Origin of the sequence: Pelotomaculum propionicicum (assembly GCF_004369225.1) — a bacterium.
Lineage (GTDB): Bacteria > Bacillota > Desulfotomaculia > Desulfotomaculales > Pelotomaculaceae > Pelotomaculum_B > Pelotomaculum_B propionicicum.
In genome coordinates, this window is record NZ_QFFZ01000007.1 from 57,672 (window position 1) to 114,622 (window position 56,951).

The window sequence follows — 56,951 nt, forward strand, 5'->3', positions numbered from 1 at the left end:
TTTGAAAGATAACCCGCACGGCAACGATGACCAGCAGACACCGATAGTTGTGCTGGTTTCAGCCGCGAACATGCGCGAGTATATGCCGGAAGACAGGCAATGTTAGGAGATTGATATGACTTTAGACCAAAACAAAACACCACTTTACGATGCTGTAAAGTACCATGTAAAAAGGAACGCGGTGCCCCTGCAGATACCCGGTCACAAGCACGGCCACGGGCTGGAGGAGTACAGGGAATTTGTGGGCGAAAACGTCCTGCGCATGGACTTGAACGAAACCAGGGGTATTGATATGATCTGGGACCCGGTGACGGTGATCGCCGAGGCCGAGAGACTGCTCGCGGATTCGCTGGGAGCAAAGTTCGCCTATTTTTTAATCAACGGCACAACGTCAGGTGTGCAGGCGATGATTATGAGCACCTGCAAGCCGGGTGACCAGATTATCCTGCCCAGGAATGCGCATAAGTCGATTTTCAACGGCCTCATTCTGAGCGGCGCCAATCCGGTTTATGTGCAGCCGGAAGTTGATGATTACCTTTCCATTGTAACCAGTATTAGGGTTGAAAGCCTGCGCCAGGCTATTGATAAGAACCCCGCCGCAAAAGCGGTTATGGCTATTAACCCTTCTTATTACGGTGTGGCGCCGGACCTGAGAATTATTGTCAGCACCGCGCATGAACGCTGCATACCTGTTTTAGTGGATGAAGCGCACGGCACCCACATGGGTTTCCATGCTCATTTCCCGGTCTCAGCTATGGCGGCGGGGGCTGATATGAGCGCCGCCAGCCTTCATAAAACAGGCGGCTCTATGACCCAAAGCTCCGCCCTGCTGATCGGCAATGGAAAGATTAATCCAAACTATATTAAACAGGTGCTTAACCTTACCTATACTTCCAGCCCGTCCTACATTTTGCTTTGTTCCCTGGATGTCGCCAGAAAGCAGCTGGCAACCAGGGGCACGGCCATGCTGGAGCGGGTTTTGGAACTGGCCGGTTGGGCCAGAAAAGAAATCAACCAGATAGAAGGGCTGTTTGCGCCGGATAAGAAATACTTTGAACAGTCAGGGCATTTCAGCTTTGACGACACCAAGCTGTTGGTAAACGTGCGGAAGTTGGGCCTGACCGGGTATGAAGTGGAAGAAATACTGGCCAAAGACTACAATATACTGATTGAACTTGCCGACATGTATAATATCCTGGCTATAATCAGCCTGGGTGAACAGAAAGAGTACCTGGAGGCTTTCGTAAAAGCTCTCCAAAACATAGCCGCTCACGCCGGCGGCAAGGAAATCAAGCAGATTGAAACAGTCCAGTTTTATCCGGAAGTAGTGCTGCCGCCCAGGCAGGCCTTCTTCAGTTCAAAAAAATCAGTGCCGCTGGAAGAGTGCGCCGGTGAAATTGCCGGTGAGATGGTTATGGTTTACCCGCCGGGCATACCACTGGTGAGCATGGGCGAGATCATTACCGCGGACATTATCGAGTACGTGAAGATGCTCAAGGCAGAGAAATGCACCCTGCAGGGCACTACCGATCCCATTGTCGACAATATCATGGTTCTGGATATATAGGTTTTTGTTGCGATCCCAACAATAGGATAAATATTCTAAAAGGTTTTCAGAATTAATCTGAAAGCCTTTAATTTTCCCAGGGAAAAGGAATTCATTGCTATTCATGGAAGTATTAAGCGAAATTTGGGCTGGCGGATCGACCACATCTGGGCTACTGAACCTTTCGCCGCCAGGTCGCGACGGGCCTGGATTGACACTAAACCAAGGGGGAGGTCAAACCCTCAGACCATACTTTTATCGCATCTGAGTTTGCATGGTGATTTGATTATTAGGAACTTCTTTCTTAGCTTTAAACCTGACGTAAAAGGTGGTCCCCTCCGTACCTGTTTCCAAATCTATTGTAGCGTTATGTCTGGCGGCAATACTGTAGCATACCGCCAGCCCCAGGCCGGTGCCGTTTTCTTTAGTAGTATGAAACGGCGTCCCTATCTTCTCCAGAATTTCCGGGTCTATACCATTGCCGTGATCCCTTACTGCCAAAACTACATCTTCATCATCAGCGTAAGTTTTGATTATTACAGATCCGCCTGGGGACATCGCTTCAAGCCCGTTGCGGACCAGGTTGAGGATCAGCTGGCGGATTTCCTTTTCGTCCAGCAGCAGCTTTGGTATGTTAGCCAATTCAACTTCAATACGTTTGTCTGTGACCAGGGCGTCCGCCGTGATTAAAGGCAAAATAACAGAAATAATTCTGTTTAAACTGTGTTTCTTCAGTTCAACAGGCTTGTTTTTAGCAAGAGACAGGTACTCGGAGATTATTGTATTAGCCCGGTCCAGTTCCTCAATCATAAGGTTAAAGTAATCTTTATACTTGGCGCAGTCATCTTTCTCCCCGAGCATCTGCAGCAAGCCCCGCACAGTAGTCATCGGGTTCCTGATTTCGTGGCCGATACCGGCGGCCATTTCCCCCACCAGATTTAACCTTTCCAGGCGAGCTATCTCTTTTCCCAACCGCTTTTGTTCGGTTATATCAATTCCCAAGATCAACATCAGCAATGTGCCGTCAATATCATGGAAAGGGTAAATAGTTCTAACTTTTAATATATAATCATTTATTTTATATTTGAGCAGAAATATTATTGTTAATAATACTTTAACCTTTTGGTAATAGTTTCGTAATTATCTGATTATACAATCAGGTTGAGACAATAATAACAAACCCCCTTACCCTGTCTCACTAGCCCCGCCGCATTCCGGCGGGATCTTTTTTTTATATCGTATTTACCCTTATAACCCCATTATCCCGTTGGTATAAGCGCCGGTCTCCGGAATTCCGTCAGGCCCGGTTTTTTCAAAATCAATTTCACCAGGAGTCTTTTCCAGGTGTGCAGGATTATGTGCTCTCTCGCTGCTCAGGCCGGAGATTACTGCATCCTGCGCTTCATACGGAAATATAGAATTTGACACAATTATCACCTCAACCCTATAGTCTGTACAGCTGTGTCATTTGTTATAACCGGTACGGGAATTAGGATTAGCAGACAAATGAAAAAGGCTGCCGTGGCAGCCTCAAAATATGATGGTATTATTTTTTTTATTTATCAGTAATTTTTCTGAGTTCATTCTTTAAAATTTTCCCTGTGGAGTTTTTCGGCAAAGCATCCAGCTCAACAATCTCCCTGGGCAGCTTGAACTGGGCAAGATCTTTTTTTAGGAAGGCCATAAGATCTTTTTTATTCAGCTTCATTTCTTCTTTTAGCACCACATAAGCCCGGACAACCTCTCCGCGGCTTTTATCAGGCACCCCGATTACCGCGGCTTCTTTCACCGCCGGGTAGCGGTATAACACTTCCTCGACTTCCCTGGGGTAAACATTGAGGCCGCTTACAATCACCATATCCTTTTTGCGGTCCACAATAAAATAATAGCCTTCCTCATCCTTATAGGCAAGATCCCCGGTATGAAGCCAGCCGTCTTTAAGTGCGGCAGCACTTTCTTCAGGCAGGCCATAATACCCGATCATTACATTTGGTCCGCGGGTAATTAGCTCGCCTATTTCGCCTGTTGCCTTTTCGTCGCCGTTATCATCAACTATTTTTACCTCGGAGTCCGGTATGGGAACGCCAATGGAACCCGGCTTGGTAGCACTTAAAGGATTGAAGCAAACAGCGGGTGAGGCTTCAGAAAGGCCATACCCTTCCACCACATGTTTTTTAGTCTTAGCGTGAAACTTTTTTATAATCTCCATGGGCAGAGATGCGCCGCCGCAGGTAAAGAGCCGGACTCCGGCCAGATCCTCCGGGCTCGCCAGATTGGCATAGAAATTGTACATGGCAGGGACACCGGAAACCACTGTAACATTTTGTGCCTTTATGTTGGCTATAGTATCTTTAGGTTGAAATGATTCAACTACAGTAATCGATGCTCCATGATAAAGCGCTGTAGTAACATTGCAGGTCCAGGCATAGCTGTGAAACATAGGCAATACAACCTGAAAATTGTCGTCCGGCCGGGCCTCTACCGCCGCCGAGAATGACCTGGCGTTGCTTACCAGATTGCGGTGAGAAAGTAAGGCGCCTTTAGGGCGTCCCGTTGTTCCAGATGTGTACAGGATTACACAGGGATCGGACTCTTCAATAGAAATAGCCGGAGGGCCGGGAAAAGATGTGCGGTCAATATCTTCGTTTATTTTTGGTATGAGAACCTGAACAGGTAATGGTGAACCTTCGTCATACTGACCGGCCAACTGTAGGTCCTTGTCTGAAACTACCAGTTTGACACGCGCGTCTTTCAGGATAAAGGCAATTTCCCTGGGGGTAAACATTGTGTTGAGAGGTACGACCACACCGCCCAGACTGGCGATTGCCATGTAGCTGAAAACAAACTCAGAGGAATTCTTGGCGAATAGAGCCACGTTGTCATGCTGCCTTACCCCTTGAGCGTACAGATAGCTGCGGTATTGGGCCACTTTTTGCTGCATTTCGGCGTAACTGTGCCGGGAATTTTTCTCGTACAGGGCTATTTTGTCACCTGCACCCTGGAAAATAAGTTGATGTACTAGCAAATGTCTTCCCCCTATGTGTCTCAGAAAATTCAGTTTTATTTATATTAGACATTATACCAAAAAGATCCTTTATTTATATTGGGCTATACGCAAAATAATGCCGATATTCAAAGTTTTGTGAATTTTCATTTGCCAGTTACTTAAAATAATCAAATTGATGTGTTATTATAACTACAATTGTTCAGTAATATTTGGAGAAAGCTATGAGACCAGAGGAAGAAATCCTGGGTATATTAAAGGAGTCCCTCCAGAAAAAAAATGGATCCTCACTTGTTTTATCTATCCGCAAAAAATTATTGTCTTTTGACCCGCTAATCGGGGAACATTCAATAAATGTAGCGGCATATGCGGAGCAAATTGGCTCACAGTTGGGTTTTTCAAGTGATGATCATGATCGTTTAGTCCTGGCTGCCTTATTGCACGATATAGGAAAGGTCTTTATCCCGCCTGAAATCCTGTACAAGACCTCGGTTCTCAATAATGAGGAATGGGAGGTTGTTCAACAACACCCCTATCAAGGAAGCAACCTGTTAAAACCGTTCAACAGGCTCAAAGATATAATTTTAACAATCCTGCATCACCACGAGTTTTACAATGGGAGGGGGTATCCCGGCAAAATTGCCCGTGAAGACATCCCCATTTTCTCCAGGATCATTTCCGTATCCGACGCTTATGAGGCCATGACTTCCGGCCGGCCTTTCAGGAGAGGTTTTTCGCACCGAGAAGCCGTAAACCGTCTTAAGGAAGGCAGGGGGACTCAGTTTGACCCGCGTATAGTGGCTCAATTTATTAAGAGGTTTTAGGGGTTTAGGCTCTTGCTAATAAATTAGTACTTTAGTCCTATATAAATAGGGATGTTTATCTTATATGCAAAAAGTACAAACAGGTTAAAATTTTATTATAATACTTAATTATTTTTTTTGTGGGAGGTATGGAGATGCTGCCATTCCAGATAGAGCGCCTGCAGACTAAACTGGTGCAAATGGGTTTATCACCCAGGTTGGTTGAGTCCATGCCGCCCTGGAGTCTTTTAAGAAACTACCATGATCAGTTATTGAAGAGAGAAAAATTAAAACTGCTTGAAGCTGGGAACGAATGGGAAACCTCCAATACATACAGCGGAGCAAAAGCGCCCTACCGTTTTCCTGGAAAATGGTAAAAATCGGGGACATACCTCTCCACAGAGATAGGCTCAAAGTAGAGGTGTGTCCCCTTTCCTCTGTCCTGCCCCTTTTATTTTTGCAACCTCATCTTCAAGGGGATACTTATGTTCCCGGAGTGATAACCTGGGGATTTCTACTTTTGTTGACCAGTTCGCTAAAGCAGATCCGAAGGTAAAAAGTGACATGGTTGGTCTTATGATTTAAGGGAATTATATTTTGAAATAATAACTTGACACAGGGAGGCTTTAAGATGGAACACTTAACGAACATTTCGGATGCTCTCTCCGCATTTCACTCTGATCTAAACAGGATCCAGACCGTGGCCGGCACGCTGGCCCAGGTGGAACGGCAGCATTACGATGATTTGACCAAGTACGATGATGAAAGGTTGACCAGGATTGCTGTCGCCGAGCAGAGCAGTTCGAGGCAGTTGGGGGAAATAAAGCAGCTATGCATAGCAATGGCACAAAAGATTGAAGAAATACAGCAATCAACAGCCAGAAAATAGGGGGGGCGGCAAATTGGGTTTACTGGCAAAGCTTTTGAGAGGAGTCGTTAATGAAGTCGCCGACGATACTGTCCGGACGATCTTGAGGGACCAGTACATAGAGAACCTTTTTGAACTGGTTCCTGTGATGAAAAAGGTCAACCCTATTAACCTGGCGGAAATTGGCATGAGGGCGGCTAAAGGTATACCGGTATCCCGGCCCCTGGGCAGTCATATTCACTTTTCCCCCTGGGAACAACTATTATTTAACCCTGTCCACCTTTTCCGTTTCCCTACCCCGGAGAACGTAAGTATTAATACTTCGGTGAAAATTGGCCCGCGGGCTAAAAAACCTCTGAACATATCAATCCCCGTTATGATCGCCGCCATGTCATTTGGCGGAGCTTTAAGCAAGCACGCGAAAATAGCGCTGGCCAGAGCCGCCTCTATGGCGGGAACTGCCACCAATACCGGTGAGGCCGGGCTGCTGGAAGAGGAGCGCAAGGAAGCCCAGCTTTTAGTCGGTCAGTACAACAGGGGCGGGTGGCTAAACAGCAAGGATAAATACAGCAGGCTGGACGCGATAGAGATACAACTTGGCCAGGGAGCACAGGGTTCGGCTCCACAGAGAACGACGGCAAAAAACATAGGCGAGGAGTACCGCGAAGTGTTCGGTCTGGGCAAGGGAGAGGACGCTGTAATCCACTCGCGGCTCAATGGGGTAAACACTAAGCAGGACTTTATAGAGCGTGTCAGAGAGTTAAAAGAAGAGACCGGAGTCCCTGTCGGGCTGAAAATCGGAGCCACACATCACCTGGAGAAGGAACTGCAAGTTGCCCTGGACGCTGGCTGCGATTTTGTAACTGTCGACGGGGCCGAGGGCGGTACCCACGGAGGGGCGCCTATTCTGGAGGATGATGTGGGCCTGCCGACGATCTACGCGGTCAGCCGCGCGGCCCAATTTTTAACCGGCAAGGGCGTCAAAGGAGACGTCAGCTTATTAGCCGCAGGGGGATTGGTGACGCCCGGCCAAATGCTTAAAGCTCTGGCTCTGGGTGCGGATGCGGTTTATATCGGTACGGCGGCGGTCCTGGCCATGGTAGGTGACCAGATCGGCAGGGCATTGCCTTTTGAGCCTCCTACCGACCTGGTAGTTTACACCGGAAAAATGACAGACCACCTTGACCTGCATAAGTCCGCACAAAACCTGTTCTACTTCTTAAATGCCTGTATCAGGGAAATGGAACTTGTGGCGGCCTCGCTGGGCAAGGTGTCTTTGGCGGACATCAACAAAGAGGACCTGGTCGCCCTGGACCCCTTCCTGGCCAAGGCCTTAAAAATCGATCTCGGCTTCGTGCCGCCTGAGAGCCAGGATGTTTTTTACGGTGATTTAGCAAGACTGAACCTGCCGGGGACCCAAATGCGGGAAGCTACTCATTAGGTTATAAGCGGGTTTCAACACCATGGACGACTTGGTCAACAAACTGGCGCGGATATATAATCCCGCGCTTTTTTAATTGTCGTTGTAGGCCTGCAGGATAAACGAAATCACGGTAGAATAGTTGCTTAAGGCTGGAAAAGGAAAGGAGTTTTAATATGGATTGCCATAAAGAAGCAAACAAAAAGAAATGTACCTGTACTTATGAACCATGTTCCAGAAAGGGTCTCTGCTGCGAATGTATCAGCTACCACCGGCAAAACGGCGAGGCGCCCGGCTGTTTGTTCCCGCCCGCTGTCGAAAAAACCTATGACCGCTCACTGCGGAGGCTGGCGCGCTGCTACTGATTTCACTGCTTGTTGGCTTTTTTGTTAAATTGCAACAAATATATTTTAAACGTTGTTGCAAACAGAGAGGGAAAAATAATTTGCCGTTGAATATTAAAATGCTTGAATATTCAAAGAAAGGAGGCTTGTATTATTCTACGTAGAATAATCCGGGAGGGATTTTCATGTATATGGACATTCCTATAGAAAAGATATTTACTCCGGATAACGTCAGGTTGACTTACAACCAGGGCGCCATTAGGGGGTTGGCGAATTCCATAAGCCAGGTGGGGCTGCTGCAGCCTGTTATAGTAAAGGATAACGGTGACGATACATTTACCCTCCTGGTTGGCCACAGGCGCTTTTTAGCCGCCAAACTAGCCGAAGTAAAATCAATCCGCGCTATTATTTTTGACGATCAGGAGTCAAAAATAATGCTGCAGCTTATAGAGAATATTCAGAGGGAGAATCTGAATCCTATCGAGGAGGCACTGGCCTACAAAAAAGTGCTGGAAGAGGAGGTTATTACCCTGGAAGAACTGGCTGCCAAACTGGGCAAACCACAGTCCAGTATTGCCAATGCAATCAGGCTTCTGAAGCTGCCTTACGGCATTCAAAAGATGCTGATCAGCGGGGATCTGAAGCAGGGTCACGGAAAAGTACTGCTTCAGTTGAAAGATCCTGAGCTGCAGGCGGAACTGGCCTCTAAGGCTGTTACGGAAAAGATGTCAGTAAACGCGCTCAGGGAAGCAGTTTTACTGGCGAACAAAACAGGCGCCGCGCTTGATGGGAATCAACTGGATGACCTGCTGGAAGAAATCAGGGAACTGCGCAGGTCTGCCGAAAGCAAATATCTGTCAGGCAACGAACAGATGCCGCAGGAAGTTAAATCAAAAATCAGGCATGAAATTGAAGGATTTATGAAATTATTGGAATAGCTTTAGCAAATAGCTGAGCAAGGAAATGAAACCCTGCTCATTTTTTATTGTGTCTTTTGAATTCTTGTTTTTGCGCTTTGAGGGATGCGTTTTGCCTGGAGTATACTACTTAAGGCAAAGCCGCATCCCGTTTTTCAAAGCCCTGCCAACAATAATTTCCAGGGTTGGTTTCAGTGAAACTGGCAATTCTATTTTCAAACCGATGAATTCATAATTAGAAAACAGGAAGTGATGACTGTGACAGGCAGAAAAGAATACAGTGATGAATGTGCCGGTAACAGGCATTACACTCGTTTTAACACCCTGGATGGTTTGAGAGTTTACCTGGAAAACCCGGTCAGGCCGGAGTTTGCTTTCTGTGTTTACCCGGTTTCCGGCAAACCTGAAACTTTTAATTATAATAGCCTGGGCCAAGTTGTTACCAGACTGGCAGACGGGTCATCTTTTGACAGTCTGGAGGATTTTTTATGTTACGTTTTTCAATGTGACAGGGAAGGTTATCCAAATACAGAATACGTTGATGTTGTAGTTGAATAGATTTAAAGTATGTTCAAAAAACTGTTTTGGGCCAGGTCCATGATCTTGGCCTCTTTATATCTGGAACCATCCTTATTGTACAGGACTTTGACTATTGGACGAGCCTTGTCGGATCTGTTCTGTTCTTTTACTATGCCTGTTTCACCGTTGTTCAGCTTGATTAAAGTGCCGTTGGGATAATAGGAAATATGGCTGGTAAAGGATTTGACAATGTTTTTGTCCAGTGATTTATTGACCTCTATTTCAAGACATTTAACAGCGTCACGGACTGTTAGTTTGTAAAAGGTCAAAGCAGTTGGCAACCGCGGCGATCAAGGCAAAATTGTGGATTTTGTAACCATTTGTACCATTGGGGTAGCCCTTTCCATCGACCCTTTCATGATGAGCGTAAACAACATATTTAGACAGGGGGCTGATTTCGTCCAGTTCTTTAACTGTGTTATAACCTAACATGGGGTGAGAGCAAAACTCTTTGTCTCTCTCTGTGAGAGGGTTTTTTTTCTGCAGATCTTCAGATATAAAATATTTACCTATATCATGCAGGATCGCTCCCATACCCAGCTTGTGTAATTCTAAATCATTAAAGCCCCTGACTTTTCCTATAAACATTGAAATTAGAGCAACATTTAAGGAGTGGGCAAATATCTGGTCATAGTTCATGGTCAAACTGGCAGGGTTTAAAAAGTCATCCTGATAAGCGAGTACTGCTTCGATCATGTCATCTACAGCGGAGGAAACAGGGTCCAAAGAAATTTTTTTCCCGGGTTTAGGTTTTTTAATATCGTCAAAAAACTTTTTTAAAGTACTTTTTCCCTGCGCCTTTGTTTTTTCATTAAGGATAGTCTTGATTTCGATATCCTCTGAAAACTCGTCGTGCACATAGATATCAATTATGCCGTTTTTGTAGAGGCTGTTTTTATAGGTATTTGTAAGTGCAACCCCGCTGTTCAGAAGAATTCTGCCGTCAAAGTTATATACCGGGTTGGCCAGCGTCATTTCAGAATTTATCTCTGACAGTCTTACAATCCTCAACTAAAAAACCCCTTCGTTATTTTTTACTCATAATTGAAAATCAAAAACTACTCCTGCCGTGAAGAGTAGCTGAAATTTAAAACATTTCACGGCAACCCGGCTGTCATGGCATTAGCTTTAGACCCGTGGCTTTGCGTCCCCATCTTTCGTATGGGTTTGCCTTTTCTTTTATATTATTTTACTAATAACAACTGCAAAATCAAATAGTACTATAGGCCTATTTTTAATTAGTTTGTTCTAATGCTCCTCAACCCATGAGGTAGGTATGCTTATCTGCAGTTCAAGGCAAACAAATAGTTCCATTTAGAGGCGTGCTTTAACTCATCGGTGTAAATCTCGGTGATCATATTGCGGTAGGGCAGGAATGAAAAGCCGAATAAAATCTTGCGGTACCTTTCCACAGCACTCAATTCTCCGAACAGAGCCCTTGATATGCCCTCGCAATAATTCCTCGGCTGTTCAAAAAGCGCTTCTTGTGTGGTTGGGATCTCCTGGCCTCTTATCTCCCAGTATATTTCCCGCAGCATCTTGTTGTGTTTTATCTCATCGTCCCGTATGGCTGCGATAATTTGTTTTTGATCAGGCGGGGCGATAGTCAGCATAAAGTTGTAAAAAAGCTCGTCTTCTCTTTCACCTCTTACCGACTGAACGATCAGGCTCAGCGCCTCAGGGAAAGCGTATTCGGGGACAAACATATATGTCGGGTAATACTTGTAATTAACGCTCGGATAACCAGGGTAAGGTACGCGCAGGGGATTGGTAGCCATTTTATTTAGCTCCTTTCATTATTACTTTCATAATATGGGAAAAGCTTAAAAAACTGCCACATGTCATCCTTCCTGGATGATGTGTTCAGCTATGCGTTCGGCCAAGAGGAAGTACTGGTATAACCCCTTGCTTATTCCAGTCCAGAGCCAGGCTCCGGAGTCGTTGTTGTGCAGCGGATAATCACCCGGCTGCCACCAACGCCCCCGCTCAAGTATACATACCCGCATGCCATGCTGGGCCAGCCGGCAGGCTGTTGTAGCGCCTCCGAACCCGGAACCCACCACAACCACATCATAATGAGCAGACATTGCACTACTCCCAAACAAAGTTTTTTCTAAGTACAATATATGGGTAAACCGTAGTCAAATGTGCGGATGCCTCATATTTACTGTGAGAAAGTCAGATTAATCGCAGGTCTATTAATAGGCAGGGCTTATTAATACAATCACAAATAATTATTTCACTTAGTACATTTATGGATGGTAAGATAAAAAAGAAAAAATATGGTGTGGATAAAAAAAGATTTTAAAATAATCGGTTGCTGACACTTGCTTGGCAGCCTAAGCGGGTTTGCGCGTGTTTTCTATGAGTCAGGTTGAAGAGGGAGTTTGATAATGATTTGTGAAATAATTCCTAATGTCAGGGAGGTTGATTAATTGAAAAAAATTTTAGGGATAGTAGCCTCACCAAGAAAACTGGGGAACTGTGAAATATTAACCAAGGTGATCATGGAGGCGTCTGGTCCAAACAACCAGTTGGAGATGATCAGGCTAACAGATTTAGATATTAAAGGGTGCAGGGCCTGCTATTCCTGTTTGCCCAAGGAAGCTCCCTGCGTTATTGAGGATGATCTTGATTTCCTGCTGGCCAGGATCAGGGACGCTGATGCGGTGGTAATTGCCGCCCCGTGCTATATTTTAGGGCCAAACAGCAGTATCAAAAAGCTCCAGGACAGATTTGTCTCTATCGGCAATAAATACGAACAGTTCGCCGGCAAACCCTGCGTTACAGCAACCACTTACGGCGCGCCTGATTGGGAAGGCTATACCGAACCCGCCTTAAACCTTACGGCCAGGTTTTTAAACCTGAATCTGGTTGACAGCTCGGTATTTTTCGGAGCACACCCCGCCGAAGTTATAGAAAACCCCGCTGACCTGGCAAGAGCCCAACAGCTGGGCCGGGCCCTTTTTGATCCCGGTTATAAGCGGGCGGCCAAAGCAAATGAGTGCCCGGTCTGTTGGAGCGATATCCTGAGGTATGACGGCGCAAATGTGATCTGCCCATTCTGCGGCACCAGGGGCGTGATTAAAGCTGAAGGAGAAAAAGTAAGTTTGGTTTTTTATCCCAAAAGCAACCACCGTTTTAGTGACGAGGGCAGGCGGCACCATTTTGAAGCTTACCTGAACAGCAAAAAGCAGGAGTTTCTTAACAAAAGGCAGCATTTCAAGGAACTGCAGAACCCGTACCGCAACACCGGTTATTGGGTTACCCCGGACCCAAAATAATTTTGTCAGGGTGATTTAAATGGAAAGCATTCATGTTGAAACCGCAAAAGAAACAAATATTGATGCAAAGCCGGTTTATGTTTATGATGAAAAACTTGGTTGGGTTGACGTGACATTGTTTTTGGAAAACCTTAAAAAGACAATGAACCTGTACAAAAGAACCATGAGAACAGACTTTAATTTAATACGCCTTTATTATTCCTCTTGCTGAAGACTTGAATTGAGAGGCCAATTTGAGGGGGCTGTTATTTGAAAACGACTGAAGGACTGGAAGAAAACTGCGCTCTGCCTGCTTATACGGAAGAGGTTTCAGTTAGCCCTTTTGCCAGCCTGGTAGGTATTAAAATCGACAGGTTGGCTAAAAACTACTGCCGGTTAAGCCTGCTTTTGGATGAAAAATGCTCCAATTACTATGGCGGCGTACATGGGGGAGTCCTGGCCACCCTGGCTGACAATTGCATGGGTATAGCTTTGCGCGGCGCGGGCCTTCAGCCAATAACCGTGGAACTAACAGTCAATTACCTCAGCCAGCCCAACATTGATGATGTACTGATTGCTGAAGGCTTGATCGTCCACCAGGGTAATTCCATAGTTCTGGCCGAGTGTGCTATTAAGACCCTGGATCTTAAAATTGTAGCCAGGGGCAAGGGTGTTTTCTTAAACCGTAAAATTGAAGTGAACAGCTAAGAAAAAAGCAAATAATAGTTTATTAATCAAAACTTATAAATCGCAAAATTATTAGAATATTTTTAAATTTATAGAAAAATGGTGGAATACTTGAGATTCAGCCATTTTTTTTCGCGTATGTGGGTTTAACTCAGTTATTTTGATCTTATGCTATTTTGGTTGTCTGATTGTACCAAAAAGAACTATAATTCGCTAATTTGATTGAGTGCATGAGAAGTAATAAATTGTTAAACTATCTACCAGAAAAATTCTATCGTTTCTAGCAGATTTATAGGCAAAGCCTATTAATCCAATCGCAAACACATATTTCACTTTATTGATTTACCGATGGTAAGATAAAACAAGGATTGGTCGGACTGATATCTTCTACCTCACGTAGATAAATTATGGTGGTGGTAGGTTAAGACAACAAATTTCAATTTAAAATAATGCGGCATTTCGGCGGAACACTCTATGCGACTAACTAAGCCATGAATGAATTTGTTGGCTTTTGTGAAATTCCTGGCAGGAATAGTCTAGTAAGAGAAAGTGAGATGTTGAAAACATGCTAATGACAGGGGTAAGCCAGACAACCGGCGTGGATTACAAGTACTGGTCTCCGGCAGAAGTAATGCCGCGCAGTGAGCTTAAGAAACTGCAATTAGCCAGATTGACCGAACAGGTCAATTACCTTTGGGAAAAAAGTCCTTTTTACCGTGAAAAATGGGGGCAAAATGGTTTTAATCCTGGCAAGTTAAAGACTTTGGATGATATAAGGTGTTTGCCTTTCTTGAAAAAGGAAGAGATCAGAATTAGCCAGGAAATTGACCCTCCCTACGGAATGATGCGTATGCCCGGCCGCGGGCCGTTCATCCGTATAGGCATGACTTCAGGCACTACCGGCGAACCTGTGCTTATTCCATTCACTGAAGAAGACTACTTCGGAGTTTTTTGCGAAGGCGCTGTGCGCAGTGTCTGGGCGGCCGGCATAAGAAATCATGATATTGTTCACGTTGCCTTTGGCTTTACACCCTTTATGGGGCTCGCAGCTTCTTATGACTCATGTGAGCATTTAGTGGGATCCCTGGTGATACCCGGCGGCACCTGGAGCAGTATGATGCGCCTCAGGATGATTAAAAAACTGGGTGTAACAGTTTTAATGGGGACGCCGACCTATATCCTGCATTTGGCCAAAGTCGCGCAGGATAACGGTATTGACCCAAGCACACTCGGAGTAAAAATTATCTGTACCGGCGGTGAACCTGGCGGGATGTCCATCCCTAATACCGGAATGCGCCTGGAACAGGCATGGGGTGCTAAAGCATTTGATTTTTGCGGTACCCAGGAGACAAACTATATTGCCTGGATGTGTGAGGAGGGAACAGGTCATCTAAATGAGGACCTGGTTTACTGTGAAGTGCTGGACCCCGAGACCGACGAACCGGTCAAGCCGGGTGAATCCGGAAAATTGGTGGTTACTGATTTAGTTGGGAAAACGCACCCCTGCATCAGGTTTGAAACAGGTGATATCGTAGGTGGCATAGACGAAGGTTTTTCCTGCGGGTGCGGCAGGACGCTCAGTAAATTTAAAGGATTTAAGGGGCGGGTAGGAGATATCATCAAAATCAGGGGAGTATGCGTATCCGTAGCGGGAATTGAAAATGTGCTGCGGGGAATTAAAGAGTGTTCTGATAATTACGAGTACATGGCTTTAAACAATGGAACCGGGATGGATAAGATCAAAGTGCGGATAGAGCCGCAGCAAAATGTTGACGCCGCCTTGTGGGATAATGTCCGCAAGAAGGTGGCAGAGGAACTGCAGTTGTCTTTTATGGTTAACATGGATGTGGAAGTGGTGCCTCCGGGGACACTGCCTGTGTATGAATTAAAAGCAAAACGTTTCCATGACCTCAGGTAAATTTATTATTAATTAGATAGTGAAGGTGTTCACATGGCCTGGAAGATAAGCTTGAATGAGGCGCGCTGTACAGGGTGCCGGATTTGTGAGATGATTTGTTCCTGGTCTGATGAGGGAGGGTTTGATCCATCCCGTTCTCTTATTACTGTTGAAAGCATCGATGAAAAAGATGCCCATTTTAGCATCAGATTTGACCCCGGCTGTAAGAACTGCGGCCTGTGCGCCACTTACTGCGCCAGCAAAGCATTAGTTAAAGAAAAGGAGCAGCGAGATGGCTAAATTGGTAAAAATTGATTTAACAAATAAAAAAGTGGACATAGAGGACGTGTCACACCTCCAAAGGGATTATTTGGGCGGGCTGGGTGTAAACACAAAGCTTTTGGTTGATCTTACAAGGCCGGGGGCAGACCCGCTCGGCCCCGAAAATATTCTGACTTTTGGCGCCGGCACTTTTGTCGGAACCTTGCTTCCTACCGCCGCGCGCACTGAACTTACCGGCAAGTCTCCTCTCAGCAACCGGTTTGGCACCAGTAACAGCGGGGGGCACTGGGGGGCGGCCTTGAAATTTGCCGGTTACAGCTATGTTATGTTGACTGGAAAAAGCTCCGCGCCGGTTTATATTACCATAGATAATGAACAAATAAAAATAGAAGACGCGGCGCACCTTTGGGGTATGTCCACAACTGATACTGTCGACCGGATCAGGCGGGAAAAAGGAAGAGACTTCCAAGTAGCCAGCATTGGCCCGGCTGGTGAAAAGCTTGTCCGTTTTGCCTCAGTGCAGAATAATTACCACGGGAGCTGGGGCAGGACCGGTATGGGCGCGGTAATGGGCAGTAAAAACCTGAAAGCCGTCGCGGTGCGCGGCACTGGCCAGGTCCGGGTGGCTGACCGCCGCGGCTTTGCCGGGATCATGAGGGAGGCCTTTAAAAAGGTTGTCAACCATGAGTCCTACGGGTACACTAACCGCTTTGGCAGTATGGTTGTAGCTGACCCTTACAATAAGATAGGGGCGCTGCCCGGGCACAATTTTACGCGCGGTTACTTTGACGATTGGGTGGAAACCCGCGGCAGGGGGATTTTCGAAAGTGACTATAAAGAAAAGGATCTGGCCTGCTTTTCCTGCCCCATTGCCTGTACCCACTGGACCAATGTAAAAGGCGGGAAATATAAAGGATATGAAAATAAAGGCCTGGAGGTTAGCTTTACTTTAGAATTCGGCGCCAAACTGGGCATTAAAGAGATTGCCGAAATTTTAAAATGCTCGGAAGTGTGCAATCTGTATGGTATGGATGTTATTTCCGCCTCCGGTGTAATCGCCTTCGCCATTGAAGCTAACCAGAACGGCCTGCTTGGCAAAGCGGCCCCGGAGGTACCCCTCGCATGGGGCGATTTTCCGGGTATAATCAGACTTTTGGAGAGTATCGGGCAAAGAAAAGGCATTGGAGATTTGTTGGCTGAAGGTATCAAAATAGCTTCTGCAAATATTCCCGGCAGCGCAAAATATGCAATGCACATTAAAGGGGTCGAAATTCCGGTGCGGGACCCCAGGGGGAAATGGGATGTGTGGACGCTGGGCTACCTCACCAACACAAGGTGCGGCGATCACCTGCGCACCAGGTCGCCGGCCGACAACCTGTTGGGTAAGGTGCGCAGCTATTTTGAAGAAGAGATTTCTGTTCCTGTAGAGTTAATAAACGATTTGGATATGCCCGATAACTTGAAGGAAGAAATATTTGGCGCTCCTCCTTCTAAAGTTGATATACCCAAAATGGCCGTCTATGCTGAAGACCTGATCACTATTATCAATTCAACGGGCCTTTGCATCAGGCCGCCCGTTCACAGGGGGCTGGGACCCGGCTTTTATGCGCGGGCGCTTGCGGCAGTGACCGGCTGTCCTTATACGGAACAGGAAGTAATGAAAGCTGCCTCTGACATATGGCACCTCCAACACCAGTTCAATGTGCGTGAGGGAGAAACAATAGAGGAGTATGCTTTCCCGGACCGGTTTTACGAAGAAGCGCTGCCCTTTAAGTCAGGCAGCAAACCACCCTTACCGCGTGAAATCATAACAGCGGTTTTACAAAGTTACTTTAAAGCCCGGCAGATATATGGTTTTGTGGAGAATTATTTATAATATTTTGAACTAAATCTACGGGAATTGCAATAATGAGACAATGACCATAATAATTTAATGGCAGACGCCTCCAGTGCATTATGCGGGCGCATTAACGCCTCAAATTTGAGGCGTCTTTTTCTTTCCGCATTGCAGGGGTTATTGTGAAATGCCTATATATTGCCCGTGTTTATGGAAACCACAATATTTATAGGCAGAACTAATTAATGCAATCGTAAACACATATTTCTCTTAGCGTATTTACGAGTGGTAAGATTAAACCGGTATAAAGGATGCGTAATACTGCATGCAGCAGGAGTTGCTATATTTTAAAAATATTACCGGAAGCGAGGTGAAGTTTTTCACAAGAAAAACCAGATAACCTTGAGTTGTCTTGTTTTCAGCGCAGTTCAGGAATTATGGCAAGTATTCTTAGGGAGAATTGAATTTGAAGGGAGAAGAGATGATGGCCAAAGTAATTACCCCGGATCAGGTCGGAGCGTTAGTAAAGGACGGCGCGTGTGTGGCATGGACCACAGCTGGTTTGTGCGGCTTCCCAGAAGAGTTGGCGATAGCAATTGAGAAGAGTTTTCTGGAAACCGGTCATCCCCGGGATCTATGGAACATCCACAGCTGCGGCTGCGGTGACTGGAAGACCAGAGGGATGAACCATGTGGGCCATGAAGGCATGGTCAGAAGGCACACTGCCGGACATATCGGCGAAGCCCCCATGCTGGGCAAACTGGTTCTTGAAAATAAAGTTCAGTGCCACCTGTTTCCACAGGGCGTCATTGTCCATTTGTTCCGGCAGATGGCCGGCGGCAAACCGGGCGTGCTCACAAAAGTAGGACTGGGCACCTATGCGGACCCCCGCCGGGAGGGCGGCAAAATTAATGATATCACCCCGGATGACATTGTAAAACTGGTTGAATTTGATGGGGAAGAGTATTTGTACTTTAAACCCCTCAAATTAGATGTGGCGATGATTCGCGGCACCGTATGCGACGAAGACGGCAATATGACCATGGATGAAGAGCCGTTGTTCCTGGAAGCGCTGCACCAGGCCATGGCGGCAAAAAGAAACGGCGGCATTGTGATAGCCCAGGTTAAGTACGTGGCCAAGGCCAAAACACTTAATCCCAAGGCTGTAAAAGTGCCGGGCGTTTTGGTGGACTACATCGTTGTCGCCAAGCCGGAAAATCACCTGCAGACAAGAGTCACTTTAAATGAGCCCGCGTTTGACGGGCGAATCAGAAAGCCCCTGGCGCATGTAGAACCCATGCAGCTTGACGAGCGCAAGGTTGTAGGCCGCAGGGCGGCAATGGAGCTGAGAAACGGGGCCTGCGTCAACATGGGTATCGGGATGGCTGACGCAGTTGCCGCTGTGGCTGGAGAAGAAGGCGTAAGTGATGACTTGTTAATGACCATCGAGTTGGGCGCCTTTGGCGGCGTGCCGGCCAAAGGCATGGATTTCCCGGCTGCCATCAACCCTGATTGCCTCATTGACCACGCCAATATGTTTGACTTTTATGACGGCGGCGGGCTTGACATATGCTTCCTGGGAATGGCCCAGTGCGATGTTGAGGGCAACATTAACGTCAGCAAATTTGGACCCAAGGTAGTGGGACCGGGCGGATTCGTAAATATTTCATCATCCTCCAAGAAGGCAGTTTTCTGCGGCACTTTAACCGCAGGCGGAGCTGAATATGAGGTAAAAGACGGCACCATCAAAATTCTGAAAGAGGGCAGGGTCCAGAAATTTGTCCAGGCCAATGAACATGTCACCTTCAGCGGTGTGTACGCCGCCAAAAGAGGACAAGAGGTGGTCTATGTAACTGAGCGCGCCGTGTTCAAACTGATAGACGGCAAGGTAACCCTGGTCGAAATCGCGCCGGGTATGGACGTGGAAAAAGACGTCATTGCCCATATGGGCTTCAGGCCGGAGATTTCTCCCGATTTAAAAGAAATGCCCAGGGAAATATTCGAGCCTGAGTGGGGCAAGCTCAAAGCTATGCTGGCTGCTAAAGGCTAAAACTTAACCGTTTGCGGGCAGTACATTTCAAGCCGCCGACGTGAGAAGTGAAGAATGGGGCGCGTAAGCGCCCCAGGATGTATGCCGGCGGTGGGTGAGGTGATCATAAAGGGTATAAGGGGTGTTAGGATTTATCTTAATTTCATAAAAAGAAGTATCAATAGTCGGTAATTTTTCCAAAACCTGAGAGGAGGAAAATATTTCATGACGACAGCAACTGGTTCAAAATTAAAAGTCACTGATATGTTGTTTTTAGTGATGCTCGTTTTCGCCCTTTATGTCGGGCTGGCCAAGCCCTGGGTACCAGCGCTGCCTCCGCAGGGGCACCTGGTGTTATTAGCCCTGATTATTACCATCGGGCTGTGGATATTTAAGCCGTTGAACATGCCCAACTCCGTTTCAGGGTTTTTCTTCTTGATGTTTACACTGGCTATAAAAGTTCCCGCGGCCAATGTTTTTTCCGGGTTTACCAGCAGCGCCCTGTGGACCCTGATCCCGGCGCTCTTCTTCGGCTTCGTGCTGATTAAAACCGGGCTGGGCAAAAGGATTGGCTTCCTGGTTATGAAGATGTTCAACCCGTCTTATCCTATGCTTATCCTGGCGTTTGTAATCATCGGGTTGGCTCTCTCAGCTCTTACACCTTCAATTACTGTGCGTTGCGTCATCATTGTGCCTATCGCTGTCAGTGTAATTGAGGCCTGCAACCTGGAGTTGAAGTCCAAGGGGAGCGCACTGCTGCTGTTATCCGCCTGGGCTATGGCGGTAATACCGGGATCTGGCTGGCTTACCGGCTCCCTGCACGGCCCGATTATTTTGGGTATGTTTGGGGCGGTTCCGGAATTGAAAGGCGTGCTAACCTTCGATTCTTACCTGCAAGTTATGCTTCTCCCCGCTTTAATACTGACCGTGCTGCTTATTGTAGGCGGGTATTTTGCTCTGAAGCCGAAAGATACGATAACCCTGAAGAAAGAATATTTCCAGGAAGAGTACTCAAAACTTGGCGCATGGAGCAAAGACCAAACTATCAGCGCGATAATCCTTACCATCTGCTTCTTGATGTTCTTCACCAACAAGATCCACGGTATTCCTGACGGAGCAACGGTGTTGGGAGGAATGTTCCTGCTGACAATATTCGGCGTAATTAAAGGCGCGGAATTCGGTACCGGAATCAGCTGGGATTTAATCATGTTTATTGGCGTGGCCATGAGCATTGGCGGCGTTTTTGGTGTCACCGGCGTGTCCAAGTGGCTGGTTGGCGTGTTAGTGCCGGTAATAGCGCCCTTAACGTCGAGCCCCTGGATGTTCTGTTACTCCATCATAATACTGTTCTTTATTTTGAGGTTCTTTGACGTGGCGGTATTCATCCCCACCATGACCATTCTCATACCGGTTCTCCCTGAAATATCGAACAACTACGGTGTTAACCCTATGGTCTGGGTTCCCCTCTTCATCATGGCGGCAAACTGCTTCTTCCTGACTTACACAAACATGTTCGCCATGGTAGCTGAGTCTATTGCCAAAGAAAGGTCCTGGACGACAGGGCAGAGCAGTACGTACGGCCTTGTTTACGGTGTGGCTGTTCTGATTACCCTGGCGATCGCGGTTCCATACTGGACTTCTATTGGGATGTTCAAATAAGTTAAACAATCTGCTAAAGAGGGACGGCTTTGCTGCCGCCCCTCTTTTTTGATGTGTGCGCCTGGCGCGGGAAGGAAACTATAAGGTGATAAAAAAAACAAGGCCTTTAAATGTGGCCTTGTTTGGTCGAATTCGTTTTTGGTGTTTTAGCGGACTAACTGCAAACTATTTCTGGTCAGGCTTGAGCTGATCGCGGTGACTTTAGCCCTGTCGATGGCGGCCTGGGTTTTAAGCCACTGCGGGATATATTTCAAGAACATTTTAAGTGTCGGCGGAGTGTCGGAGCTGTTGCGCGTGGCCAGGTTGATCCTTCTGTGAATGGTTGGCGTCAGCCCTATCACCCGCATGCTGGGGTCACGCTCCGCCAGTGCTACCTTAGAAGATAGCACCGTAATGCCAAGTTCCTCACGTACAAAAGCCAGCATCGTCTTAACCACAGAGCAGTTCAGCACCACATTGGGCACAAAGCCAGCGGCCTGACACGCATTATAAAAATCATGGTAGTGCCCGGAAGTCGAAGGGGTGAGAATCATCTTTTCATTTTCTAATTCTTTAATGTCTATGGATACCCTGTTTGCCAATGGATGCCGGTGGCTGGTCACGACTACCATCTTGTCGTTCACCAAAGGGTAGAAATTGAAGTTTGGATTAGGCTTGTTGATCTGGACAAAAGCAGCGTCAATTTTTTGAGCGTGCAGTAAATATAAAAGCTCTTCGCATTGTTCCTCATAAAGGCTCAGTTTTATGCCAGGGAAATTGTCCTGAAAAGAAGTCACCAGGTTTGGCAGGCTGTAACTGCCGATTACCGCGAGAGTCCCCAGTTTAAGCTCACCCTTTACAATGGACACATACTCCTGGATGCAGCGTTTTGCTTCATTTACACCCGACATTATGCGCTGGGCGTGGGTGACAAACTCTGAGCCGGCCGGGGTAAGTTGGACTGACCGGGTTGTCCTCACAAATAAACTGGTGCCTAATTCGTTCTCCAACTTGTTGATCTGCTGGGATAGTGAGGACTGAGAAATTTTAATCTCTTCTGCGGCCCGTGTGAAGTTGTTGTATTTAGCCACGGCCAATACATATTCCAGCTGATGCATCTCCATAGTATCCCTCCTAAAGTCTGTGGATTGCCAGTTAAACAGACACTAAAAAAGGAACTCTTACCACTTGCTGAAAACCTCATACATTGCGCAAAATTTTTTAAAAGTGGGTACGGTTGGTGAAAAACATCACATGTAACCTAAAAAGAAAATAACATTAACTTCTTTTGTAATATTATATACGAAATCCATTTGTTATGTAAATGCTTTTTGTATACAGAAAGCTGTTCTGATTTTCTTGCTAATAACACCTTTTTATGTCATCGACAATAAAATTCAATAACTTAAATTTATTTAATTTATTTTTTTGGTTTGTTTTATTTTACCATCTATAATAAAGGAGCTTAAATATTTTTTAACGATTGTATTTATAAGTTTTGCCTATTAATACACTTTCAGCAATTATTAATCCCAGTTTTACAAAATCCCTTCTTCTCAGTTGGAAGGCTCTTATAACTATTTTTAGGTATTTCAGGTAAAAAAGAAGCCCAGTAGTGTAAATTTCCCAAGTGCAGTACTGGTTAGCATGTCCAGTATTAACAGATATAGGCAATTATTCGCACTGAAAGTTCCCAAAGGCTGCAAAGGCAGAGACGGCCGGGCAGTCCTTTTTTTATGGCCTGACTTAAAAACCATTTTATATTAAAAAAAATAATCATATCCGCAATATTAATAGGCAGAACTAATCAATGCAATCGCGAACGTATATTTCACTTTGCTCATTTAAGGGTGGTAATATAAAACCGGGCTAAGGTTGCGGATAATACTGCACAGCAAAATCGTGTGTTAATTGTGTTAATAATATAAGCACTACATGGAATTGTAGTTAAAAAACATAAAGTGAGGTGAACTTTTATACGCAAACAGTTGTAAATTAATGTTTTAGGCTTAGTTCAGATTAGAACCTTCCCAGGATCATTTGAGATATATAAATTTGAAGGGAGAAGAGATGATGTCCAAACTTGTCACGGCACGGCAAGCTGTGGATTTAATACAAGACGGTATGACCGTGGCGTGGACTACAGCCGGTTTGTGCGGCTTTCCCGAGGAAGTCGCGACAGCTCTCGAGAACCGTTTCCTGGAAACCGGCAGTCCCAGAAACCTGATGAATACTCACAGCTGCGGCTGCGGCGACCATAAAACCAGAGGCATGAACCACCTTGGCCATGAGGGACTGGTAAGAAAACATATTGCCGGCCATATCGGCGAGGCGCCCAGGTTAGGCCAACTGGTTATTGACAATAAAATTGAATGCCATTTGTTCCCCCAGGGGGTTATGGTCCATTTGTACCGGCAAATGGCGGGCAAGAAACCCGGCGTCCTGACCAAAGTAGGGTTGGGCACTTATGCCGACCCCCGCTTAGAGGGCGGCAAGGTTAACGAGATCACCAAAGATGACATGGTGCAGCTGATTGAGCTTGATGGGGAAGAGTACCTGTACTACAAACCTTTCACGATCGATGTGGCCGTTATCCGCGGCAGTGTCGCGGACGAAAGAGGCAACATGACCATGGATACAGAGTGTTTATTCCTGGAGGCTCTGTCATTGGCCACGGCTGCAAGAAACAACGGCGGCATGGTGATTGCCCAGGTGGAGCACGTGGTCAAGCCCTTCACGATCCATCCCAAGAGAGTAAAGGTGCCGGGTGTCCTGGTGGATTATATTGTCCAGTCCAAGCCGGAAAACCACCTGCAAACAAAAGTAACTTATTATATGCCGTCCCTGTGCGGGGCTGAAAGAGCGCCCCTGGGCAGTATCCCGCCCCTGCCTCTGGACGAGCGCAAGATTATCGGTCGCCGCGCGGCGATGGAACTGCGGCCGGGCGCTGTGGTAAACATGGGCATCGGCATGCCTGACGGGGTAGCCAGTGTGGCTGCCGAGGAAGGTGTAACCGAAATGATGACCCTCACCACTGAGTTGGGCAACTTTGGCGGGATGCCGGCAAAAGGCGGAGATTTCCCGGCCACCCACAACTCGGAAGCAACTATTGACCACCCATACATGTTTGACTTTTACGACGGCGGCGGACTGGATATTTGTTTTCTAGGCCTGGCCCAAACCGACAAAAAGGGCAACCTCAACGTCAGCAAATTTGGCCCCAAAGTGGTCGGCCCGGGCGGGTTTGTGAATATTTCCTCAACCGCCAAGAAAGTGGTTTTCTGCGGCACCTTGACTACTTCCGGCGCGGTATATGAAGTTGCCGGCGGCACGATTAAGATCGTGCGGGAAGGCAAAATTAAAAAATTCTTGGACCATGTGATGCAGGTTACCTTCAGTGGCGAGTACTCCCAGAAAAGGGGGCAAGAAGTGCTCTATGTCACCGAACGCGCTGTTTTCACGCTGGAAGAAGGTGAAATGACTCTCATCGAAATCGCGCCGGGCATGGATGTGGAGAAAGACGTTATCGCCCATATGGATTTCAAACCCAGGATCTCTCCCGATTTAAAAGAGATGCCGAAGGAAATTTTTGAACCGCAGTGGGGTAAACTCAAACAATTATTGGAAGAAAAAGCCTAATAAAACTATGTGTATTTATTAAAAGAGATAGGAAAATGCAATTTTATGGAGAGGGTGATGCCAGAAATAAAAATAGCGGTTTAAGTGTAAGTGTGCACTAGAATATTATTCAAAAAGAGGAGGAGAAAACGTGTATCTACCAGATTTCGAGTATTATGCGCCGGAAAGTATCGCGGAAACCTGCCAGCTGCTGTCACAGTTTGGCCCCCGGGCTAAAGTGATCGCCGGTGGGAGCGACATTATCGTCAAAATGAAAAAAGAAGTATTGGCTCCGGAAGTCCTTGTCTCAATTAAAAACCTGGCTGAGTTGAAGAAAATTGAATACGTACCGGGTAAAGGTGTTGTTGTTGGCGCCAGGGTTACCCATAATGATTTGTATAAGTCGAAATTATTGGCCGAAAAATATGCGTCAGTATCGAACGCGGCCGGGCAAATGGCTGATAACCAGGTGCGCAATATCGGTACGCTTGGCGGCAATATCAGTAACGCCGTACCTTCCGCCGACCTGCCGCCGATTTTTATCGCTCTTAACGCGACCGTTAAGCTTGAAGGTGTGAACGGCGAGCGTACCATGCCGCTGGAAGATCTGTTTACAGGCCCCGGCAAGACTGTCCTGGCTCAGGACGAAATCATCACCGAAGTGGTCATCCCCGACCAGAAAATGACCGGCAGCAACTACATTAAGTTCGGGCTGCGCAAGTCAGGCGCCCTGGCTGTGGTCGGTGTAGCTGTCGCTGTTGAAGTTGAAAACAATGTCATCAAGGATGCTCGTGTGGCCCTTGGGGCAGTTGCCGCCACACCTGTGCGGGCAAAGAAAACCGAAGAATTCCTGAAAGGGAAAACAGTAACTGACGAACTATTGGCAGAAGCCGGAGTAATCGCCTCCGGAGAATGCAAGCCCATCTCCGACATAAGGGCATCTGCGGAATACCGCACTGACCTGGTGCGCGTCTTTACCAAGCGGGCACTGCGTAAGGCTATCGACGAGGGACATGTATAAGAAAGGAGATGTGAAGATGTCTAACTTCATTGTTGATAAAAGTGGAATTAAGCGTTATTTAGTTTCCGTGAAAATTAACGGCAGCGAATATACCAGGGTGGTTAAAGCCAACACCCTGCTGGTGAACTTCTTGCGTGAAGACCTTGACCTTATAGGCACTAAAAAAGGCTGCGAACTGGGTGACTGCGGCTGCTGCACCGTTATGCTGGACGGCAAGCCGGTCAACTCCTGTCTGGTCCTGGCTGTTGACGTGGACGGACGTGAAGTCACAACCATCGAAGGTATCGCGAACGGAGAAGAATTGGATATCGTCCAGGAAAAATTCATTGAGCACGCGGCATATCAATGCGGTTATTGCACTTCCGGAATGATCATTTCTTCCAGGGCATTGCTTAATGAAAATCCAAGTCCAACCGAACATGAGGTGCGCGAGGCCATAGCCGGCAACCTGTGCCGTTGTACAGGTTACGTCAATATTGTCGAGGCCGTTTTAGCCGCGGCTGAGGCTGAAAAGAAATAAGGAAAGGATGAGGGTGATGAGCGTTAAAGTAAATAAAGATTTTTCTTATGTCGGGAAAAGCCTCGACAGAAACGATTCGTTTTTAAAAACAACCGGCCGTGCCCAGTACACCGCCGACCTTAAATTCCCGAACATGCTTTACGGGAAACTAATTCGCAGCACTGTGGCGCATGCGCGCATTATTAATATTGACACTTCCGAAGCGGAAAAGCTACCCGGCGTAAAAGCCATCATTACCGCCAAGGACGTTCCCTCAATGAAATGGGGTCTGAGCCCCGCCCGCTTTGACGAAAACATTTTCGCTATTGACAAAGTCTTGTATGTTGGCGACAAAATCGGCGCGGTGTGCGCGGTTGACGAAGAAACCGTTTACAAAGCACTCAAACTGATTAAAGTGGAATATGAAGAGCTGCCGGCGGTATTAACCTGGCAGGAAGCGGCAAAAGAAGGCGCGCCGCAAATCTTTGAAGAGTACCCGGGCAACGTCAATACCGAGATTCACCACAAGTTCGGCGATCCCGACGCTGCCTTAAAAGAAGCGTACTACGTCCGCACCGACCGCCTGCAGGGGCAGCGCACGTATCATGCTTTTATTGAAAACCACTGCTCGATCGGCATGTGGGATGGAGATAAAGCAACCCTGTACAGCTCCTGCCAGTCGGTCCACTACCTGCAATATCACCTGGCCCGGGTGCTGGGCATGAAGATGGGTGACCTGCGCGTGTTGAAGACCCATGTGGGCGCAGGTTTTGGAGGAAAATTAGACCCCACCGGACTGGACTTCTCCGCATTAATCCTGTCCAAAATGCTCGGCCAGCCAGTTAAAATGTTTTATGACCATGAAGAAACCTTCTTAAACGGCCATGGACGTCACGCCATAACTATGGAGCTTACCACCGGCGTAGACAAGAACGGGAAAGTTTTAGCCCATAAATTTAAAGCTATCCTGGACGGAGGCGCTTACACCGGTCTGGGTATTGCCTCAACATACTATGCAGGCTCCCTGCTGGGCGTGCTGTACCCCATTGAAAACTACCAGTTTGACGCCTACCGTTACGTAACCAACCTGCCGCCCTGCGGCGCACAGAGAGGCCACGGCCAGCCGCAGCCGCGCTATGCCTTTGAACACCACCTTGACCTTATCGGCGAGGCAATCGGGGTTGACCCGATCGACATGCGCCTTGTCAACGCCCGTAAGAACAACACCGTAACCACGGCGGGATACGAAGTGAAATCGTATCACTTAGGGAAAGCAAATGAAATGGCACGGGATGCTTCCGGCTGGAAAGAAAAGAGAGGCAAGCTTGGCCTGGGCCGGGGCATCGGCGTCGGCAACGGCGGCTTTGTTACAGGCGCCGGTTTCTGCCAGTACCGGACCGACCTGCCGCACTCAGTAGGCATGATCAAGATCTATGATGACGGGACCCGGGCGTTTGTATACTCGCAGGCCGTAGATATCGGCCAGGGCAGCGACACAGTGCTGCTGCAGATGGCTGCCGAGGCGATGGGTTACCCCTACGAAAAATGCCAGATGTATGCGGGTGACACCGACCTGACTACCCTTGACTTTGGCGCTTACGCCAGCAGGCAGACTCTGATGGCCGGCTGGGCTGTGAAGAGAGCAGGGGAAGATGTCAAGCAGAAGATTCTCGAGCAGGCGGTCGAGATGTTCAGAGAGTCAGGGAGAATTAAAGAAGGTTGGGCTTATATCGGTAATCGCGAGTTAAGGCCGGACGATTTGGACTGCAAGGAAGGCATCGTATTTGTGAAGCAAGAACCAAGTCTTACCTTAACCTTCGAAGAAGTCGCCCGCAGATACTTTGTGACGAAGGGCGTACTGATCGGTCGCGGCTGGTACCACCCCGGCAAACTGGGCGGCAATCACAAAGGTGCGGCGGTCGGCACCTCTCCGGCATACAGCAGCGCGACCCAGATTGCTGAAGTGAAAGTTGACCTGGAAACCGGTCAAATAGAATGTGTCGATACCTGGGACGTGCACGACAGCGGCACCATCATCAACCCGAAGCTGTTCCACGGCCAGGTGCACGGCGCCTTTTCCATGGGCATCGGTGAGACCATCTGGGAAGAAGTTAAATTTGACGATAAAGGGAAACTCTTAAACGGTAACTTCAGTGAATACCGTTTGCCGACAGCTTTGGACATGCCGCCGGTATTATCACTGACTGTAGAAGACAGCTGGGAGCCCAACGGTCCTTACGGCCTGAAGGAAGTTGGCGAAGGAGCCACCACCCCGACCATGGGTTGTGTCGCCAACGCTATTTACGACGCCATCGGAGTCAGCATGACCGAACTGCCGATTACCTATGAAAAGGTGTGGCGGGCTTTAAAAGAAAAGAGAGAGAAAGAACAGAAATAAGCAAAGTAATTAACAGATACTGAACCTTGTCAAAGATTATAGATATGAGAGGCGATAGTATCGTCTCTCATATCTTAATCAACCAGTAAGAGAAGGCTGTAAGCGAGGGCACTCAGGCATAAATATTTTTTGGTGGAGGTGATATTATGAAAATTGAAACTGACTGTTTCGGGATGGACCCCAAAGAAATAGAAGCCGCCAGGCGCGCATTGACTGAAAATGAGCAGGTGGCGAAGAGTAGTCTGGAAAAATATCTTTCTCAAATTAAGGAATGGGAGTACTGTTATTGCGCAAATTGCAAAACAATAAGGTTCAGTTCAGACCTGGAGGCAACAGAGGAGGGAGTCCGCTGTTCCAAATGCAAAGGTTATAATTTGGAAGCCCCTGGCTGGGTTAGATGCCCCCACCACAAAGATTCCATAGTTAAATGCCCCCGGTCGGGCAAGGGAATAGTGAAGTCAAAGTATCAATACGAATGTCATGATCATTGCTATTTCCGAACAACTTAAGATCTAAGAGTATTTTCTTATCTTTGGTGAAAAACTTTTTGAGAGGCCCTATTTTTAAAAGCAATAACAGTAGTAGACGGCCACACTCTATCTTATGCGGAAAGATATTAAGGGGTGCAAACAATGAGAATACAGACAATCAGAGTGGAAGAAGCGGTTGGCAAAGTGCTCAGCCACGATATCACCAAAGTCGTAAAGGGAGAGTCCAAGGGAGCGTCTTTTAAAAAAGGGCACATCATTAAGGTGGAAGATATTCCTGAGCTGCTGAAGTTGGGTAAAGAGAATATCTATATCTTAGACCTTGAGCAGACCGATGTACACGAGGATGTCGCCGGTGTGCGGCTGGGAACGGCCATAGCGGGCGAAGGCACTACATGGACCGGTCCCAAGGAGAGCCGCGTGAATCTTTACGCCGGGTATGAAGGCCTGCTGAAAGTTAATATCCCGGCTCTGGAAGCGATTAACGATCTGCCCGATGTAATCTTATCCACCCTGCCCAATAATACGGTTGTGAAAAAAGGCGACCTGCTGGCCGGGACCAAGGTCATTCCGCTGGTAGTGCCGGAACAGACGGTATTATCCGCTGAAAACATCTGCCGCCAGGCCGGCTGGGTAGTCAAAGTGCTTCCGTTTCAAAGTCAAAAAGTCGGTGTTGTAATAACCGGCAGCGAGGTATATAAGAATCGTATCCGTGACGGTTTCGGCCCGGTAATCAAGGAAAAAGCGGAAGCATATGGTTCTTCGTTGCTGGGAGTGGATTTCGCGCCTGACGACATGGAAGTAATTGCCGCCAAGATTAATAAAATGGCTGAACACGGAGCGGACATAATAATTGTAACGGGCGGCATGTCGGTTGATCCCGATGATGTTACACCCAAAGCCATCCGCCTGACGGGGGCCAAAGTGGAAAAATACGGCGCCCCGGCGCTGCCCGGAGCAATGTTCATGCTGGCCTACCTGGGGGATATTCCTGTCATGGGTGTGCCGGCCTGCGGGATGTTTTTCAAAATAACCATTGTTGACCTGTTGCTGCCAAGATTGCTGGCAGGTGAAAGGGTATTCAGGCGGGACATCGTGGCTCTGGCCCACGGCGGTCTGTGCAAGGCTTGTCCCGAGTGCAGGTATCCCAACTGTACCTTCGGCAAAGGTTCAAATTAGTTGTCTGTAGTTGTATTTATCTTTATAATAAGATAAAATATGATGGTCTCCGGAGGAACATTTAACATGGAAGATAACCTGCAGCAGGGAAAAACAATCGTAACCGTAATAGCACAGGAAAACCTGAGCGAGGGACTGCCCGGCTCCAAAATAGTAATCACAGCCGGCGGCGCCTCTAAAAAAGGCAGCCTGCAGCTGAACTGGCTCGAAGACGCCGCGGCAGAACTAGTCAAGGCCAGCCAGTCCGATGGGATGTTCAAGACCGCAGAACTGGTCAACCCCGCCCGGCCGGAGCAGCGCGCCACAGTGATGATCGACCCCTATCTGGCGCAGCCCGAACTGATTATCCTGGGCGGGGGGCATATCGCCCTGCCTTTGGCTAATATCGGGCAGTTGCTTGGCTACCAGGTTACCGTGGTGGACGACCGGCCTGATTTCGTTTCTGCCGAGCGTTTTTCAGGTGTCTACAAAAGTATCTGCTGCAGTTTTGATGATATAGAAAATATTCTAAGCCTCGGACCCGCGAGCAGTGTGGTGATTGTAACCAGAGGCCATATGCACGACCTTGACTGCTTGAGCAAAGTAATCAAATACCCCGTGGCTTACCTCGGCATGATCGGCAGCAGGCGCAAGATCAAAATGATCAGGCAGCAACTGCTCGACGACGGGATAGATATAGAAAAGATAGAAAAAGTTCGTATGCCCATAGGCCTTGATATCGGCGCTCAGACTCCCGCCGAAATAGCAGTGTGCATCGCTGCCGAAATGATCAAAGACCGACGCGGCGGAGGAGCCGGTTCACTTGCCGCGGGCCGCACACAGAAAGTGGACCACCCCAACGACTGCGAGCTGCCCTCCGTGGCAGATAAAGAATCACTGTACAGAGCCATAATCGCAGCCAAGGAAGGGACACCGGCAGCGCTGGCCACTATCGTTAAAACAAAAGGATCCACCCCGCGTAAAGCCGGCGCCCGCATGCTCATATACAGGGACGGCCGCATTCTGGGCACCATTGGCGGCGGCTGCGGCGAGTCAGAGGTGCGCCTGCAGGCTTTGGGCGTCATCGACGAGCAAAAAGCCCGCTTGCACAAAGTATCACTGACCGCCGACATAGCAGCGGCTGAAGGCATGGCCTGCGGCGGGACGATGGAAGTTTTCATTGAACCGGCAACCATGTTTGCAGAGGCCTTTAATGGTGGTGAAAAATAATGAGTCAACTTAGTACTATGGTTATTATAAAAGGAGCAGGCGACTTGGCCACAGGTGTAGCCTACCGGCTATACAAGTGCGGACTGGATGTTATTATGACTGAAATAAGCAGCCCGCTGGTGGTTAGAAGAAAAGTGGCTTTTGCCGAGGCGGTTTACGAGGGTACGGTGACAGTCGACGGCGTTAAAGCCAGTCTGGCTCAAACAATAGATAAGGCTCTAGAAATGTTTGATGACAGGATCATACCTGTTCTTGTAGACCCGGAAGCTGAAGTTGTGAAAACTCTTTACCCGCAGGTAGTGGTAGATGCCAGGATGGCCAAGCGCAACCTGGGAACGACTATAGATGAAGCGCCCCTGGTAATCGGTCTGGGACCGGGCTTTGTGGCCGGACTGGATGTCCACGCGGTTATTGAAACCTGCAGGGGGCACCGTTTGGGCCGTGTTATTTACAGAGGCGGCGCGATTGACGATACCGGCAAACCAGGTGCTGTGAACGGTTTTACTGTGGAACGACTTTTAAGGGCTCCGGTAGAAGGAGTGGTAAAACCTTGCCGTGTCATCGGGGATCTGGTGGAAAAAGGTGATATAGTGGCCTTTGTCGAGGATATTGAGGTAAAGGCCGAAATACCGGGTGTAATAAGAGGAATGATTAAAGACGGCGTCAGGGTGTCACAGGGGACTAAAATTGGCGATATCGACCCAAGAAAAGACACTGAATGTGATACCATCTCCGACAAAGCCCTGTCTGTCGGCGGCGGTGTTTTAGAAGCTGTGTTCAGCTTTCTGACATCACAAATATGAGTTGTCAAGGACCACCAACTATGAGAATTATTGATGCCCTGTGCCTGAAGGAACGTGAAATCATATCTATTGTAGGCGGGGGAGGCAAGACTTCCCTGATGTTCCGGCTGGCCAAGGAAATATCTGTTCAATATAATGTTATCATTACCACTACCACAAAAATCTTCATGCCTTCGCCTGAAGAATTTCCTCTGGTGCTTTTAGGAGAGGGAGAAGCGGCGGAACATAACCTGGCCTGCTATCTCCGTTCGGGCTTGAAGCCGGTGGTAGGGTCCGGTCTGTTGAGCAACAATAAGTTAAAAGGGATTACCCCCGAGCAGGTCAGTTTGCTTCAGTATTACGCGAACTATACTTTAGTTGAAGCGGACGGCTCCAAAGGTTGTTCCCTTAAGGGGCATCTTAATTATGAACCTGTTATTCCCGGAGAAACCACTTTGCTTGTGGTTGTGGTGGGAGCCGATATCATCGGAAAAACTCTGGACAGCAGACATGTGCACCGTCCTGAGATCGTTGCCAGGCGGACCGGCCGGACGATTGGTTCTAAAATTGACGCGGAACTGGTAGCTGAACTAATTACCCACCCGGAAGAACTGCTGCGCGACACACCTCCGGGCGCCAGAATAGTTGTGTTTATTAACAAGGCGGACTGCCTGGCAGACATCACTGAGGTTAACCATCTAGTAAGATTGCTCCTTGGCCAGAAAATAGAAAAGGTAATACTTGGGTCAGCTCAGGGCAGAATCCCTATTCACAATATATTTAAATTCTGCGGCGACACAAGAGCCTTAGGCAATAATTATAAAACTACAGCTATTTCATAATTATAAATTACCTTCTTTTTATGAAGTTTTGTTGTAGGACTTTTGTGCCGCTGCAGCGGAGTAGGTGGATAAAATGATCTCAGCAATCATTTTGGCCGCAGGTATGTCTGTCAGAATGGGCAGCCCCAAACAGCTGCTTAAATTGGGAGACAAGCCGTTGATCCGCATAGTAACGGAAAATGTGCTGGCCTCATCAGTAGATGAGATCCTGGTTGTGACAGGTTATAAGGAAAACCAGGTAAGCGCCGTCATTAAAGACTTGCCCGTTAAAACTGTGATCAATCCCTGTTACGAACAGGGACAGGGCACATCCCTGGCAGCGGGGGTCAAGAATTTGCCTGTTGACACTGAAGCTTTCCTGGTCTTTATGGTTGACCAGCCCTTTATCACCAGCTTGCTGATCAACAAGGTGATTGAGGAATTTAAAAAGAGGCGCTGTCTGGCTCTGCGACCGGTTTGCAACGGGCAGCCAGGCCACCCGGTAATATTCAGCTATGATTTAAGCGCTCAACTGCAGCAGTTGGCAGGGGATGAAGGGGCGCGGCCTGTCCTGAAAAAGCTTGGGAGCAGGGTGGAGTATTTCACCGTGCAGGACCAGGCGGCAATTTTTGATATAGACACACCCGAAATCTATGAAAGTTTAAAAAGTTTAAATAAGCTTACCCTCAACTAAATACTCTACCTCTCTTTTTCCTTTGACATGGACAACAACAAAAAGCTATCCATGTCAAGGGGCTCTTTTTTGTTAGGCAGTAATTTAGTTGATAATTATTATAGAAATAAATTATTAAAATTCTTATCTAAATATGTGTTTGTCCAGTGAAGCTGTTCTGCCTGCCACCTAAGCAGGCTGACTAAAATTTAAAACAACCGGGGTTTCCCAGACCCTGGTTAATATAGAAAAGAGAAATGACCGCTGGCCGGTCTTTTCTCTTATCAGCGTCACAATGGAAAAGTAATAGTATTCATGGTACTTTCATAATAAACAGAAATTTTTAGCCAGGAAGATGTTAACATTATTACTGTATCTTAACACTGCCTCCTGCTATAATTTTCTTTGTCATTTTAGCGTACCAGTCCCAGTGCAATATTAAGTGATAGGATGCCAATATAGTAAGCCCTATACCGCTCCATATGTGACTGTCTTTCATAAACCTGCGCAGGGTGGTTCTTCTTGGGATGAGTGTCCACAGTAAGAAACCACTGATCCCACTTGCCGCCAGTAAGCCAATTAAAATGGAGTCGACAAAAAAATATTTCTTATTCATATTTTAAAATTCTCTCCATTAAATATCGGCTTTATTCAGTTCATTAGAGTTTGATAAATGTTTAATTCTTAGAATATGGCTTTAGTGTTGATTGCACGCAGCAATCTGACCGGCCATATTTTTTTAATTTAAAAGCAATATTATTGACATTAGTTCATAAAGAGAGATATAATAATTTTGAAACGATGACCATAATAAACCGGTCACTAAGAATTACTCTGGAGGGGGTGAGACCTTGAAAGTGGCTGTCACATCCATGGGGCAGAACATGGAAAGCAAAGTAGATCCAAGGTTTGGCCGTGCTAATTGGTTTATACTATTTAACACGGAAACAGCTGAATACGAGGTTGTGAGCAACGAGCAGAATCTTAACGCCGGCCAGGGCGCGGGCATACAGTCCGCGGAAATTATCAGCCGGAACGGAGTGGAAGCTTTAATTACCGGAAACTGTGGGCCTAAAGCTTTTAAGGCCTTAGGCGCGGCAGGTATTCAGGTGTATTGCGGCGCCGAAGGCACAGTGGCGGAAGCCCTGGAAAGTTTCAAAAGCGGCAAGCTGGAAAAAGCATCAGGAGCCAATGTTGAAGCTCATTGGGCCTAAACAAGGCTAATTTAAAAGGAGGTATAAGGAGATGCCCAGAGGGGATGGAACCGGTCCGGCTGGTAAGGGTCCGGGCGTAGGCAAGAAAAGAGGACCTTGTGGCGCCGGTCAAGGCCGTGGACAAGGGCAAGGTCAGGGGCAAGGCCGTCAGTGTCAAGGACAAAACTGGGGACAAGGTCAGGGTCCCGGTAAGAAAGTTGGCAAGCCGTAAATCGAACAATCTGGTGATGCTGCGCCATTGAACAAAATTAAAGGAGGGGTTCCATCATGCCAGGTTTTAACGGAACGGGTCCCCAGGGCTCAGGTCCTATGACAGGCCGGGGGCGCGGCTACTGCATGAGTTATATTGACTCTAATACCAATGCTTGCCCGGGTTTCTCCCGGAGAAACACTGGCCGGGGTTGGCGAAACTGGTATCATGCCACGGGACTGACCCGCTGGCAAAGGCGGGCGCCAGGTGCGGCAGTGAACGGAGCTGTTTTCGCGCCTCCGCTGAGCGGCGAGCAAGAGTTGTCCTTCCTCAAGGAGCAGGCTGGTTACCTGGAAAACGCCCTTGAGCAGGCCAACAGGCGGATTAAAGAACTTGAGGGTAAAGGCTGAGAACATACCCTTTCAGGGGGTTGTATTATGTCACCTAAATTGACTATAGCTGTTGCCAGCGGGAAGGGAGGGACGGGAAAAACCACCGTCTCTGCGAGCCTCTCCTGCGCGGCGGCAGACGCCGGCTATAAAGTGGCCTATCTGGACTGCGATGTTGAGGAGCCCAATGGGCATCTTTTTTTGAAACCTGAAATCGACTGCCGCCACCTTGTCGGCATACCGGTTCCGGTAGTGGATCAGAAGAAGTGTGTTGCCTGCGGCGCCTGTGGGCAAATCTGCCAGTACAGCGCCATCGTCTGTATCAATAAAAACATCCTCACTTTTGATAAAATGTGCCACGGATGCGGGGGATGCGCACTGGTGTGCCCCGCGGGGGCCATTACTGAAAAAAGCAGGAGTATTGGTTCAATTGAAGGAGGAAGCGCGGGCAGAATATCTTTTTACCATGGAAATCTTTTTGTGGGTGAGGCTTTCAGCCCACCGTTGATCAGGGCGGTGCGCTCGACGGGATGCAATGGTTTGAATATTGTCGACGCGCCGCCCGGCACTTCCTGCCCGGTAATCTCTGCGATTAAAGGTGCGGATTATGTGCTTCTGGTTACCGAACCCACCCCCTTCGGAATTAACGACCTGGATATTGCCGCCGGTATGGTAAAAGAGCTCGGCATTCCTCACGCGGTGGTTGTTAACAGGCACGACCCCGATAATACCCTTGCCCGTGATTTCTGCAGGGATAGGGGAATTAAGATCCTGGCTGAGATTCCTGATGACCGCAGGATTGCCGAAGCTTATTCAAGAGGTGCACTGCCGTACTCCGCTGTACCGGGTTACCGGGAGCTTTTTAAAGAACTTTTAATTTCTGCTGTGAAGGAGGCGAAATGGTGAAAGAAATAACCGTCATCAGCGGCAAAGGCGGCACCGGTAAGACAAGCCTGGCGGCTTCCCTGGTTTCCCTGGCGGAAAATACGGCGGTAGCTGACTGTGATGTGGACGCGGCCGACCTGCACCTTGTCCTCAACCCTCGGGTTGAACAAGTAAATGATTTCAGTGGCGGGAAAAGCTCTGCGATTATACCTGATAAGTGTACCGGCTGTGGTAAATGCCATGAGCTCTGCCGCTTTGGCGCGGTAGTAAAAAATACAGACCAAAAAACAGTTTTCACCATTGACCCTATAGCCTGTGAGGGGTGTGGCGTATGCAGCTATTTTTGCCCGGAAAAAGCGATTGAGTTTAAGCAGGCGGTTAACGGCCAGTGGTTCATTTCCAGTACCCGCTACGGGCCTATGGTCCATGCCAAACTTGGTATTGCTCAAGAAAATTCAGGAAAACTTGTTTCTTTGGTACGCAGCCAGGTTAAAATAATCGCTGAGGAAAAAGGCCTGCCCTATATAATTGTTGACGGTCCGCCGGGTATAGGCTGTCCGGTCATTGCCTCAGTAACGGGCACAGACTGTGTGCTAATCGTAACTGAGCCAACCTTATCCGGCCAACATGACCTGGAAAGGGTAGTCGAACTAATTAATTTTTTTAAAATTCCCGCCTATCTTTGCATAAATAAGTTCGATATAAACCCTGAGATGAGTGACATAATAGAGAAAAAAGCCATGGCGGCCGGAGTTAAGGTTGTAGGCAGGGTGCACTACGACCGGAACGTGACCGGGGCACAGGTCAAAAAGCTCCCGGTGGTAGAAATGCCTAATACCCCCGCGGCAGCAGATGTCAGGACTATGTGGAGCAACCTGCTGCAGGAAATAACTGCTGCCACAAAAGTGAGTTAGGGTAAATGTTTAGTTTTTGGCAATTAATAAGACATACTGTTACTGCATTTTATAACAAGCGGAAGGAGACACAGTAAATGCAACAGGATTCAAACTGCGGTTGTGGTACCAAGGGTGCTTGTGAGGGGGAAAACACCGTAAATAGTGAAGAGTCCATGCACGCTCCCGAGAAACTGGCCATTAATAATTTTAGCAGCGCTAAAAACGTTATTGCCGTTATGAGCGGGAAAGGCGGTGTCGGCAAATCATCTGTAACATCCCTGCTGGCGTGCGGCTTCAGAAGAAAAGGTTATGAAGTTGGAGTACTGGATGCGGATATTACCGGTCCCAGCCTGCCAAAGTTGTTTGGGGTAAAGGGACCAATAGAAGGCACACCCTTTGGGATGCACCCTCTGGAAAGTTCTACCGGCATCAAAGTCATGTCCATAAATTTACTCATGGAACAAGAAGATGAACCTGTTATCTGGCGCGGTCCTTTGCTGGGTAAAGTAGTCGGTCAATTTTGGACAGATGTTGTTTGGACCGATCTGGACTACCTTTTTGTGGATCTACCTCCCGGGACGGGTGACGTGCCCCTCTCGGTGATGCAGTCCCTTCCCTTAAACGGGTTTATTGTAGTGACCTCGCCACAGGAACTTGCGACAATGATCGTGAAAAAAGCGATAAAAATGGCCCAGATTATGAATATACCAATACTTGGTTTAATTGAAAATATGAGTGGTGTAATTTGCCCGAAATGTGGAGAAGAATTCAAGTTGTTTGGTCCGGGCCATGGTGAAGAAGTATCCAAATCTTTCAACATCAAGTTCCTCGGCAAGCTGCCTGTTGATCCAAACCTTTCCAAACTCTGCGACCAGGGTAAAATTGAAGAATATGAAAGCAGCCTTTTTACCGATTTTATTCCCGGTCAACTTGAAGCAAAGGGGGGCGACGTTTAAATCACAACAAGAAGTACAAGATAATATTGACTGTTCTTTAGCCAGCCGGTATTATTCTTGTAAACGTATTCAAAAACCAAGTTTGACAGGAGTGTTAAAAAATGCCCAGGCCGCCAAAATGCAGGAGAGTGGAACAGCTTCCGGGGTTTACTTACTTTAAACCTTCAGGCATCCCCATGTCGGAACTATCCGAGATTATGCTTTCGGTGGAAGAACTTGAGGCCATTCGCTTAAGGGACCTGCTAGGCTTGGATCATGAAGTATCGGCTGAGAAGATGTCTGTTTCCAGGCCCACTTTTCACAGAATACTGGCGTCAGCCAGGCAGAAAATAGCGCAGGCTCTGGTAAACGGAGCCGCTCTGAGAGTAACCGGGGGCAACTTTAAGCTGATCCAGTATAACCTGAAATGCCTGGCCTGTGGACACCAGTGGGAGGGAACCATCTGCCGCAGGCTGACTGTGTGCCCTCTCTGTTACGGAAAAGACTGGCAAAAAATCGATTTAAAATAATTCTTGGAGGTAGAAAACACAATGAAAATTGCCATGCCGCACCTGGAAGGAAAAGTAAACCCGCACTTTGGGACCAGCCGGGAATTTGTTGTCGTAGAAACGGAAGACGGCCAAATAAAAGGCAAGAAGATTATTCCCAATGAAGTAATGCACAACCATGGCGGTCTGGCCATGATGCTGAAAGCCGAAGGGGCCGAAGTGGTAATTACCGGCGGTATCGGCAGGCCTATGGCCGACGCTCTGCAAAGGGCTGGTTTTGAAGTAATCACGGGGGCGTCGGGAGATGTGGATAAGGTCGCCGGGGCTTATCTCAGCGGCAACCTTGTTGCTGGCGGGGTTAGCTGCGACTGTGGCGGACACCACGGCCATTGACATTAATAAACGCTTCAGTTTGTAACAGATAAGCGTGACTTGATACGTCGCGCTTATTTTTTTTAAATGTTTCATTCCGATATAAGGAGCCTGGATTTATAGGAGTTCCATCCAGCACGCGGGTTACGCTGTACTCAGTGTTTCTTAATCTGATCATAACAGCGGGCAAAGGTGTTCTTGCCTTTCTTTCAGGCAGTACGGCCCTTTTTGTTGAAACTATTCACAGCATATCTGACGGTGGAATAATAACAATTTTGACGGAGATACTTCCTTGAAAATAGAATTTTAAGGGGATGAGATATTGCCGAAACAAGATACGGGGAAGGACTCCGGGGATGACTGCGGGAGAATTATCGACGGCCTGGCTTTTAGGGCGCAGGAGGCGCTGCATAGATTTTTGGAACTTGGCCAGGAGGACGTGGACAGGATCGTCAAGGCCATGGCCCTGGCCGGGCTCGACAGGCACATGGAGTTGGCCAGGATGGCTGTGGAAGAAACGGGCCGGGGAGTTTACGAAGATAAAATTGTAAAAAACATTTTTGCTACGGAGTATGTCTACCACAGCATCAAGTACAGTAAGACCGTTGGTGTCATAAAAGTTGACGGGGAAGCTGAATACGAAGAAGTGGCGGAGCCGGTCGGGGTAATAGCGGGAATTACGCCGGTGACCAACCCTACTTCGACCACCATGTTTAAGTCCCTGATCTCCATGAAAACCAGAAACCCCATTATCTTCAGTTTCCACCCGGGGGCTCAGCGGTGCAGCGCGGCGGCGGCCAAAACGATGCTGGACGCGGCGGTGGACGCGGGGGCGCCCGAAAACTGCATCAGCTGGATTGAACAGCCTTCAATAGAAGCAACCAAAATGTTGATGGCTAACCCGGGCGTCTCTCTTATACTGGCTACCGGCGGGGCGGGCATGGTTCAGTCAGCCTACAGCAGCGGCAAGCCAGCCCTGGGCGTGGGGCCGGGCAACGTCCCCTGTTATATTGAAAAGTCAGCCAACCTGCAAAGGGCGGTTACGGACTTGATCCTCAGCAAGACCTTTGACAACGGAATGATCTGCGCCTCAGAGCAGGGCTTAATTGTGGACAGGGATGTGGCCGGGGAAATAGAATCCCTTTTAGTTGAGAACGGCTGTTACTTCCTGAATAAAACTGAAGCGGAATTGCTGGAGCGTTTCGCTTCCTGTAAGGAGAGCTGCTCCCTGAACCCGGAGGTGGTGGGCAGGCCGGCTGGTGTGATTGCCAGGATGGCCGGCTTTACGGTGCCGGACGGGACCAAAATACTCATAGCCAGGCAGGACGGAGTGGGCCCGGACCACCCGCTTTCAAGGGAAAAGCTGAGCCCGATTTTAGCCTATTACCTGGCGGAGAACGCACAGGAAGGAATCAAACTATGCGAACAGATGGTTGAGTACGGGGGAATGGGCCACTCGGCGGTGATCCACACAGCTGATGAAAAGCTGGTCGACGAGTTTGCCCGCAGGGTCATGGCCGGGCGGATTATCGTAAACGCCCCTTCCACTCATGGCGCCATCGGTGATATATATAACACCAATATGCCTTCGCTCACCCTGGGCTGCGGTTCCTACGGGAGAAACGCCACCACGGCTAATGTCAGCGCTGTTAACCTGCTCAACATCAAGAGGGTAGCCAGAAGGCAGGTCAATATGCAGTGGTTCAGGGTGCCGGAAAGGATCTATTTTGAAAGAGGTTCCATCCAATATCTTGCCAAGATGCCTGGGATAGAAAAAGTCCTGGTTGTAACCGACAAATCAATGGTTGAACTGGGCTACCTGGACAAAATTAAATACCACCTGGTCAAGAGGGAAAACAGGCCGGTCATAGAAGTGTTCAGCGAAGTTGAACCCGACCCGTCCCTGGCCCTGGTCACCAAAGGCCTCAAACTGATGAACTCTTTTCAGCCTGACACCATTATTGCCTTGGGCGGCGGGTCGGCCATAGACGCTGCCAAGGGGATGTGGCTTTTTTATGAACACCCTGAAGTTGAATTTGAGTTTTTAAGGCTTAAGTTTCTGGATATTCGCAAGCGCACTTATAAATTCCCCAAACTGGGCCGCCGGGCAAGGCTGGTGGCCATTCCCACCACCAGCGGTAGCGGCTCCGAGGTAACGGCTTTCGCGGTCATCACCGATAAAGGGAAAGACATTAAATATCCACTGGCGGATTACGAACTGACACCGGACGTGGCTATTATAGACCCGGATTTTGTTGATACACTGCCCAGCGGCCTGGCGGCCGACACCGGCATGGACGTGCTGGCGCACGGCATAGAGGCTTATGTTTCAGTGATGGCTTCGGACTACACTGACGCCCTTTGTTTGAAAGCGATCGAGCTGGTTTTTAAATATTTGCCGCTTTCCTGGCGTGAAAAGGACCCGGTGGCGCGCGAGAAGATGCATAATGCTTCCACCATAGCCGGGATGGCTTTTACCAACGCTTTTCTGGGCATCAACCACGCCCTGGCCCACAAGGTGGGGGGAGAGTTCGGCGTCACGCACGGGCGGGCCAACGCCATTCTGCTGCCTTACGTTATTGAGTACAACGCCGGCCTGCCCAGCAAGTTCGTTTCCTTCCCGAAGTATGAGCACTATATAGCACCGGAAAAATACAGGCAGATAGCCGCCCATCTGGGCCTGCCCGCCTTATCGAAGGAAGAGGGTGTACACAGCCTGATCGAAGCGGTGTCTGAATTGAGCCGCTCTCTCGGCATACCGGCCACGTTTGCCGAATTGGGCATAGACCGGAAAGATTTCATGTCAAAAATCCCGCAACTGGCAGAAAAGGCGTTTGAGGACCAGACCACAACCACCAACCCGCGGCTGCCTTTAATCAGCGAGCTGGCGGATATCCTCCGTAAAGCCTATAATGGCGCACAGGTTGACGCCGGAGATGAAGTCAGGATGGAAGATGAAACCTTGTATTCAACAACGGGAATTCAACCTGGTGCAAGTCCTGCTGACAGCACGTTGCAGTAGTAGCTCTGGACTGCCTACAAATGTAGGGTGCGACTTTAGTCGCACAAATGTTACCATGGTCTCAAAACGTTCGGCACGAACGCGCCTTGTTCGATTAAAACCGAACCTACAGATTTTCACCGTTGCTGTTGCCGCAACAGAAGCATGTTTTATCTGTCGGCAATCTAAATAACACAAAGTCCATGGTGTTTGAAATGACCTCCTGAGAATAGGGGGCATTTTTATTGCTCTATGGTTTCTTAGCCGGGACATTTCTATAAAAAAGCACCTATTATATGGCAAGGGAATAATATGATATACAATTTTGGTTGGATTTACATAGCAACGGGTACTCGAAAGGAGTTAATTCAAATGTTATCTAATGAAGATTTTGTAAGGCAATCGCTTGACTTAAACCTGTTCTTTTTAAGAATTATGAAGGAGCATTCCTTCTTCATCGAAGGAGGTTTTACTCCCGCCAATCCCGACCTGGCCAAGCAGGCGGATGCTTTTAAACAGCAATTCGAGGCTTTGCTAAAAGAGGCGGTATCCCTGGCGCAAAGATGTGTCGGCCCGGACGTGCTGACTTCAGGTGAAATAGTCACCAATTTTACACTGAACGCTGAAAAAGCGACCCAATTTTTCACCAGTATTCCGATAGACACCAGTATTACAGTGGCTGAGCTTGCTCTGACCAAAGGGGCGCAAACTTTAAATCTGCAAACGCTGGTACAGCAGGTGGCTGATTTGAATCAGAAAGCCATAGCAACCACGCAGTCCTTGATCAGTTTTAAGACTCTGGTGCTGGACAGTGTCCTGGCCTGCAGGCTGTTCACCTTTAACTACCCGCTCTTAATTGACCACATCCGCAGGGAAGCCATATTATTTACGGAATTGCTCACCAGGCTGCAAAACAGAGTTGCAGTGGATATAGCAACATTCGCTGTTGAACAGGAGTCTTTCTGGAACAGGATCATGGCGGAACATGCGAAGTTTATCAGGGGGCTTTTGGACCCTACCGAGGAGGCTTTATTCCAGACAGCCAACAATTTTGGCAGGGAGTTTGACATGCTGGCCGCGGAGGCCATGGCCGCGCACAACCAAATCAACCTGCTGCCGCTGGTTACCCGGGAAAGCCTGCGAGAGACCGTGGGGATAAGAGAATTCAAACGGCGGGGCACGGAGGGTATCCTGGCTTGCAAAATCAAGTCCATTATATTGCCGCTTTTGGCTGACCATGTCTTAAGGGAAGCGAATCATTACCTTCGCTTATTGAGAATCTTCAGTATGGTCACATAAAAGGGAGTTTTGAATTGCAGTCTGTGGGTTCGAACTCTTTGCCGGGTGTTTTCTAATTCAGCAGATAAATCAGTTGATAACTATTTTATTTCTAATTATCATAATAAAAAAGTACATTATTACCTAACTGAAAGATTTATTCTTTGTGGAGATGAGGAATTTGCCTAATAAACCTGTTGTTGATGCTGATAGTTCAATTGCTGACGGAAAAGAAAGAATTAAAATCAATATAGTAAGTACTATGAAGTCATATTTCAAAAAGATGCGTTGCAGTGAAAAATGCTGCCAGCCAGAAATAAAATGGGAGGAAGTTTGCCTCTCATCTATTGGCAGTTTTCTTGGTATAGGACCTATTGCCTTAGTTAGTATCCATTACAATGTACCACTGTTAATTCCTTCTTTTGGGGCTTCAGTTGCCTTGCTCTATGCAACCTGTCATATGCCCATGGCACAACCGCGCAACGTTCTGGGAGGTCATGTGCTTTCTGCACTATCTGGTGTAATTACTTTTAAATTGTTCGGCAGCGACTGGTGGGCGGTAACCCTGGCGGTTGCCTTTGCTATAACATTAATGCTGGTTACAAGAACATTGCATCCACCTGGCGGCGCTACGGCCTTTGTTGCGGTTTTTAATGGCCAAGGTTTCAATTTTATCTTTTTGCCTGTGGCTTTAGGAGCAACTGTACTTATTCTGGAGGCTCTTATATTTAACAATTTAGTATCTACACGCAAATATCCCCAATACTGGTTGTAAGAAAGTTTCTTTATAAAGACATGAATCAGGACATGACGTTGGACGAGATGGGACAGAACCAATAAACAGGCTTCGATCAAGGCAATTTCCCTGAAATTTTTCTTCCATGGCCAGGCGCTCTTCTTAACTGCTTAACCTCCGCCGGCCGCAAGGCGGTGCTGCCGGTGTTTGAACAGAACAACGGGCTATTGTGGTATCCGGTTCAATGCGAGGGGATGGAGGCTTCGCCAATAACATGGGTAAGCTCCCATTCAGATAAAAAGGATACTATTGTAAATAGAGCAACATACAACCATATGTTTTTTCTGTTGAAATAATAAGGTATACAACAGCAAGACAAGAAGACAGCAATTTGGGAAATAATGCCGGATATTTTTTTGGAGATTTTTCTGGTGTTTACTGCCGGAATTATATTGATTAGTATTAATTATTAATGCAATCGCAAACATATATTTCAAATTCTTCATTTAACAATATAAGATAAAATTAAAGCAGGAATAGTGAAAAAAATATCTTGCTAAGTGAGAATACTTTTGTTGAAGGTAAGCCGTTATTCTTTTGACCGCACTTTATAAATTTGAGAGTATTTAATATCCCCTTTTAAATCTCCTTATAAGCTTGTTTGCAGCAGCGATGGCTTTAATTTCGGAGGTGGTTAACATGCAAAGTCTGGATATCTATTGGAATCCAATTTTGGAAACCATGCCTGTGGAAAAGTTGAGGGAACTGCAGCTGGTAAAGTTTAAAAGGATATTTAAATGGGCATACGATAGATCCAGACTTTACCGGAAGCTTTATGACGCGGTCGGATTAACCCCCGAAGATGTTAGAACGTGGGACGATATCAGGAAAGTTCCGATGATTGAAAAAGAGAATTACCGGGAGGCCCAGTATAAGGAGCCGTGGCCTTACGGTGATTCTCTTTGCGTGCCTTTAGAAGAGGTCACAGTTTACCATCAAACCAGCGGCACCACCGGGCAACCGATATTTCAGCCTGATACATGGCAGGACTGGGAGTGGTGGGCCGAAACTTGGTGTCAATTCTTGTGGGCGATGGGTTTCAGGAATACAGACAGGGTTTTTCTTCCATTCGGTTACAATGTATTTGTTGCCTTCTGGGCCGGCCACTATGCTGCCGAAAAAATCGGTTGTGAGGTTGTCTCAGGGGCTTTACTTAACACCGAAGAAAGAGTACTGAAGATGAAGGAACTCAAGGCCACCGCTTTCATGGCTACACCTACTTATGTTCTTGGTATGGCGGACGCTTGCCGGAAACTGGGCATGGATCCGAGAGATTTGGGGATCAAGAAAATCCTGTGCGCGGGTGAACCGGGTGCAAGCGTTCCCACCACCAAGAAAAGGATGGAAGAAGCCTGGGGCTGTAATGTATACGACCATGTCGGCGCGACTGAAATGGGTGCGTGGGGATACGAGTGTAATTATAAGCCGGGTGGTTTGCATGTTAACGAGGGATTTTTCCTGGTGGAACTCTTGGATTTGGAAACCGGGGAACCAATTGAAGAACCTAATAAACTAGGGAAGATCGTTCTTACCTCTTTTGACCGGATGGCCCAGCCATGCATCCGCTACGACAGTAAAGACGTGGCTATGTGGAGTGAAAACAGCTGTGCCTGCGGCCGCACACACCGCGTATTTAAAGGCGGGGTTCAAGGCCGTACTGACCATATTACAAAAGTTAAAGGCGTACTGTTTAGTCCTGTATCGGTGGAAGAGGCTGTGCGCAGTATGCATCAGCTAGGTAACGAATATGAATTAATTGTTAAAAAAGATGGGGAAATAGACAAGATCATCCTAAAATATGAATTGGCACCCGGTTGTGAGGGCCAGGAAAAAGAAGTGGAGGCCGATTTGGCCAAAATATTGAGAATAAAGACCAACCTGAACTTTATCTTCGAAAGTCACCCTTATGGTTCCCTGCCCAGGTATCAAGTAAAAGCCAAGCGTTTTCAAGATCTCAGGAAGTAATCATAAAAAGGTGGCGATACATTTTGATGGAGAAAACCAAAATTCGCGAAATGGCTGATGTTATTGCTAAAATTAAACAGGAAGCGGAAAGTTTAAAAGAATTGGGCTGCAGCTGTGGCATTAAATGTGTTGAAATGAACGTTGTTAGAATGTCCGCAATGATAAAAATGCTGGAACTTGACATAACTGATGCCGCTGATATATTGGGGGCCTGACCTGCGCCGGCAATGCCCTTATTGATACAAGCAATTTTATATTATTTTATTTGGCGGATTCCTGGCGGTATAATCAATATCAGAGATCCGTCAAATGCTTATGTGGGCTAAATATATTTGACCTGCATAGTTATTGCAAACCGAATGGCGAAGGCATCGCAACGGCTTCTAGTGAAGGTTATGCCAATGGAAGAGTTAAATGTGTTATCCGCATTTGCTGGTCCGGCTGTACCATAAACCAGGGCGGGGAAAAGAAAAAGCAGCAATTAATCGATATGCTGGAATCTTTTAGCGAGAATATGGATGACCTTAAACTGCATTTTGAGATGGCTTACATGTACCTGGATATAGAGGAAATCGACAAAGTGTGGTCTTTGTTTATACCAATCCCAAATACTTCTCGAAGAATTTAAGCAGCTTTTCAATAATTCCCTGCTTCTTGACCGCCCGGGCACCGCCAAAGCGCGACACGGGCGGCATAATTTTATCAATGGCTGTGCCTGTTGTTTTCAACATACCGTCTCGAAAGGCGTTATCAATGAAACGCCGCGTTTCTTCAGGCTTTAACCTTTCTTCTTCTATAATGGCTGTAATATCCGCTTCTTTACGTTCATGCAAGAATTTGCGCCAATCCTCATCCACCTTGGTCGATGTGTTGACCTGTTCTATGAAACGCTCGATAAGCTCTTTCTTGCTGCGAAGCTCAATGCTAGAATTAATAGCCTTATCGATGGTTGTAAGAATAGTTTTATCCTTGCAGTTGGATTCTTGATATTTGGCCACAAGCATAAGGATGTAGTCAATGTTTACCTCTATCTGCCGGATCAGTTCAATCTCAAAAACAATGTCATCATTAATGGTTTCTTTGTCACCGTCAGCGCCTTTTCGGAATTCCTGGTACAGGTCGATATAGATGCTCTGATAGTCCTGAAAATCCCTTTCCGACAAAATTTCATTGCCTGCGAAGTCGTCGAAGGAAGTAAGGATATTCCTCAGCCTTAAAATTGCTCCATACAGCCGGATAAAGCCCTTTTGGGCTTCTTCGCCGATAATAGGCTGTCCAAGCGGATACTGCGTGGTAAGGTCGGCAATCAGTTCTTCATAGCCCGGCTTGTGCTCGCCTTTTTCATCATATCCGTTATAGTATTCGTTGTAGGTTTTGAGCAGTACAATACCGCCTGCGTCCTTGTTGCCGAAAAGAGCAATGGCCTTGTCCGTTGCCTCCTTCAAGTCGCGGAAGCAGACGATATTGCCAAAAGTCTTGACGCTGTTTAAAATGCGGTTTGTCCGCGAAAATGCCTGAATCAGCCCATGCTGCTTCAGGTTTTTGTCCACCCAGAGCGTGTTGAGGGTGGTCGCGTCAAAGCCGGTCAGGAACATATTGACCACAATCAGCAGATCAATCTCCCGGTTTTTCATGCGTAGGGAAAGGTCTTTGTAATAGTTTTGAAACTTGTCGGAAGACGTGTCGTAATTCGTATTGAATGTTGCATTGTAATCCCTGATCGCCGCGTCAAGAAAATCGCGGGAGCTCTGGTCAAGGTTGTCCATATTGAAGTCCTCGTCCGGCAGCAGCCCGTCCGGTTCATCCTCGTTTGCGCTAAAGCTGAAGATGGTTGCTATGGTGAGGTTGCGGTTCTTTTCCGCAATCTGCTTTTTAAACTCGTTATAATATCTTATCTCCATCGGAATCGATGCGGCGGCGAATATGGAATTAAATCCCGCCACGCGCCTGGTTTCACGCTTTTCAATGATTTTCTTTGGATTCTGCTTGTCGGCTTCTTCCCATTTGGCGGAAAATGTATAGAAACTGCTGCGCTTTGTTTTTTGATCGAAGTGATCTAGAACATAGGCAACAATTTCGCTGATCCGCTGTGGGTCTGCCAAGGCTTTTTCGCGGTCTATGGCATAAACCTTTTTGTCGTCTATGTAGTCCGGCATCTTGATGGTATTGATGAAGTCTATCCTGAAAGGCAATACATTTCCGTCATTGATGGCGTCCACAATGGTGTAGGTGTGCAGTTTTTCGCCAAAAGCCTGCTCGGTCGTCCGCAGCAGAGGGTTGCCGCCTGAACCGGCATTCGCGGCGAAGATCGGCGTTCCCGTAAAGCCGAAGATATGGTAGTTCTTAAAGCTCTTCGTGATGGCCTGGTGCATATCGCCAAACTGGGAACGGTGGCACTCGTCGAAAATCAACACGACGTGTTTTTTGTAGATGTCGTGCTGTTTGTTTTTGCGGATAAACATATCCAGTTTTTGAATCGTGGTGACGATGATTTTGTATTCGTGGGGATTGCCTTTTTCATTTCTGTCTTCCAGCTGCTGCTGAAGAACCCTTGTAGACGTGTTCCCGTTTGCGGCGCCCTTTTCAAAGCGGTCGTATTCCTTCATCGTCTGGTAGTCCAGGTCTTTGCGGTCGACGACGAACAATACCTTGTCCACATAGGGCAGGGCGCAAGCCAATTGTGCTGTTTTGAAGCTGGTCAGGGTTTTCCCGGAGCCGGTGGTGTGCCAGATATATCCGCCCGCTGCCGTCGTCCCCATTTTCTTGTAGTTAGTCGATATGGCAATGCGGGACAATATGCGTTCCGTCGCCGCGATTTGATACGGACGCATGACAAGCAGCAGCTCTTCGGATGTAAACACGCAATATTTGGTCAGTATATTCAAGAGGGTGTGCTTGGCGAAAAAAGTCCTGGTAAAGTCCACCAGGTCAGGGATGATTTTGTTGTTCGCATCCGCCCAAAAGCTGGTAAACTCAAAGCTGTTGCTCGTTTTCTTGCTCCTTCGGCGTTCGCTGCCGCTTTGCTCTTTAATATGCGCGCTGCGCGTGGTGTTGCTGTAATACTTCGTGTGGGTACCGTTGGAGATCACAAAAATCTGCACATATTCAAACAAACCCATTGATGCCCAAAAGCTGTCGCGCTGGTAGCGGTTGATCTGATTGAACGCTTCCCGGATGGCGACGCCGCGCCGTTTCAGTTCCACATGAACCAGGGGCAGCCCGTTCACAAGAATCGTCACGTCATACCGCGTTTCGTGAGTGCCGCCCGATTCCTCGTACTGGTTGATGACCTGCAGTCGGTTGTTGTGGATGTTCTTTTTGTCCAAAAGGTAGATGTTCTTGGTCGTGCCGCCTGCCTTGCCGTCAGGCAGGTCATCCCGGCGCAGTATCTGTATATGGTCATCCTGGATTTTCCGGGTCTTTTCTACAATCCCCTCATTGGCGTCGGCGATGCATTCAGTGAAAAACCTGTCCCATTCACCGTCCGTGAAGGTGAAGTCATTGAGCAGTTCAAGCTGCCTGCGCAAGTTTGCGGCCAGTGCGGCTTCGTTGTGGATTGCCAGGTATTCATACCCCTGCGAGGTCAGCAGGCGGATAAACTCGCATTCAAGCTCCGCCTCGCTCTGGTATTTTTCCGAGCGGACGCTGTATTCAGCGGCATATTCGGCAACAACCGTCGCTTCGTCGGTGCTGGCAACGATATTGTATGTACTCATGCCGTCACCTCCTTCCCGCCTTCCTGCCTGCCGGCAGGCAGGGCCCGCCTGCCCGCCTGCCGGACGGGCAGGTCGGACGGACGGGCCGGACAGGCAGGGCCCGCCTGCCGGCAGGCAGGGAAGGTTAATAGCTTATCCCGGTAATATTCATACTGCTTGCGCCTTGCCTCGATTTCGGCGGGCAGGCCGCTGGTCAGGTCGTTGCACAGGGCGTCGAAGCGGTCGAGGATAGCAACGATGCGTTCCTGTTCTTCGAGGGGAGGAAGGGGGATTGGGTAGCTTTTGATAATACCTGAATTTAAGTCGGAACGTGCTCCTTGTCCGAGTGCTTTCAGTTTTTCGTACTGACTGCTAACCCAATGAAAAACATAGCGATAGTGTGCTTTATGAGGGTTGATCTCCAAACAGCAACAGTGTTGATTGGTGGTCAATGGAATCTTATTAATAGCAGACCTTCCCGCAGTCGCTCCTGAAATTGCAATAATAACACAATTTTTCGGTATCCATTTGGCTGCTGAATTCTTTAACGCCGCTGGAGTGATTCGCATTTCGGTATCATAAATGTCCCCAAAACGCACTTCTTGTGTGCGAAGCCAAGGAATATCACCGCCATAATAGTCGGCGTGATTTGCCAGTGGCGTACCACCGGAATAGGTCTTTATTGAAATCTCTCCCAACGTAACAATCGGCACATCGTCGCCAAATGTCAGCAGATGGTTACGATAATACTCATATTGCTTTTTCCGCGCTGTAAGCTCCGCTGTAAGCTCCGCTGTAAGCTCCGCTGTAAGCTCCGTGAAATTGTCCAGTATCCGGACAATTTCACGCTGAACTGGAAGAGGCGGGAGAGGGATGCGAACCTGCTCAAGTTTTTGCGGAGAAACCTCAATGACCTTCGTACCATTCGCTATTTTCTTCTTTTGAGTAAAAAAAGCCTCTGTCTGAAAATAGTACGAAAGATATTTTGCATCTTGATCATGCTTGAAGATTGCAGAATGACCTCCGGTGACGATTTCTTCGTCGCCCAGCCAGGCAACACACTTGCATACATCCTCAATATTTTCACTTGTTATAGCAATTATCAGATCACCTGTATTCACTTTTTTCAGTTGCTTGGCTAGATCCGGCGATACAAATGACTTCGTTTCATATGCAAAAGCCCCATAATAGGTGTAAATCTGACCGTAATGGATGCACCCAATCCCGGACTCAGTAAAATCCTTCTTCTGCAACCCATTGCCTCGAATCATCGTGCCAAATTCCCCCAATGCCTTATACTCCACCCCATCAGGGCAAAGCTCGGCTATTAACTGTTCCAATCTGCTCATTGTATATCACCAACCAGTTTATTTTTCAACCATTCCCTACCAGTTCCTGATTTGAAATATTTCTCCCTTGCCGCAGCATCTTCTTTCTTGTCATATTCTTCAAAATAAACCAGTCCAATTGGTTTGTGCTGTTTTGTATATTTTGCTCCGGCTCCAGTTAAATGCTGATAATATCTGCGCTCTAAATCATCTGTAAAGCCTTTGTATAGACTACCGTTATTGCAAAGAATAATATAGACATACCATTTGCCATTTTCCCCCTGCGGAATATTTTGAATAATGTTCATTTTCCCCACCCCTGCCTGTCCGCCTGTCGTACGGACGGGCCGGCAGGCAGGTCTATTTCCGCGATGATCTTGGCAATTTCATCCCGCAGAACCTGTTCCCGCGCCACGATTTCCTCTATCTCGGCATTAAGAGCAACAATATCTATCTTTTCCCGCGTGTCCTCCTGCTCCACATAGGTGGAAACAGAAAGGTTATAATCCTGTTCTGCGATTTTGCTGTTTGGCACAAGCCTTGAAAAGTGCGCTATATCCTTTCTGCTCGTAAAAGCGTTAAGAATGGCGTCAATGTTCTTCTGCGTCAGCTTGTTGTTGTTGGTGACCTTCACACATTCCTTGGAAGCATCGATGAACAGGGTGCTGTTCTCGGCTTTGGATTTTTTGAGCACCATAATGCAGGTGGCAATGCTCGTGCCGTAAAACAGGTTGTCCGGCAGCTGGATCACACAGTCGATGTAGTTGTTGTCGATCAGGTACTTGCGTATCTTCTGTTCCGCGCCGCCGCGGTACATCACGCCGGGAAAGCATACGATCGCCGCCGTTCCGCTGGTGGCCAGCCAGGAAAGGCTGTGCATGATAAAGGCAAGGTCGGCCTTGGATTTAGGAGCGAGCACCCCTGCGGGCGAAAAGCGCGGGTCGTTGATCAGAATCGGGTCGCTGTCGCCTTTCCACTTGATGGAATAAGGCGGATTGGAAACAATGGCCTCAAAGGGCTCGTCGTCCCAATGCTGCGGATCGGTCAAGGTATCGCCAAGGGCAATATCAAACTTGTCATAATCTATATCGTGCAGGAACATATTGATACGGCACAGGTTGTAGGTGGTGATGTTGATTTCCTGGCCGAAGAAACCCAGACGCACATTTTCTTTGCCGAGGATCTTGGCAAACTTTAAGAGCAGCGAGCCGGAGCCGCAGGCAGGGTCATAGACCTTGTTAACCCCGGTTTTTCCCACAAGGGTAAGGTGGGTGAGCAGTTCGGAAACCTCCTGCGGCGTATAATACTCGCCGCCGCTCTTTCCGGCATTGGAAGCGTACATGCCCATCAGGAACTCATAAGCGTCGCCGAACGCGTCGATTGTATTATCCTTGTAATCTCCCAGTTTCATTTCAGCGACGGCATTCAATAACTTGGCCAGCTTTTCATTGCGCTTTGCCACTGTGCAGCCCAGCTTGTTGCTGTTGACGTCAATATCGTCAAACAGGCCTTTGAAATTATCCTCGCTGTCCGTTCCTTGTGCTGATGCCTCAATATTGCTGAATACGCGTTCAAGGGTTTCATTTAAGTTTTCATCGTCTTTGGCGCGGGCACGGACATTCTCAAAAAGCTCGCCGGGCAGAATAAAGAAGCCTTTTGTCTTGACCAAATCCTCGCGCGCCTGTTCAGCCTCGCTGTCGGAAAGCCTGGCATAGTCAAACTCAGTATTGCCGGCTTCCCATTCCCCGGCATTAATATAGGCGGTAATATTTTCCGATATGTAGCGGTAAAACAGCATACCGAGGACATATTGCTTAAAGTCCCAGCCATCAACGCTGCCTCTGAGGTCATTGGCGATATTCCAGATCGTGCGGTGCAACTCCGCTCGTTCCTGTTCTTTCCTGTTGTCCATTTTTAATCTCCTCGCCCATAGTATTTTGAGCGCGAATGCTACTTCGCGCGTTCCAGTTCAGAAATAATCTCAGCCGATACGCCATTCTTAGTGCAATAATCCAGCATCCGCATTCTTGCTAATCGGCTTGGCATGGTGTGACTGTTCTCCCAGCGGTTAAGCGTGGAAAAGCTGACATTCAGATCGCGGGCAAGCTGTTCTTGCGTGAGATTCAGTTCTGTCCGAATCTTTTTAAGTATTTCATCAAGCGCCATTCGCACGCCACCTCCATATTATGGATATTATAGCATATGCTATAGCGGCAAACAATGCGGTTTTACTGCATCCCATAATGAATATTGCTTTTCATAACACCACAGAAAAGACTTGCTATCTGTTGCGCCTCAAGGAATTAAAACTGGGGATAATTTTTCTTGCCTTTATCAAAAACCAGAGGCCAGAGGTACATACAGAAACATAAATAATTACAACCAGTATTTATTAAATGATAAAAATCTTGAATTAAAAGTTGGATGAATACCCAACTAATTCGTTCCAACAAATTATTTCATAGACTGGAGCGAATGGGCAGTGGATAGAATGAAGAGTCATGGGGCAGCGCCACTTGTGCCTTTGACGGTCTTTACAGTAGCCGTGGTAAGCCATGATATGACCGGAAGGACATACAGGAACGCCATCTTCATTAAAGGTAAGATCACCGTTACGAGAAAGATTGCCGGAGGTTCGTTTGTTTAAGTCGATAACAGCGCTCATGTCAAAATGGTGCAAAAGCTCATAAATAGCATAAGCATCATGGGCTGAAACACCTTAAAAACCCGCTAAATAGCGGGTTTTTGGACAAATTATGGTGTCGGAGGCGGGACTTGAACCCGCACGGTCTCCCATACGCCCCTCATGGTGGCGTTACTTCGTGGTGGGTTTTTTAAGTAATTCTTTGTGTTTTATCCTGTCTATAACACCTATAAGGATATTCTATCCTACCCAAGGAAATATATTTATAAATTTCCATGGTCTATTGTTGGAAAAACAAGTTTGATCATAAAATCTTATATTTATAACTAATAAATGTTATCGATAACGTATATTATATTTCAGATTTTGTGTGTGGTAATCTATAGTAGATATATCTATTTTGGCTAAAAGACTAACCAGATTACTTCTAATGCATTTTTCAAAATAAAAAGATGCTATTTTTCGGCTCTTCGCTAGATCGCGTTGGTTCACTGAAAAAACAGCCATCAAAGACATACGCTGGGCAAGTTAAAGTTAAAAAGGAGAAAGTGAGTTGCAATAATTAATTCAAGCCATGGCCCCTGCTATAATTGACCTGATTAAGCAACAATTTTTGCCCGAAAATTAAAAAGGAGTGTTATAAATATGAAAATACTTGCAATCAACGGAAGTCACCGCAAGGGGAAAAATACAGCAACTCTTCTTAATACAGTTTTAGACGAAGCTGCTGCGCTGGGTGCTTCTACTGAGTTATTGGAACTGTCTGACTTAAATATTAAATTTTGTGCTGCCTGCAACAAATGTCTAAATAAAACCCAATGTTCTATTACTGATGATATGGCTATTGTAGAAAAAAAGTTATTGGCGGCGGATGGTATCTTGCTGGGCTCTCCAGTATATTGGGTCAACGTTACTACTTTAATGAAAAATTTTATGGATCGTAGCCGTTATTTGCATTTATACAAGAATGTACTTGATGGTAAGGTAGGCGCAGCCTTAACCACTGCCGGATTGCTTTATGGCGGACAAGAAACCACATTAAAAATTATGGAATGTTTCTTGCAGTTTCATGGACTGCACGTAGTGGATTCCCGCGACCCGAATGAAGCGATTATGGCCCCTCTTGTGGCAGGTTCACTCATGGAAGGCTTCAAGGATGGCAAGGTAATCTGGCGGCGCAATGCTGTCGATGATGAATTACTCGCTACGTCCTGCAAACAGTTGGCGCGAAATATGGTAAAGCTAATCCGCCAATTGAATAAGTAATGCATTAAAATTCCCAAGTTTCATATTGTTAAATCCTCGTATCAAAAAACTTAGTTTACACTGGTTTTTGCTTTTCCCATACACTTTGTTATTTGACGCTTAGTGCGCCAGTTCGGTGCTTGATATTCATTCAAAATAAAGCCCTTACCAACACAAAATATTACCTTGCTTGTTGATAAGATAGTTATTATGGAAACAGACGAAAGTATAACCGGCCGGAGCTGGATATTGAGATTGTCTGGAATGCGCCGTTTATGAATATCAAAATTACAGGGAGGCTGTGTGATAAATACAGCCTCCCATGCATTTTTATTAGTTGGATTTAGAGGAGATGAAGTCGTTAGCCTCCTATGCCGGTTTATCCCGGTACTTTCGAACCGTCCCCTGTCGGAGTCCCCTTGTCGCGCTTGAAGGGCGCCTACTCTAAATACATGTAGGCCACGTTACCGAAGTGGGGAATGGGTTGATTTTCTCCGGTAAGGACCCATAGCACGGGGTAGTGGGGCGGGTCCTTGGGTAAGGTTGCGTCTCCGTCGGTCAGTAAGACCATCAACGACGGGCTGATGCCGCGTTTTTCGATTTCCTGAAACAAGGGCCGGAAGTTTGTCCCGCCGCCGCCTTTAAACTGCATCGGGATATTGTCCGGGTCAAGCTCCTGGAAGAGTTGGACAGCCGTGTCACAGTGGGCGATATAGCCCTTGAACTCCGGGTAGGAGTAGACAATATTGACCATTTCCGAGATGAACTGCTTGTAGAAACGCCAGACCGAACCGGAAGTATCAATGGCCACAACGACCTCTTCCAGCCCTTCGCTGCCGAACTCCGGCAGGAATACATAGTCGAAACGCCGGTCGGGCGGGATGAAGGTGTAGTCCGACCGGGTCGGCTGGACAAAGGAAGCCAGAGCCTGCTTCCAGTCCAGTTTGGGGTACAGGATATTTTCGATTATCTGTATCATACCGGCGGGCAGGTGGCCTCTTTGCCGGGCGTCCTGGGCCGCCTGGGCGGCGCGCATCTTCCAGGTCGAAGCCTCCGCGCTGGAGTCGGTGGACTCGTCCTGTCCGCTCTTGCTCTTACCCCACCTGGAATGGTCGTCCAGGAGTTTGCCGTCAGGCTTTTTATCCTGCTGGTGTTTATCCGGGCAGCTTTGCCCTGACGGGGAGGCATTGCCCGCCTCGCCCTGGGATTTAGGCGGCAGTTCCTGGAGCAGGATATTGTAGACGGCATCTGCCGTCATGCCTTTAAAACGGTCGGATATGAAAACGCCGGGCGGAAGCTGGAGCCCCTGTTCTTTAACGATTTGATTTACGACATAATCGCAGGCCATGTCCCAGAGATCCTTGTCCCGGGTACCCCGCCGCCAGATGTGCTGGAGAACCGCGTGCATTACTTCGTGGACCAGGGCGCCCATCAACCGGGCGATACCGCCGGTATTGACCAGGCCCTGTACAAAATCATCGTGGTAAATCAGCTCAAAACCCTCGGTCCTCATGGTCGGAGTGGACGGGTCCTCCCTGGGCTGCAGGAAGAGGGCCAGGGAGCCGAAGAAGGGATACTTCATGAGCATCCGGGCCCTGGCCTTGCCGATCAAATAATGAGAATCCGGCACTGGCGCACCTCCCAATTACTAATCTGCTCCCACCAGGACATCCGTGTTCCTGGTCAGCCAGTCGCGGAATTCAGGCAGCATAACCAGTTCAGTCCGGAGGTTGGCTTTCACGGCGTCATTGATCGCCAGTACCTGGTACTCGACCATCAACATGGAGATAAAGGCAAAGAAGTTGCT

General features: G+C 47.6%; 60 protein-coding genes and 1 riboswitch (2 of these 61 cut by a window edge). Of the genes, 44 read left to right on the top strand and 16 right to left on the bottom strand.

Annotated features, from left to right (window positions below; genetic code table 11):
- Together Pmgp_RS04995 and Pmgp_RS05000 are read left to right on the top strand one after the other, a co-directional pair.
- Positions 1-106: the end of a coenzyme F420-0:L-glutamate ligase gene (locus Pmgp_RS04995; RefSeq protein ID WP_134212940.1), read on the top strand. 563 nt of this gene lie to the left of the window's left edge; the window shows 106 of its 669 coding nt (coding positions 564-669); its start codon lies beyond the left edge, outside the window; the stop codon is at positions 104-106.
- 9 nt (positions 107-115) lie between these two features.
- Positions 116-1,567, top strand: a complete 1,452-nt coding sequence (locus Pmgp_RS05000) for an aminotransferase class I/II-fold pyridoxal phosphate-dependent enzyme (RefSeq protein WP_134212880.1) — start codon at positions 116-118, stop codon at positions 1,565-1,567.
- Positions 1,568-1,801: 234 nt separating this feature from the next.
- On the opposite strand, the gene Pmgp_RS05010 is transcribed toward Pmgp_RS05000, so the two are convergent.
- The 3 genes from Pmgp_RS05010 to Pmgp_RS05020 all read right to left on the bottom strand — a co-directional run bounded on the left by Pmgp_RS05010 (position 1,802) and on the right by Pmgp_RS05020 (position 4,571).
- Positions 1,802-2,557: an ATP-binding protein gene (locus Pmgp_RS05010; protein ID WP_134212881.1), complete on the bottom strand. Its 756-nt coding sequence runs from the start codon at positions 2,555-2,557 to the stop codon at positions 1,802-1,804.
- A 237-nt stretch (positions 2,558-2,794) separates the two neighbouring features.
- A complete protein-coding gene (locus tag Pmgp_RS05015; protein ID WP_134212882.1) occupies positions 2,795-2,974 on the bottom strand; it encodes a hypothetical protein in 180 nt (59 codons plus the stop codon).
- 127 nt (positions 2,975-3,101) lie between these two features.
- Positions 3,102-4,571: a long-chain-fatty-acid--CoA ligase gene (locus tag Pmgp_RS05020; RefSeq protein WP_134212883.1), complete on the bottom strand. Its 1,470-nt coding sequence runs from the start codon at positions 4,569-4,571 to the stop codon at positions 3,102-3,104.
- A 203-nt stretch (positions 4,572-4,774) separates the two neighbouring features.
- On the opposite strand from Pmgp_RS05020, the gene Pmgp_RS05025 reads away from it, so the two are divergent.
- From Pmgp_RS05025 to Pmgp_RS05055, 7 genes are all read left to right on the top strand, one after another.
- A complete protein-coding gene (locus tag Pmgp_RS05025) occupies positions 4,775-5,374 on the top strand; it encodes an HD-GYP domain-containing protein (RefSeq protein ID WP_134212884.1) in 600 nt (199 codons plus the stop codon).
- 134 nt (positions 5,375-5,508) lie between these two features.
- Positions 5,509-5,730 (top strand): hypothetical protein, encoded by a 222-nt coding sequence (locus tag Pmgp_RS05030; RefSeq protein ID WP_134212885.1) that lies wholly within the window; start codon positions 5,509-5,511, stop codon positions 5,728-5,730.
- A gap of 254 nt (positions 5,731-5,984) precedes the next feature.
- Positions 5,985-6,242, top strand: coding sequence for a hypothetical protein (locus Pmgp_RS05035; RefSeq protein ID WP_134212886.1), 258 nt, complete (start codon positions 5,985-5,987; stop codon positions 6,240-6,242).
- 13 nt (positions 6,243-6,255) lie between these two features.
- Positions 6,256-7,662 (top strand): FMN-binding glutamate synthase family protein, encoded by a 1,407-nt coding sequence (locus Pmgp_RS05040; RefSeq protein ID WP_134212887.1) that lies wholly within the window; start codon positions 6,256-6,258, stop codon positions 7,660-7,662.
- 155 nt (positions 7,663-7,817) lie between these two features.
- A complete protein-coding gene (locus Pmgp_RS05045) occupies positions 7,818-8,006 on the top strand; it encodes a DUF6485 family protein (RefSeq protein WP_134212888.1) in 189 nt (62 codons plus the stop codon).
- Positions 8,007-8,170: 164 nt separating this feature from the next.
- Positions 8,171-8,923: a ParB/RepB/Spo0J family partition protein gene (locus tag Pmgp_RS05050; RefSeq protein ID WP_134212889.1), complete on the top strand. Its 753-nt coding sequence runs from the start codon at positions 8,171-8,173 to the stop codon at positions 8,921-8,923.
- Between the two features lie 237 nt (positions 8,924-9,160).
- Positions 9,161-9,460, top strand: coding sequence for a hypothetical protein (locus Pmgp_RS05055; protein WP_243119732.1), 300 nt, complete (start codon positions 9,161-9,163; stop codon positions 9,458-9,460).
- A gap of 2 nt (positions 9,461-9,462) precedes the next feature.
- On the opposite strand, the gene Pmgp_RS05060 is transcribed toward Pmgp_RS05055, so the two are convergent.
- The 4 genes from Pmgp_RS05060 to Pmgp_RS05075 all read right to left on the bottom strand — a co-directional run bounded on the left by Pmgp_RS05060 (position 9,463) and on the right by Pmgp_RS05075 (position 11,568).
- Positions 9,463-9,750, bottom strand: a complete 288-nt coding sequence (locus Pmgp_RS05060) for a hypothetical protein (protein WP_134212890.1) — start codon at positions 9,748-9,750, stop codon at positions 9,463-9,465.
- A complete protein-coding gene (locus Pmgp_RS05065) occupies positions 9,722-10,492 on the bottom strand; it encodes an HD-GYP domain-containing protein (protein ID WP_134212891.1) in 771 nt (256 codons plus the stop codon). Before Pmgp_RS05065 ends, Pmgp_RS05060 begins: the two co-directional genes overlap by 29 nt.
- A gap of 87 nt (positions 10,493-10,579) precedes the next feature.
- A riboswitch (cyclic di-GMP riboswitch) is annotated at positions 10,580-10,663 on the bottom strand.
- 98 nt (positions 10,664-10,761) lie between these two features.
- Positions 10,762-11,259: a ferritin-like domain-containing protein gene (locus tag Pmgp_RS05070; protein WP_134212892.1), complete on the bottom strand. Its 498-nt coding sequence runs from the start codon at positions 11,257-11,259 to the stop codon at positions 10,762-10,764.
- A 63-nt stretch (positions 11,260-11,322) separates the two neighbouring features.
- Positions 11,323-11,568, bottom strand: a complete 246-nt coding sequence (locus Pmgp_RS05075) for an FAD-dependent oxidoreductase (protein ID WP_134212893.1) — start codon at positions 11,566-11,568, stop codon at positions 11,323-11,325.
- 348 nt (positions 11,569-11,916) lie between these two features.
- Here Pmgp_RS05075 and Pmgp_RS05080 point away from each other — a divergent pair, with 348 nt between their 5' ends.
- The 8 genes from Pmgp_RS05080 (at position 11,917) to Pmgp_RS05115 (ending at position 21,135) form a co-directional block, all read left to right on the top strand.
- Positions 11,917-12,765: a flavodoxin family protein gene (locus Pmgp_RS05080; RefSeq protein WP_134212894.1), complete on the top strand. Its 849-nt coding sequence runs from the start codon at positions 11,917-11,919 to the stop codon at positions 12,763-12,765.
- A 19-nt stretch (positions 12,766-12,784) separates the two neighbouring features.
- Complete coding sequence (locus tag Pmgp_RS05085; protein ID WP_134212895.1) at positions 12,785-12,976, top strand: hypothetical protein; 192 nt, start codon at positions 12,785-12,787, stop codon at positions 12,974-12,976.
- 38 nt (positions 12,977-13,014) lie between these two features.
- Positions 13,015-13,452, top strand: a complete 438-nt coding sequence (locus Pmgp_RS05090; RefSeq protein ID WP_134212896.1) for a PaaI family thioesterase — start codon at positions 13,015-13,017, stop codon at positions 13,450-13,452.
- Between the two features lie 544 nt (positions 13,453-13,996).
- Positions 13,997-15,349: a phenylacetate--CoA ligase family protein gene (locus Pmgp_RS05095; RefSeq protein ID WP_134212897.1), complete on the top strand. Its 1,353-nt coding sequence runs from the start codon at positions 13,997-13,999 to the stop codon at positions 15,347-15,349.
- Positions 15,350-15,382: 33 nt separating this feature from the next.
- On the top strand, positions 15,383-15,628 hold the full coding sequence (locus Pmgp_RS05100; RefSeq protein WP_134212898.1) for a 4Fe-4S dicluster domain-containing protein: 246 nt from the start codon (positions 15,383-15,385) through the stop codon (positions 15,626-15,628).
- Entirely contained in the window at positions 15,621-17,486 is a 1,866-nt protein-coding gene (locus Pmgp_RS05105; protein WP_134212899.1) for an aldehyde ferredoxin oxidoreductase family protein, read from the top strand. Before Pmgp_RS05100 ends, Pmgp_RS05105 begins: the two co-directional genes overlap by 8 nt.
- A gap of 445 nt (positions 17,487-17,931) precedes the next feature.
- Complete coding sequence (locus Pmgp_RS05110; protein WP_134212942.1) at positions 17,932-19,497, top strand: acyl CoA:acetate/3-ketoacid CoA transferase; 1,566 nt, start codon at positions 17,932-17,934, stop codon at positions 19,495-19,497.
- A 204-nt stretch (positions 19,498-19,701) separates the two neighbouring features.
- Entirely contained in the window at positions 19,702-21,135 is a 1,434-nt protein-coding gene (locus Pmgp_RS05115) for an SLC13 family permease (protein WP_134212900.1), read from the top strand.
- A 146-nt stretch (positions 21,136-21,281) separates the two neighbouring features.
- Here Pmgp_RS05115 and Pmgp_RS05120 read toward each other — a convergent pair whose 3' ends face one another.
- Entirely contained in the window at positions 21,282-22,238 is a 957-nt protein-coding gene (locus Pmgp_RS05120; RefSeq protein ID WP_134212901.1) for a LysR family transcriptional regulator, read from the bottom strand.
- 946 nt (positions 22,239-23,184) lie between these two features.
- On the opposite strand from Pmgp_RS05120, the gene Pmgp_RS05125 reads away from it, so the two are divergent.
- The 10 genes from Pmgp_RS05125 to Pmgp_RS05170 all read left to right on the top strand — a co-directional run bounded on the left by Pmgp_RS05125 (position 23,185) and on the right by Pmgp_RS05170 (position 33,823).
- Entirely contained in the window at positions 23,185-24,753 is a 1,569-nt protein-coding gene (locus tag Pmgp_RS05125) for an acyl CoA:acetate/3-ketoacid CoA transferase (protein WP_243119733.1), read from the top strand.
- A gap of 130 nt (positions 24,754-24,883) precedes the next feature.
- Positions 24,884-25,753: an FAD binding domain-containing protein gene (locus tag Pmgp_RS05130; RefSeq protein ID WP_134212903.1), complete on the top strand. Its 870-nt coding sequence runs from the start codon at positions 24,884-24,886 to the stop codon at positions 25,751-25,753.
- Positions 25,754-25,769: 16 nt separating this feature from the next.
- Positions 25,770-26,273 (top strand): (2Fe-2S)-binding protein, encoded by a 504-nt coding sequence (locus Pmgp_RS05135; RefSeq protein WP_134212904.1) that lies wholly within the window; start codon positions 25,770-25,772, stop codon positions 26,271-26,273.
- A gap of 16 nt (positions 26,274-26,289) precedes the next feature.
- Positions 26,290-28,650, top strand: a complete 2,361-nt coding sequence (locus Pmgp_RS05140) for a molybdopterin cofactor-binding domain-containing protein (protein ID WP_134212905.1) — start codon at positions 26,290-26,292, stop codon at positions 28,648-28,650.
- A gap of 146 nt (positions 28,651-28,796) precedes the next feature.
- The gene (locus tag Pmgp_RS05145) at positions 28,797-29,159 is read left to right on the top strand and encodes a hypothetical protein (RefSeq protein WP_134212906.1); all 363 of its coding nucleotides are present in this window, start codon (positions 28,797-28,799) and stop codon (positions 29,157-29,159) included.
- Between the two features lie 123 nt (positions 29,160-29,282).
- Positions 29,283-30,317 carry a molybdopterin-binding protein gene (locus Pmgp_RS05150; protein WP_134212907.1) on the top strand — a complete coding sequence of 345 codons (1,035 nt, stop codon included), beginning with the start codon at positions 29,283-29,285 and terminating at the stop codon, positions 30,315-30,317.
- Between the two features lie 66 nt (positions 30,318-30,383).
- Positions 30,384-31,526 carry an XdhC/CoxI family protein gene (locus Pmgp_RS05155; protein ID WP_134212908.1) on the top strand — a complete coding sequence of 381 codons (1,143 nt, stop codon included), beginning with the start codon at positions 30,384-30,386 and terminating at the stop codon, positions 31,524-31,526.
- The gene (gene yqeB / locus Pmgp_RS05160) at positions 31,526-32,329 is read left to right on the top strand and encodes a selenium-dependent molybdenum cofactor biosynthesis protein YqeB (protein ID WP_134212909.1); all 804 of its coding nucleotides are present in this window, start codon (positions 31,526-31,528) and stop codon (positions 32,327-32,329) included. Before Pmgp_RS05155 ends, yqeB begins: the two co-directional genes overlap by 1 nt.
- A 20-nt stretch (positions 32,330-32,349) precedes the next feature.
- Positions 32,350-33,150, top strand: coding sequence for a selenium cofactor biosynthesis protein YqeC (yqeC, locus tag Pmgp_RS05165; RefSeq protein ID WP_192902791.1), 801 nt, complete (start codon positions 32,350-32,352; stop codon positions 33,148-33,150).
- Positions 33,151-33,223: 73 nt separating this feature from the next.
- Positions 33,224-33,823, top strand: a complete 600-nt coding sequence (locus Pmgp_RS05170) for a nucleotidyltransferase family protein (RefSeq protein WP_134212911.1) — start codon at positions 33,224-33,226, stop codon at positions 33,821-33,823.
- 346 nt (positions 33,824-34,169) lie between these two features.
- Here the strand turns inward: Pmgp_RS05170 and Pmgp_RS20810 are convergent, their stop codons facing one another.
- Positions 34,170-34,418: a DUF4405 domain-containing protein gene (locus Pmgp_RS20810; protein WP_134212912.1), complete on the bottom strand. Its 249-nt coding sequence runs from the start codon at positions 34,416-34,418 to the stop codon at positions 34,170-34,172.
- A 241-nt stretch (positions 34,419-34,659) separates the two neighbouring features.
- Between Pmgp_RS20810 and Pmgp_RS05180 the strand changes: the two genes are divergently transcribed.
- The 15 genes from Pmgp_RS05180 to Pmgp_RS05250 all read left to right on the top strand — a co-directional run bounded on the left by Pmgp_RS05180 (position 34,660) and on the right by Pmgp_RS05250 (position 46,447).
- A complete protein-coding gene (locus Pmgp_RS05180) occupies positions 34,660-35,016 on the top strand; it encodes a NifB/NifX family molybdenum-iron cluster-binding protein (protein WP_243119738.1) in 357 nt (118 codons plus the stop codon).
- 98 nt (positions 35,017-35,114) lie between these two features.
- Positions 35,115-35,258 (top strand): hypothetical protein, encoded by a 144-nt coding sequence (locus Pmgp_RS19645; RefSeq protein WP_192902792.1) that lies wholly within the window; start codon positions 35,115-35,117, stop codon positions 35,256-35,258.
- Positions 35,259-35,283: 25 nt separating this feature from the next.
- A complete protein-coding gene (locus Pmgp_RS05190; protein ID WP_134212915.1) occupies positions 35,284-35,616 on the top strand; it encodes a DUF5320 domain-containing protein in 333 nt (110 codons plus the stop codon).
- Between the two features lie 27 nt (positions 35,617-35,643).
- Complete coding sequence (locus Pmgp_RS05195) at positions 35,644-36,501, top strand: ATP-binding protein (RefSeq protein ID WP_134212916.1); 858 nt, start codon at positions 35,644-35,646, stop codon at positions 36,499-36,501.
- Positions 36,498-37,394: an ATP-binding protein gene (locus Pmgp_RS05200; RefSeq protein ID WP_243119734.1), complete on the top strand. Its 897-nt coding sequence runs from the start codon at positions 36,498-36,500 to the stop codon at positions 37,392-37,394. The genes Pmgp_RS05195 and Pmgp_RS05200 overlap by 4 nt, the downstream gene beginning before the upstream one ends.
- 77 nt (positions 37,395-37,471) lie before the next feature.
- Positions 37,472-38,332, top strand: coding sequence for an Mrp/NBP35 family ATP-binding protein (locus tag Pmgp_RS05205; RefSeq protein ID WP_134212918.1), 861 nt, complete (start codon positions 37,472-37,474; stop codon positions 38,330-38,332).
- 101 nt (positions 38,333-38,433) lie between these two features.
- Positions 38,434-38,841 (top strand): DUF134 domain-containing protein, encoded by a 408-nt coding sequence (locus Pmgp_RS05210; RefSeq protein WP_134212919.1) that lies wholly within the window; start codon positions 38,434-38,436, stop codon positions 38,839-38,841.
- Positions 38,842-38,862: 21 nt separating this feature from the next.
- A complete protein-coding gene (locus tag Pmgp_RS05215; RefSeq protein WP_134212920.1) occupies positions 38,863-39,213 on the top strand; it encodes a NifB/NifX family molybdenum-iron cluster-binding protein in 351 nt (116 codons plus the stop codon).
- 137 nt (positions 39,214-39,350) lie between these two features.
- Positions 39,351-39,488 carry a cation efflux transmembrane domain-containing protein gene (locus tag Pmgp_RS20815; RefSeq protein WP_192902793.1) on the top strand — a complete coding sequence of 46 codons (138 nt, stop codon included), beginning with the start codon at positions 39,351-39,353 and terminating at the stop codon, positions 39,486-39,488.
- Positions 39,489-39,514: 26 nt separating this feature from the next.
- Positions 39,515-42,214: a bifunctional acetaldehyde-CoA/alcohol dehydrogenase gene (adhE, locus tag Pmgp_RS05225; RefSeq protein WP_134212921.1), complete on the top strand. Its 2,700-nt coding sequence runs from the start codon at positions 39,515-39,517 to the stop codon at positions 42,212-42,214.
- 351 nt (positions 42,215-42,565) lie between these two features.
- Positions 42,566-43,492: a DUF2935 domain-containing protein gene (locus Pmgp_RS05230; RefSeq protein ID WP_134212922.1), complete on the top strand. Its 927-nt coding sequence runs from the start codon at positions 42,566-42,568 to the stop codon at positions 43,490-43,492.
- 160 nt (positions 43,493-43,652) lie between these two features.
- Positions 43,653-44,246, top strand: a complete 594-nt coding sequence (locus Pmgp_RS05235) for an HPP family protein (RefSeq protein WP_243119735.1) — start codon at positions 43,653-43,655, stop codon at positions 44,244-44,246.
- 95 nt (positions 44,247-44,341) lie between these two features.
- Positions 44,342-44,563 carry a transporter substrate-binding protein gene (locus Pmgp_RS20985; protein WP_486644360.1) on the top strand — a complete coding sequence of 74 codons (222 nt, stop codon included), beginning with the start codon at positions 44,342-44,344 and terminating at the stop codon, positions 44,561-44,563.
- Between the two features lie 343 nt (positions 44,564-44,906).
- Positions 44,907-46,232, top strand: coding sequence for a phenylacetate--CoA ligase family protein (locus Pmgp_RS05245; protein WP_134212923.1), 1,326 nt, complete (start codon positions 44,907-44,909; stop codon positions 46,230-46,232).
- A 26-nt stretch (positions 46,233-46,258) separates the two neighbouring features.
- Positions 46,259-46,447, top strand: a complete 189-nt coding sequence (locus Pmgp_RS05250) for a hypothetical protein (protein WP_153189186.1) — start codon at positions 46,259-46,261, stop codon at positions 46,445-46,447.
- A 378-nt stretch (positions 46,448-46,825) separates the two neighbouring features.
- Here Pmgp_RS05250 and Pmgp_RS05255 read toward each other — a convergent pair whose 3' ends face one another.
- Genes Pmgp_RS05255 through Pmgp_RS05275 form a run of 5 tightly spaced genes read right to left on the bottom strand, consistent with a single transcriptional unit; the run spans position 46,826 to position 53,421 of the window.
- On the bottom strand, positions 46,826-49,948 hold the full coding sequence (locus Pmgp_RS05255) for a type I restriction endonuclease subunit R (protein WP_134212925.1): 3,123 nt from the start codon (positions 49,946-49,948) through the stop codon (positions 46,826-46,828).
- Positions 49,945-51,276: a restriction endonuclease subunit S gene (locus Pmgp_RS05260; protein WP_134212926.1), complete on the bottom strand. Its 1,332-nt coding sequence runs from the start codon at positions 51,274-51,276 to the stop codon at positions 49,945-49,947. The genes Pmgp_RS05255 and Pmgp_RS05260 overlap by 4 nt, the downstream gene beginning before the upstream one ends.
- Positions 51,273-51,563: a GIY-YIG nuclease family protein gene (locus Pmgp_RS05265; RefSeq protein ID WP_134212927.1), complete on the bottom strand. Its 291-nt coding sequence runs from the start codon at positions 51,561-51,563 to the stop codon at positions 51,273-51,275. The genes Pmgp_RS05260 and Pmgp_RS05265 overlap by 4 nt, the downstream gene beginning before the upstream one ends.
- On the bottom strand, positions 51,560-53,167 hold the full coding sequence (locus Pmgp_RS05270) for a type I restriction-modification system subunit M (protein ID WP_134212928.1): 1,608 nt from the start codon (positions 53,165-53,167) through the stop codon (positions 51,560-51,562). The genes Pmgp_RS05265 and Pmgp_RS05270 overlap by 4 nt, the downstream gene beginning before the upstream one ends.
- Before the next feature lie 38 nt (positions 53,168-53,205).
- The gene (locus Pmgp_RS05275) at positions 53,206-53,421 is read right to left on the bottom strand and encodes a helix-turn-helix domain-containing protein (protein ID WP_134212929.1); all 216 of its coding nucleotides are present in this window, start codon (positions 53,419-53,421) and stop codon (positions 53,206-53,208) included.
- A 316-nt stretch (positions 53,422-53,737) separates the two neighbouring features.
- On the opposite strand from Pmgp_RS05275, the gene Pmgp_RS19650 reads away from it, so the two are divergent.
- Together Pmgp_RS19650 and Pmgp_RS05280 are read left to right on the top strand one after the other, a co-directional pair.
- Positions 53,738-53,902 (top strand): hypothetical protein, encoded by a 165-nt coding sequence (locus Pmgp_RS19650; RefSeq protein WP_192902794.1) that lies wholly within the window; start codon positions 53,738-53,740, stop codon positions 53,900-53,902.
- A gap of 642 nt (positions 53,903-54,544) precedes the next feature.
- Positions 54,545-55,165, top strand: a complete 621-nt coding sequence (locus Pmgp_RS05280) for a flavodoxin family protein (protein WP_134212930.1) — start codon at positions 54,545-54,547, stop codon at positions 55,163-55,165.
- A gap of 418 nt (positions 55,166-55,583) precedes the next feature.
- Here the strand turns inward: Pmgp_RS05280 and Pmgp_RS05285 are convergent, their stop codons facing one another.
- Together Pmgp_RS05285 and Pmgp_RS05290 are read right to left on the bottom strand one after the other, a co-directional pair.
- Entirely contained in the window at positions 55,584-56,774 is a 1,191-nt protein-coding gene (locus tag Pmgp_RS05285; protein WP_134212931.1) for a vWA domain-containing protein, read from the bottom strand.
- A gap of 18 nt (positions 56,775-56,792) precedes the next feature.
- Positions 56,793-56,951, bottom strand: the 3' portion of a protein-coding gene (locus Pmgp_RS05290; RefSeq protein WP_134212932.1) for a hypothetical protein. It continues 417 nt past the right edge of the window; only the last 159 of its 576 coding nucleotides appear in the window; its start codon lies beyond the right edge, outside the window; the stop codon is at positions 56,793-56,795.

Excerpts from the sequence above, each read along its gene's own strand:
- Pmgp_RS05000 (WP_134212880.1), top strand. The coding sequence starts at position 116 with ATGACTTTAGACCAAAACAAAACACCACTTTACGATGCTGTAAAGTAC.
- Pmgp_RS05010 (WP_134212881.1), bottom strand. The coding sequence starts at position 2,557 with ATGTTGATCTTGGGAATTGATATAACCGAACAAAAGCGGTTGGGAAAA.
- Pmgp_RS05025 (WP_134212884.1), top strand. The coding sequence starts at position 4,775 with ATGAGACCAGAGGAAGAAATCCTGGGTATATTAAAGGAGTCCCTCCAG.
- Pmgp_RS05030 (WP_134212885.1), top strand. The coding sequence starts at position 5,509 with ATGCTGCCATTCCAGATAGAGCGCCTGCAGACTAAACTGGTGCAAATG.
- Pmgp_RS05035 (WP_134212886.1), top strand. The coding sequence starts at position 5,985 with ATGGAACACTTAACGAACATTTCGGATGCTCTCTCCGCATTTCACTCT.
- Pmgp_RS05045 (WP_134212888.1), top strand. The coding sequence starts at position 7,818 with ATGGATTGCCATAAAGAAGCAAACAAAAAGAAATGTACCTGTACTTAT.
- Pmgp_RS05050 (WP_134212889.1), top strand. The coding sequence starts at position 8,171 with ATGTATATGGACATTCCTATAGAAAAGATATTTACTCCGGATAACGTC.
- Pmgp_RS05070 (WP_134212892.1), bottom strand. The coding sequence starts at position 11,259 with ATGGCTACCAATCCCCTGCGCGTACCTTACCCTGGTTATCCGAGCGTT.
- Pmgp_RS05075 (WP_134212893.1), bottom strand. The coding sequence starts at position 11,568 with ATGTCTGCTCATTATGATGTGGTTGTGGTGGGTTCCGGGTTCGGAGGC.
- Pmgp_RS05085 (WP_134212895.1), top strand. The coding sequence starts at position 12,785 with ATGGAAAGCATTCATGTTGAAACCGCAAAAGAAACAAATATTGATGCA.
- Pmgp_RS05095 (WP_134212897.1), top strand. The coding sequence starts at position 13,997 with ATGCTAATGACAGGGGTAAGCCAGACAACCGGCGTGGATTACAAGTAC.
- Pmgp_RS05100 (WP_134212898.1), top strand. The coding sequence starts at position 15,383 with ATGGCCTGGAAGATAAGCTTGAATGAGGCGCGCTGTACAGGGTGCCGG.
- Pmgp_RS05105 (WP_134212899.1), top strand. The coding sequence starts at position 15,621 with ATGGCTAAATTGGTAAAAATTGATTTAACAAATAAAAAAGTGGACATA.
- Pmgp_RS05110 (WP_134212942.1), top strand. The coding sequence starts at position 17,932 with ATGGCCAAAGTAATTACCCCGGATCAGGTCGGAGCGTTAGTAAAGGAC.
- Pmgp_RS05115 (WP_134212900.1), top strand. The coding sequence starts at position 19,702 with ATGACGACAGCAACTGGTTCAAAATTAAAAGTCACTGATATGTTGTTT.
- Pmgp_RS05120 (WP_134212901.1), bottom strand. The coding sequence starts at position 22,238 with ATGGAGATGCATCAGCTGGAATATGTATTGGCCGTGGCTAAATACAAC.
- Pmgp_RS05125 (WP_243119733.1), top strand. The coding sequence starts at position 23,185 with ATGATGTCCAAACTTGTCACGGCACGGCAAGCTGTGGATTTAATACAA.
- Pmgp_RS05135 (WP_134212904.1), top strand. The coding sequence starts at position 25,770 with ATGTCTAACTTCATTGTTGATAAAAGTGGAATTAAGCGTTATTTAGTT.
- Pmgp_RS05140 (WP_134212905.1), top strand. The coding sequence starts at position 26,290 with ATGAGCGTTAAAGTAAATAAAGATTTTTCTTATGTCGGGAAAAGCCTC.
- Pmgp_RS05145 (WP_134212906.1), top strand. The coding sequence starts at position 28,797 with ATGAAAATTGAAACTGACTGTTTCGGGATGGACCCCAAAGAAATAGAA.
- Pmgp_RS05150 (WP_134212907.1), top strand. The coding sequence starts at position 29,283 with ATGAGAATACAGACAATCAGAGTGGAAGAAGCGGTTGGCAAAGTGCTC.
- Pmgp_RS05155 (WP_134212908.1), top strand. The coding sequence starts at position 30,384 with ATGGAAGATAACCTGCAGCAGGGAAAAACAATCGTAACCGTAATAGCA.
- yqeB (WP_134212909.1), top strand. The coding sequence starts at position 31,526 with ATGAGTCAACTTAGTACTATGGTTATTATAAAAGGAGCAGGCGACTTG.
- yqeC (WP_192902791.1), top strand. The coding sequence starts at position 32,350 with ATGAGAATTATTGATGCCCTGTGCCTGAAGGAACGTGAAATCATATCT.
- Pmgp_RS05170 (WP_134212911.1), top strand. The coding sequence starts at position 33,224 with ATGATCTCAGCAATCATTTTGGCCGCAGGTATGTCTGTCAGAATGGGC.
- Pmgp_RS20810 (WP_134212912.1), bottom strand. The coding sequence starts at position 34,418 with ATGAATAAGAAATATTTTTTTGTCGACTCCATTTTAATTGGCTTACTG.
- Pmgp_RS05190 (WP_134212915.1), top strand. The coding sequence starts at position 35,284 with ATGCCAGGTTTTAACGGAACGGGTCCCCAGGGCTCAGGTCCTATGACA.
- Pmgp_RS05195 (WP_134212916.1), top strand. The coding sequence starts at position 35,644 with ATGTCACCTAAATTGACTATAGCTGTTGCCAGCGGGAAGGGAGGGACG.
- Pmgp_RS05205 (WP_134212918.1), top strand. The coding sequence starts at position 37,472 with ATGCAACAGGATTCAAACTGCGGTTGTGGTACCAAGGGTGCTTGTGAG.
- Pmgp_RS05210 (WP_134212919.1), top strand. The coding sequence starts at position 38,434 with ATGCCCAGGCCGCCAAAATGCAGGAGAGTGGAACAGCTTCCGGGGTTT.
- Pmgp_RS05215 (WP_134212920.1), top strand. The coding sequence starts at position 38,863 with ATGAAAATTGCCATGCCGCACCTGGAAGGAAAAGTAAACCCGCACTTT.
- Pmgp_RS05230 (WP_134212922.1), top strand. The coding sequence starts at position 42,566 with ATGTTATCTAATGAAGATTTTGTAAGGCAATCGCTTGACTTAAACCTG.
- Pmgp_RS05245 (WP_134212923.1), top strand. The coding sequence starts at position 44,907 with ATGCAAAGTCTGGATATCTATTGGAATCCAATTTTGGAAACCATGCCT.
- Pmgp_RS05250 (WP_153189186.1), top strand. The coding sequence starts at position 46,259 with ATGGAGAAAACCAAAATTCGCGAAATGGCTGATGTTATTGCTAAAATT.
- Pmgp_RS05255 (WP_134212925.1), bottom strand. The coding sequence starts at position 49,948 with ATGAGTACATACAATATCGTTGCCAGCACCGACGAAGCGACGGTTGTT.
- Pmgp_RS05260 (WP_134212926.1), bottom strand. The coding sequence starts at position 51,276 with ATGAGCAGATTGGAACAGTTAATAGCCGAGCTTTGCCCTGATGGGGTG.
- Pmgp_RS05265 (WP_134212927.1), bottom strand. The coding sequence starts at position 51,563 with ATGAACATTATTCAAAATATTCCGCAGGGGGAAAATGGCAAATGGTAT.
- Pmgp_RS05270 (WP_134212928.1), bottom strand. The coding sequence starts at position 53,167 with ATGGACAACAGGAAAGAACAGGAACGAGCGGAGTTGCACCGCACGATC.
- Pmgp_RS05275 (WP_134212929.1), bottom strand. The coding sequence starts at position 53,421 with ATGGCGCTTGATGAAATACTTAAAAAGATTCGGACAGAACTGAATCTC.
- Pmgp_RS05280 (WP_134212930.1), top strand. The coding sequence starts at position 54,545 with ATGAAAATACTTGCAATCAACGGAAGTCACCGCAAGGGGAAAAATACA.